At 64.8% G+C, this 49,883-nt stretch carries 56 protein-coding genes and 3 riboswitches (1 of these 59 running past the window's edge); of the genes, 47 read left to right on the top strand and 9 right to left on the bottom strand.

Going from position 1 to position 49,883, the window contains the following annotated elements; genetic code table 11:
• The 30 genes from ACFW0H_RS16295 to ACFW0H_RS16150 form a co-directional block, all read left to right on the top strand.
• The coding region (locus ACFW0H_RS16295; protein WP_422914907.1) for an EF-Tu C-terminal domain-related protein at nucleotides 1-452 on the top strand (452 nt) is incomplete at its 5' end.
• A 157-nt stretch (nucleotides 453-609) separates the two neighbouring features.
• Nucleotides 610-921, top strand: coding sequence for a 30S ribosomal protein S10 (rpsJ, locus tag ACFW0H_RS16290; protein WP_003243886.1), 312 nt, complete (start codon nucleotides 610-612; stop codon nucleotides 919-921).
• A gap of 84 nt (nucleotides 922-1,005) precedes the next feature.
• Complete coding sequence (rplC, locus tag ACFW0H_RS16285) at nucleotides 1,006-1,641, top strand: 50S ribosomal protein L3 (protein WP_069081971.1); 636 nt, start codon at nucleotides 1,006-1,008, stop codon at nucleotides 1,639-1,641.
• A gap of 14 nt (nucleotides 1,642-1,655) precedes the next feature.
• Nucleotides 1,656-2,258: a 50S ribosomal protein L4 gene (rplD, locus tag ACFW0H_RS16280; protein WP_280287725.1), complete on the top strand. Its 603-nt coding sequence runs from the start codon at nucleotides 1,656-1,658 to the stop codon at nucleotides 2,256-2,258.
• Nucleotides 2,255-2,554 carry a 50S ribosomal protein L23 gene (rplW, locus tag ACFW0H_RS16275; protein ID WP_028629287.1) on the top strand — a complete coding sequence of 100 codons (300 nt, stop codon included), beginning with the start codon at nucleotides 2,255-2,257 and terminating at the stop codon, nucleotides 2,552-2,554. The genes rplD and rplW overlap by 4 nt, the downstream gene beginning before the upstream one ends.
• An 11-nt stretch (nucleotides 2,555-2,565) precedes the next feature.
• Complete coding sequence (gene rplB, locus ACFW0H_RS16270) at nucleotides 2,566-3,387, top strand: 50S ribosomal protein L2 (RefSeq protein ID WP_422914906.1); 822 nt, start codon at nucleotides 2,566-2,568, stop codon at nucleotides 3,385-3,387.
• Nucleotides 3,388-3,401: 14 nt separating this feature from the next.
• Nucleotides 3,402-3,677 carry a 30S ribosomal protein S19 gene (gene rpsS, locus ACFW0H_RS16265; RefSeq protein ID WP_027590504.1) on the top strand — a complete coding sequence of 92 codons (276 nt, stop codon included), beginning with the start codon at nucleotides 3,402-3,404 and terminating at the stop codon, nucleotides 3,675-3,677.
• A 13-nt stretch (nucleotides 3,678-3,690) separates the two neighbouring features.
• A complete protein-coding gene (gene rplV, locus ACFW0H_RS16260) occupies nucleotides 3,691-4,023 on the top strand; it encodes a 50S ribosomal protein L22 (RefSeq protein WP_007161246.1) in 333 nt (110 codons plus the stop codon).
• Nucleotides 4,024-4,036: 13 nt separating this feature from the next.
• A complete protein-coding gene (gene rpsC, locus ACFW0H_RS16255) occupies nucleotides 4,037-4,723 on the top strand; it encodes a 30S ribosomal protein S3 (RefSeq protein WP_028629286.1) in 687 nt (228 codons plus the stop codon).
• Nucleotides 4,724-4,735: 12 nt separating this feature from the next.
• Nucleotides 4,736-5,149 carry a 50S ribosomal protein L16 gene (gene rplP, locus ACFW0H_RS16250; protein ID WP_016490537.1) on the top strand — a complete coding sequence of 138 codons (414 nt, stop codon included), beginning with the start codon at nucleotides 4,736-4,738 and terminating at the stop codon, nucleotides 5,147-5,149.
• The gene (gene rpmC, locus ACFW0H_RS16245) at nucleotides 5,149-5,340 is read left to right on the top strand and encodes a 50S ribosomal protein L29 (protein ID WP_016490538.1); all 192 of its coding nucleotides are present in this window, start codon (nucleotides 5,149-5,151) and stop codon (nucleotides 5,338-5,340) included. The genes rplP and rpmC overlap by 1 nt, the downstream gene beginning before the upstream one ends.
• Before the next feature lie 2 nt (nucleotides 5,341-5,342).
• Entirely contained in the window at nucleotides 5,343-5,609 is a 267-nt protein-coding gene (gene rpsQ / locus ACFW0H_RS16240; protein WP_021219597.1) for a 30S ribosomal protein S17, read from the top strand.
• 22 nt (nucleotides 5,610-5,631) lie between these two features.
• Nucleotides 5,632-6,000 carry a 50S ribosomal protein L14 gene (gene rplN, locus ACFW0H_RS16235; RefSeq protein WP_003448734.1) on the top strand — a complete coding sequence of 123 codons (369 nt, stop codon included), beginning with the start codon at nucleotides 5,632-5,634 and terminating at the stop codon, nucleotides 5,998-6,000.
• A gap of 12 nt (nucleotides 6,001-6,012) precedes the next feature.
• Nucleotides 6,013-6,327 (top strand): 50S ribosomal protein L24, encoded by a 315-nt coding sequence (gene rplX, locus ACFW0H_RS16230; RefSeq protein ID WP_271410431.1) that lies wholly within the window; start codon nucleotides 6,013-6,015, stop codon nucleotides 6,325-6,327.
• A gap of 20 nt (nucleotides 6,328-6,347) precedes the next feature.
• Entirely contained in the window at nucleotides 6,348-6,887 is a 540-nt protein-coding gene (gene rplE / locus ACFW0H_RS16225; RefSeq protein WP_422914905.1) for a 50S ribosomal protein L5, read from the top strand.
• A 13-nt stretch (nucleotides 6,888-6,900) separates the two neighbouring features.
• The gene (gene rpsN, locus ACFW0H_RS16220) at nucleotides 6,901-7,206 is read left to right on the top strand and encodes a 30S ribosomal protein S14 (RefSeq protein ID WP_422914904.1); all 306 of its coding nucleotides are present in this window, start codon (nucleotides 6,901-6,903) and stop codon (nucleotides 7,204-7,206) included.
• A 191-nt stretch (nucleotides 7,207-7,397) separates the two neighbouring features.
• Nucleotides 7,398-7,790 (top strand): 30S ribosomal protein S8, encoded by a 393-nt coding sequence (rpsH, locus tag ACFW0H_RS16215; protein WP_377694838.1) that lies wholly within the window; start codon nucleotides 7,398-7,400, stop codon nucleotides 7,788-7,790.
• 14 nt (nucleotides 7,791-7,804) lie between these two features.
• A complete protein-coding gene (gene rplF / locus ACFW0H_RS16210; RefSeq protein ID WP_422914903.1) occupies nucleotides 7,805-8,338 on the top strand; it encodes a 50S ribosomal protein L6 in 534 nt (177 codons plus the stop codon).
• A 10-nt stretch (nucleotides 8,339-8,348) separates the two neighbouring features.
• Nucleotides 8,349-8,699: a 50S ribosomal protein L18 gene (gene rplR, locus ACFW0H_RS16205; RefSeq protein ID WP_003448744.1), complete on the top strand. Its 351-nt coding sequence runs from the start codon at nucleotides 8,349-8,351 to the stop codon at nucleotides 8,697-8,699.
• 3 nt (nucleotides 8,700-8,702) lie between these two features.
• Nucleotides 8,703-9,203, top strand: coding sequence for a 30S ribosomal protein S5 (rpsE, locus tag ACFW0H_RS16200; RefSeq protein WP_003448746.1), 501 nt, complete (start codon nucleotides 8,703-8,705; stop codon nucleotides 9,201-9,203).
• Nucleotides 9,204-9,205: 2 nt separating this feature from the next.
• Entirely contained in the window at nucleotides 9,206-9,382 is a 177-nt protein-coding gene (gene rpmD / locus ACFW0H_RS16195) for a 50S ribosomal protein L30 (protein WP_016490545.1), read from the top strand.
• 3 nt (nucleotides 9,383-9,385) lie between these two features.
• Nucleotides 9,386-9,820 (top strand): 50S ribosomal protein L15, encoded by a 435-nt coding sequence (gene rplO / locus ACFW0H_RS16190; protein WP_016490546.1) that lies wholly within the window; start codon nucleotides 9,386-9,388, stop codon nucleotides 9,818-9,820.
• Nucleotides 9,821-11,149 carry a preprotein translocase subunit SecY gene (gene secY, locus ACFW0H_RS16185; protein ID WP_069081979.1) on the top strand — a complete coding sequence of 443 codons (1,329 nt, stop codon included), beginning with the start codon at nucleotides 9,821-9,823 and terminating at the stop codon, nucleotides 11,147-11,149.
• Nucleotides 11,150-11,179: 30 nt separating this feature from the next.
• Entirely contained in the window at nucleotides 11,180-11,296 is a 117-nt protein-coding gene (gene rpmJ, locus ACFW0H_RS16180) for a 50S ribosomal protein L36 (protein WP_003093693.1), read from the top strand.
• A 132-nt stretch (nucleotides 11,297-11,428) separates the two neighbouring features.
• The gene (gene rpsM, locus ACFW0H_RS16175; RefSeq protein WP_003448758.1) at nucleotides 11,429-11,785 is read left to right on the top strand and encodes a 30S ribosomal protein S13; all 357 of its coding nucleotides are present in this window, start codon (nucleotides 11,429-11,431) and stop codon (nucleotides 11,783-11,785) included.
• 30 nt (nucleotides 11,786-11,815) lie between these two features.
• Entirely contained in the window at nucleotides 11,816-12,205 is a 390-nt protein-coding gene (gene rpsK, locus ACFW0H_RS16170; RefSeq protein WP_003093689.1) for a 30S ribosomal protein S11, read from the top strand.
• Between the two features lie 16 nt (nucleotides 12,206-12,221).
• Nucleotides 12,222-12,842 (top strand): 30S ribosomal protein S4, encoded by a 621-nt coding sequence (rpsD, locus tag ACFW0H_RS16165; RefSeq protein ID WP_377694842.1) that lies wholly within the window; start codon nucleotides 12,222-12,224, stop codon nucleotides 12,840-12,842.
• 22 nt (nucleotides 12,843-12,864) lie between these two features.
• Complete coding sequence (locus ACFW0H_RS16160; protein WP_069081981.1) at nucleotides 12,865-13,866, top strand: DNA-directed RNA polymerase subunit alpha; 1,002 nt, start codon at nucleotides 12,865-12,867, stop codon at nucleotides 13,864-13,866.
• 44 nt (nucleotides 13,867-13,910) lie between these two features.
• The gene (gene rplQ, locus ACFW0H_RS16155) at nucleotides 13,911-14,300 is read left to right on the top strand and encodes a 50S ribosomal protein L17 (RefSeq protein ID WP_004419938.1); all 390 of its coding nucleotides are present in this window, start codon (nucleotides 13,911-13,913) and stop codon (nucleotides 14,298-14,300) included.
• A gap of 172 nt (nucleotides 14,301-14,472) precedes the next feature.
• Nucleotides 14,473-15,918 (top strand): catalase, encoded by a 1,446-nt coding sequence (locus ACFW0H_RS16150; RefSeq protein WP_422914902.1) that lies wholly within the window; start codon nucleotides 14,473-14,475, stop codon nucleotides 15,916-15,918.
• A 70-nt stretch (nucleotides 15,919-15,988) separates the two neighbouring features.
• On the opposite strand, the gene uvrA is transcribed toward ACFW0H_RS16150, so the two are convergent.
• Nucleotides 15,989-18,823: an excinuclease ABC subunit UvrA gene (uvrA, locus tag ACFW0H_RS16145; RefSeq protein ID WP_422914901.1), complete on the bottom strand. Its 2,835-nt coding sequence runs from the start codon at nucleotides 18,821-18,823 to the stop codon at nucleotides 15,989-15,991.
• Nucleotides 18,824-19,031: 208 nt separating this feature from the next.
• Here uvrA and ACFW0H_RS16140 point away from each other — a divergent pair, with 208 nt between their 5' ends.
• The 10 genes from ACFW0H_RS16140 (at nucleotide 19,032) to ACFW0H_RS16095 (ending at nucleotide 31,571) form a co-directional block, all read left to right on the top strand.
• Nucleotides 19,032-20,426, top strand: coding sequence for an MFS transporter (locus ACFW0H_RS16140; RefSeq protein ID WP_422914900.1), 1,395 nt, complete (start codon nucleotides 19,032-19,034; stop codon nucleotides 20,424-20,426).
• A gap of 9 nt (nucleotides 20,427-20,435) precedes the next feature.
• Entirely contained in the window at nucleotides 20,436-20,921 is a 486-nt protein-coding gene (locus ACFW0H_RS16135; protein ID WP_422914899.1) for a single-stranded DNA-binding protein, read from the top strand.
• Nucleotides 20,922-21,070: 149 nt separating this feature from the next.
• Nucleotides 21,071-21,820 carry a FadR/GntR family transcriptional regulator gene (locus tag ACFW0H_RS16130; protein ID WP_422914898.1) on the top strand — a complete coding sequence of 250 codons (750 nt, stop codon included), beginning with the start codon at nucleotides 21,071-21,073 and terminating at the stop codon, nucleotides 21,818-21,820.
• Nucleotides 21,821-22,284: 464 nt separating this feature from the next.
• Nucleotides 22,285-23,196: a 5-dehydro-4-deoxyglucarate dehydratase gene (gene kdgD, locus ACFW0H_RS16125; RefSeq protein ID WP_422914897.1), complete on the top strand. Its 912-nt coding sequence runs from the start codon at nucleotides 22,285-22,287 to the stop codon at nucleotides 23,194-23,196.
• Nucleotides 23,197-23,217: 21 nt separating this feature from the next.
• Nucleotides 23,218-24,660 carry an aldehyde dehydrogenase family protein gene (locus ACFW0H_RS16120; protein ID WP_422914896.1) on the top strand — a complete coding sequence of 481 codons (1,443 nt, stop codon included), beginning with the start codon at nucleotides 23,218-23,220 and terminating at the stop codon, nucleotides 24,658-24,660.
• Between the two features lie 78 nt (nucleotides 24,661-24,738).
• Nucleotides 24,739-26,010, top strand: a complete 1,272-nt coding sequence (locus ACFW0H_RS16115; protein WP_422914895.1) for a glucarate dehydratase family protein — start codon at nucleotides 24,739-24,741, stop codon at nucleotides 26,008-26,010.
• An 89-nt stretch (nucleotides 26,011-26,099) separates the two neighbouring features.
• A complete protein-coding gene (locus ACFW0H_RS16110) occupies nucleotides 26,100-27,476 on the top strand; it encodes an MFS transporter (protein WP_422914894.1) in 1,377 nt (458 codons plus the stop codon).
• Nucleotides 27,477-27,494: 18 nt separating this feature from the next.
• Nucleotides 27,495-28,841, top strand: a complete 1,347-nt coding sequence (gene gudD / locus ACFW0H_RS16105; protein ID WP_422914893.1) for a glucarate dehydratase — start codon at nucleotides 27,495-27,497, stop codon at nucleotides 28,839-28,841.
• Nucleotides 28,842-29,048: 207 nt separating this feature from the next.
• A complete protein-coding gene (gene garD / locus ACFW0H_RS16100; RefSeq protein ID WP_422914892.1) occupies nucleotides 29,049-30,605 on the top strand; it encodes a galactarate dehydratase in 1,557 nt (518 codons plus the stop codon).
• A gap of 27 nt (nucleotides 30,606-30,632) precedes the next feature.
• On the top strand, nucleotides 30,633-31,571 hold the full coding sequence (locus ACFW0H_RS16095) for a 2-hydroxyacid dehydrogenase (protein ID WP_422914891.1): 939 nt from the start codon (nucleotides 30,633-30,635) through the stop codon (nucleotides 31,569-31,571).
• 250 nt (nucleotides 31,572-31,821) lie between these two features.
• Here the strand turns inward: ACFW0H_RS16095 and cobJ are convergent, their stop codons facing one another.
• The 4 genes from cobJ to cobG all read right to left on the bottom strand — a co-directional run bounded on the left by cobJ (nucleotide 31,822) and on the right by cobG (nucleotide 36,247).
• A complete protein-coding gene (cobJ, locus tag ACFW0H_RS16090; RefSeq protein WP_422914890.1) occupies nucleotides 31,822-33,471 on the bottom strand; it encodes a precorrin-3B C(17)-methyltransferase in 1,650 nt (549 codons plus the stop codon).
• Nucleotides 33,472-33,561: 90 nt separating this feature from the next.
• Entirely contained in the window at nucleotides 33,562-34,311 is a 750-nt protein-coding gene (locus ACFW0H_RS16085) for a precorrin-2 C(20)-methyltransferase (protein ID WP_422914889.1), read from the bottom strand.
• Entirely contained in the window at nucleotides 34,308-34,934 is a 627-nt protein-coding gene (locus tag ACFW0H_RS16080; RefSeq protein ID WP_422914888.1) for a precorrin-8X methylmutase, read from the bottom strand. Before ACFW0H_RS16080 ends, ACFW0H_RS16085 begins: the two co-directional genes overlap by 4 nt.
• Nucleotides 34,931-36,247 carry a precorrin-3B synthase gene (cobG, locus tag ACFW0H_RS16075; RefSeq protein WP_422914887.1) on the bottom strand — a complete coding sequence of 439 codons (1,317 nt, stop codon included), beginning with the start codon at nucleotides 36,245-36,247 and terminating at the stop codon, nucleotides 34,931-34,933. The genes ACFW0H_RS16080 and cobG overlap by 4 nt, the downstream gene beginning before the upstream one ends.
• Before the next feature lie 87 nt (nucleotides 36,248-36,334).
• A riboswitch (cobalamin riboswitch) is annotated at nucleotides 36,335-36,525 on the bottom strand.
• 80 nt (nucleotides 36,526-36,605) lie between these two features.
• On the opposite strand from cobG, the gene cbiE reads away from it, so the two are divergent.
• The 4 genes from cbiE (at nucleotide 36,606) to ACFW0H_RS16055 (ending at nucleotide 40,404) form a co-directional block, all read left to right on the top strand.
• The gene (gene cbiE / locus ACFW0H_RS16070; RefSeq protein ID WP_422914886.1) at nucleotides 36,606-37,808 is read left to right on the top strand and encodes a precorrin-6y C5,15-methyltransferase (decarboxylating) subunit CbiE; all 1,203 of its coding nucleotides are present in this window, start codon (nucleotides 36,606-36,608) and stop codon (nucleotides 37,806-37,808) included.
• A 66-nt stretch (nucleotides 37,809-37,874) separates the two neighbouring features.
• A complete protein-coding gene (locus ACFW0H_RS16065) occupies nucleotides 37,875-38,972 on the top strand; it encodes a cobalt-precorrin-5B (C(1))-methyltransferase (RefSeq protein ID WP_422914885.1) in 1,098 nt (365 codons plus the stop codon).
• Entirely contained in the window at nucleotides 38,969-39,700 is a 732-nt protein-coding gene (locus tag ACFW0H_RS16060) for a cobalt-precorrin-6A reductase (protein WP_422914884.1), read from the top strand. The genes ACFW0H_RS16065 and ACFW0H_RS16060 overlap by 4 nt, the downstream gene beginning before the upstream one ends.
• A complete protein-coding gene (locus tag ACFW0H_RS16055) occupies nucleotides 39,697-40,404 on the top strand; it encodes a (2Fe-2S) ferredoxin domain-containing protein (RefSeq protein WP_422914883.1) in 708 nt (235 codons plus the stop codon). The genes ACFW0H_RS16060 and ACFW0H_RS16055 overlap by 4 nt, the downstream gene beginning before the upstream one ends.
• Before the next feature lie 105 nt (nucleotides 40,405-40,509).
• On the opposite strand, the gene ACFW0H_RS16050 is transcribed toward ACFW0H_RS16055, so the two are convergent.
• Complete coding sequence (locus tag ACFW0H_RS16050; RefSeq protein ID WP_422914911.1) at nucleotides 40,510-41,184, bottom strand: vWA domain-containing protein; 675 nt, start codon at nucleotides 41,182-41,184, stop codon at nucleotides 40,510-40,512.
• Entirely contained in the window at nucleotides 41,166-42,167 is a 1,002-nt protein-coding gene (locus ACFW0H_RS16045) for an ATP-binding protein (protein WP_422914882.1), read from the bottom strand. The genes ACFW0H_RS16050 and ACFW0H_RS16045 overlap by 19 nt, the downstream gene beginning before the upstream one ends.
• 517 nt (nucleotides 42,168-42,684) lie before the next feature.
• Here ACFW0H_RS16045 and ACFW0H_RS16040 point away from each other — a divergent pair.
• The gene (locus ACFW0H_RS16040; protein ID WP_422914881.1) at nucleotides 42,685-43,776 is read left to right on the top strand and encodes a 3-deoxy-7-phosphoheptulonate synthase; all 1,092 of its coding nucleotides are present in this window, start codon (nucleotides 42,685-42,687) and stop codon (nucleotides 43,774-43,776) included.
• Nucleotides 43,777-43,970: 194 nt separating this feature from the next.
• Here the strand turns inward: ACFW0H_RS16040 and cobN are convergent, their stop codons facing one another.
• Nucleotides 43,971-47,705 carry a cobaltochelatase subunit CobN gene (gene cobN, locus ACFW0H_RS16035; protein ID WP_422914880.1) on the bottom strand — a complete coding sequence of 1,245 codons (3,735 nt, stop codon included), beginning with the start codon at nucleotides 47,703-47,705 and terminating at the stop codon, nucleotides 43,971-43,973.
• Between the two features lie 107 nt (nucleotides 47,706-47,812).
• On the bottom strand, nucleotides 47,813-48,865 hold the full coding sequence (gene cobW, locus ACFW0H_RS16030) for a cobalamin biosynthesis protein CobW (protein ID WP_422914879.1): 1,053 nt from the start codon (nucleotides 48,863-48,865) through the stop codon (nucleotides 47,813-47,815).
• A 95-nt stretch (nucleotides 48,866-48,960) separates the two neighbouring features.
• Nucleotides 48,961-49,153, bottom strand: a riboswitch (cobalamin riboswitch).
• Nucleotides 49,154-49,212: 59 nt separating this feature from the next.
• A riboswitch (cobalamin riboswitch) is annotated at nucleotides 49,213-49,429 on the top strand.
• A gap of 99 nt (nucleotides 49,430-49,528) precedes the next feature.
• Here cobW and ACFW0H_RS16025 point away from each other — a divergent pair.
• Nucleotides 49,529-49,720 (top strand): CbtB domain-containing protein, encoded by a 192-nt coding sequence (locus ACFW0H_RS16025; RefSeq protein WP_422914910.1) that lies wholly within the window; start codon nucleotides 49,529-49,531, stop codon nucleotides 49,718-49,720.
• 11 nt (nucleotides 49,721-49,731) lie between these two features.
• Nucleotides 49,732-49,883, top strand: the beginning of a protein-coding gene (locus ACFW0H_RS16020; RefSeq protein WP_422914878.1) for a CbtA family protein. It continues 565 nt past the right edge of the window; the window shows 152 of its 717 coding nt (coding positions 1-152); the start codon lies at nucleotides 49,732-49,734; its stop codon lies off the right edge, out of view.

The following is a 49,883-nucleotide window of genomic DNA, read 5'->3' as shown; positions in this document are numbered from 1 at the left end:
TCGTCGGCATCCGTCCGACCACCAAGACCACCTGCACCGGCGTGGAAATGTTCCGCAAGCTGCTCGACGAAGGTCGTGCTGGTGAGAACATCGGCGCCCTGCTGCGCGGCACCAAGCGTGACGACGTAGAGCGTGGCCAGGTTCTGGCCAAGCCGGGCACCATCAAGCCGCACACCAAGTTCGAGTGCGAAGTGTACGTGCTGTCCAAGGAAGAAGGTGGTCGTCACACCCCGTTCTTCAAGGGCTACCGTCCGCAGTTCTACTTCCGTACCACCGACGTGACCGGTAACTGCGAACTGCCGGAAGGCGTAGAGATGGTAATGCCGGGCGACAACATCAAGATGGTTGTCACCCTGATCGCCCCGATCGCCATGGAAGACGGCCTGCGCTTCGCGATCCGCGAAGGCGGCCGTACCGTTGGTGCCGGCGTGGTTGCCAAGATCATCGAGTAATCGACGATCCCGCTACAAAAGAGAGGGCCCTTCGGGGCCCTTTTCTTTTGGTTGATCAAAAGTTGACACCCTTCTGAGGCATCCGTACAATCACGCCTCCTTTTAACGGGCGTAGTCCGTCCGTTGGGGGCAAGCAGAGATAGAGTCTGAGGTCAAAATGCAAAACCAACAAATCCGTATTCGGTTGAAGGCTTTTGACCATCGCCTGATCGATCAATCCACCCAGGAAATCGTGGAAACCGCGAAACGTACTGGTGCTCAGGTGCGTGGTCCTATTCCTCTGCCTACTCGCAAAGAGCGGTACACCGTTCTGATCTCCCCGCACGTCAACAAAGACGCGCGTGATCAGTACGAAATTCGTACCCACAAGCGTGTTCTGGACATCGTCCAGCCGACGGATAAAACCGTCGATGCGCTGATGAAGCTCGACCTTGCGGCAGGCGTGGAAGTGCAGATCAGCCTCGGCTAAAAACCTTCGGTTTTTAGTCGTGTAACGCTCTGAAATGGGCGGCCATAGCGGGTGAAAGCCCCGTACACTCATGAGGTTTACAACATGACTATTGGTGTAGTCGGTCGTAAATGCGGCATGACCCGCATTTTCACCGAAGAAGGTGTCTCCATTCCGGTTACGGTCATTGAGATCGAGCCGAATCGTGTGACCCAGTTCAAAAACGAAGAAAGCGATGGCTATCGCGCCGTACAGGTAACTGTCGGTGAGCGTCGTGCCTCTCGCGTGACCAAGGCGCAAGCCGGTCACTTCGCCAAGGCAAGCGTGGCTGCTGGTCGCGGTGTCTGGGAATTCCGTCTTGAAGAAGGCGAGTACCAGGCCGGTGATCAGATCACTGCCGAGCTGTTCCAGGCTGGTCAACTGGTAGACGTTACCGGTCAGTCCAAGGGTAAAGGCTACGCCGGTACCATCAAGCGCTGGAACTTCCGCGGTCAGGACAACACACACGGTAACTCCGTTTCCCATCGCGCCCCGGGTTCTATTGGCCAGTGCCAGACTCCTGGTCGTGTCTTCAAGGGCAAGAAAATGTCCGGTCACCTCGGTGCCGAGCGTGTGACTGTTCAGTCCTTGGAAGTTGTGCGTGTCGATGCAGAACGCAATCTGCTGCTGGTGAAAGGTGCCGTTCCCGGCGCTACCGGTGGTGATGTGGTTGTGCGTCCGGCAGCCAAGGCTCGCGGTTAAGAGGGGAAGCTGAGATGCAATTGAATGTAAATGGCGCTCAGGCTATCGAAGTCTCCGAGCGTACCTTTGGCGGTGAGTTCAACGAGACCCTGGTTCACCAGGCTGTCGTCGCCTACATGGCCGGTGGCCGTCAGGGCACTCGCGCGCAGAAGACCCGTTCCGAAGTTTCCGGTGGTGGCAAGAAGCCGTGGCGTCAGAAGGGCACTGGTCGTGCTCGTGCTGGCACCATCCGCAGCCCCATCTGGCGCTCCGGTGGTACCACCTTCGCTGCCAAGCCTCAGGATCACTCCCAGAAGCTCAACAAGAAGATGTACCGCGCTGCCATGCGCTCCATCCTCTCCGAGCTCGTGCGTCAAGAGCGCCTGGTTGTGGTTGAAGACTTCGCAGTCGATGCACCCAAAACCAAGACTCTGCTGGGCAAGCTGAACGGCCTGGGGCTGACCGACGTGCTGATCGTTTCCGATGCAGTCGACCAGAACCTGTACCTTGCTGCTCGCAACCTGCCGCACGTCGATGTTCGTGATGTGCAGGGTTCCGACCCGGTCAGCCTGATCGCCTACGACAAGGTGTTGATCACCGTGTCCGCCGTGAAGAAATTCGAGGAGCTGCTGGCATGAACCAGGAACGCGTATTCAAGGTGCTGGTTGGTCCGCACGTCTCCGAGAAGGCCACCATGCTGGCAGACAGCAAGGGCCAGTTCGTTTTCAAGGTTGCCACCGATGCAACCAAGCTGGAAATCAAGAAGGCCGTAGAAAGCCTGTTCAGCGTGAAAGTCGCTCGCGTCACCACCCTCAATGTGAAGGGCAAGACCAAGCGTACCGTTCGCGGTCTGGGCAAGCGTAACGACTGGAAAAAAGCGTACATCGCTCTCCAGCCGGGCCAAGATCTCGATTTCGCCAGCAGCGCTGAGTAAAGGGGTGCATCATGGCAATCGTTAAATGCAAACCGACCTCCGCTGGCCGCCGTTTCGTGGTCAAGGTGGTCAACCAGGAGCTGCACAAAGGCGCTCCTTACGCCCCGCTGGTCGAGAAGAAATCGAAGAGCGGTGGTCGTAACAACAACGGCCGCATCACCACTCGCCACATCGGCGGTGGTCACAAGCAGCACTATCGTCTGGTCGACTTCCGTCGCAACAAGGATGGCATTCCTGCCACCGTTGAGCGCATCGAATACGATCCGAACCGTACTGCTCACATCGCTCTGCTGAAGTACGCCGATGGCGAGCGTCGCTACATCATCGCGCCGAAAGGCGTGAGCGCTGGCGACCAGCTGATCTCGGGCGTCAACGCACCGATCAAGCCCGGTAACACCCTGCCGCTGCGCAACATCCCGGTTGGTAGCACCGTTCACGGCATCGAACTCAAGCCCGGTAAAGGCGCGCAAATCGCCCGCTCCGCTGGTGCTTCCGTTCAGCTGGTCGCTCGTGAAGGTGCCTACGTGACCCTGCGTCTGCGCTCTGGCGAAATGCGTAAAGTCCTGGCTGAGTGCCGTGCGACCCTGGGCGAAGTCTCGAACTCCGAGCACAGCCTGCGTTCGCTGGGTAAAGCTGGTGCCAAGCGTTGGCGTGGTGTTCGCCCGACCGTTCGCGGCGTGGCGATGAACCCGGTAGACCACCCGCATGGTGGTGGTGAAGGTCGTACCTCTGGTGGCCGTCATCCGGTGTCTCCGTGGGGCTTCCCGACCAAGGGTGCGAAGACCCGCGCGAACAAGCGCACCGACAACATGATCGTCCGTCGCCGTAAATAACTGAGGATACGACAGTGCCGCGTTCTCTGAAAAAAGGTCCTTTTATCGATCTTCACCTACTGAAGAAGGTCGAAGTGGCGGTGGAAAAGAACGATCGCAAGCCGGTGAAAACCTGGTCGCGTCGCTCCATCGTGCTGCCGCAGATGGTTGGTCTGACCATCGCTGTTCATAACGGTCGTCAACACGTCCCGGTCCTCGTGAACGAAGACATGGTCGGCCACAAACTCGGCGAGTTCGCTGCTACCCGCACCTATCGCGGTCATGCTGCGGACAAGAAAGCCAAGCGTTAAGGGGTAAGGAACGATGGAAGTAGCCGCTAAGCTGTCGGGCGCTCGAATCTCCGCCCAGAAAGCCCGCTTGGTCGCCGACCAGATCCGCGGGAAGAAGGTGGGCGAAGCGCTCAACCTCCTGACCTTCAGCAGCAAGAAAGCTGCCGAGATCATGAAGAAAGTGCTGGAGTCGGCCGTGGCCAACGCCGAGCACAACGAAGGCGCCGATGTGGATGACCTGAAAGTGTCCACCGTCTTCGTCAACGAAGGGCGTTCGCTGAAGCGCATCATGCCGCGTGCCAAGGGCCGTGCTGATCGCATCGTCAAGCGGTCTTGCCATATCACTGTCAAGGTTGCGGACAAGTAACGGAGTCGATCAGATGGGTCAGAAAGTACATCCCACTGGCATTCGCCTGGGTATCGTCAAGGAGCACACCTCCGTTTGGTACGCAGATAAGCGCACTTATGCCGATTATCTGTTTGCCGACCTGAAGGTGCGTGAGTACCTCCAAGACAAACTAAAAAGCGCGTCCGTAAGCCGTATCGATATTCATCGTCCGGCTCAAACCGCACGCATCACCATCCACACCGCTCGTCCCGGCATCGTGATCGGCAAGAAAGGTGAAGATGTTGAGAAGCTGCGTCAGGACCTGACCAAGCAAATGGGTGTGCCGGTGCACATCAACATCGAAGAGATCCGCAAGCCGGAGCTCGACGGTATGCTGGTTGCGCAGAGCGTAGCTCAGCAGCTGGAGCGTCGCGTGATGTTCCGTCGCGCCATGAAGCGCGCTGTACAGAACGCCATGCGCATTGGTGCCAAGGGCATCAAGATTCAGGTGAGTGGTCGTCTCGGTGGTGCTGAAATCGCCCGTACCGAGTGGTACCGCGAAGGTCGTGTGCCCCTGCACACCCTGCGTGCCGACATCGACTACGCAACCTATGAAGCGCACACCACCTACGGTGTGATCGGTGTGAAGGTTTGGATCTTCAAGGGTGAGGTCATTGGTGGCCGCCAGGAAGAGCTGAAGCCGGTAGCGCCCGCTCCTCGTAAAAAAGCTGCTAAGTAAGGGGTACGCCAAATGCTGCAACCAAAGCGTACGAAGTTCCGCAAGCAGATGACCGGCCACAACCGTGGTCTGGCTCAGCGCGGTAGCAAGGTCAGCTTCGGCGAGTTCGCGCTGAAGGCTACTGGCCGTGGTCGTCTCACTGCCCGCCAGATCGAGGCTGCACGTCGTGCCCTCACCCGTCACGTGAAGCGTGGCGGCAAGATCTGGATCCGTGTGTTCCCGGACAAGCCCGTTACCAAGAAGCCCCTCGAAGTTCGTATGGGTAAAGGTAAGGGTGGCGTCGAGTACTGGGTAGCCCAGATTCAACCGGGCAAGGTCCTGTACGAGATCGAGGGTGTTTCCGAAGAGCTGGCGCGTGAGGCATTCGCCCTGGCTGCTGCAAAGCTGCCGCTCGCCACCTCCTTTGTTAAGCGGACGGTGATGTGATGAAAGCGAATGAACTTCGTGAAAAATCCGTACAGCAGCTGAACGAGCAACTGCTCGGCCTGCTGCGCGACCAGTTCAATCTGCGCATGCAGAAAGCAACTGGCCAGTTGGGGCAGTCTCACCTGCTCTCGCAAGTGAAGCGCGACATCGCTCGCGTGAAAACTGTGCTCAACCAGCAAGCAGGTAAGTAATCATGGCTGAAGCTCAGAAAACCGTCCGCACGCTGACCGGTCGTGTCGTCAGCGACAAGATGGACAAGACCATCACCGTCCTGATCGAGCGTCGCGTAAAGCACCCGATCTACGGTAAATACGTGAAGCGTTCGACCAAGCTGCACGCCCACGACGAAACCAACCAGTGCCGCATCGGCGACAAGGTCACCATTCGTGAGACCCGTCCGCTGGCCAAGACCAAGTCCTGGGCCCTGGTGGAAGTCGTCGAACGTGCCGTGGAAGTCTAAGGACTAAGGGTCGGAGAAAGATATGATTCAGACTCAATCCATGCTCGACGTCGCTGACAACAGCGGTGCTCGTCGCGTTATGTGCATCAAGGTCCTTGGTGGTTCGCACCGCCGCTACGCCGGCATCGGCGACATCATCAAAGTGACTGTGAAAGAAGCGATTCCGCGTGGCAAGGTGAAGAAAGGCCAGGTAATGACCGCTGTCGTGGTCCGTACCAAGCACGGCGTTCGTCGCCCTGACGGCTCGATCATCCGCTTCGACGGCAACGCCGCCGTCCTGCTGAACAACAAGCAGGAGCCGATCGGCACCCGTATCTTCGGGCCCGTGACCCGTGAACTGCGTTCCGAGAAGTTCATGAAGATCGTCTCGCTCGCCCCCGAAGTGCTGTAAGGAGAAGCCGTCATGCAAAAGATTCGTCGTGACGACGAGATCATCGTCATCGCCGGCAAGGACAAGGGCAAGCGTGGCAAGGTGCTGAAGGTTCTCGCCGACAGCCGTGTGCTGGTCAGCGGTGTCAACCTGATCAAGCGCCACACCAAGCCGAACCCGATGGCCGGTGTCCAGGGCGGTATCGTCGAGCGGGAGGCGCCCCTGCACCTCTCCAACGTGGCCATCTTCAATGCCGAAACCAACAAGGCTGATCGCGTTGGTTTCAAGGTTGAAGAAGGTAAGAAAATTCGTGTCTTCAAGTCGACCCAGAAACCGGTTGATGCTTGAGAACTGCTAGGTAGATAACCATGGCACGACTGAAAGAGATTTACCGGAAAGAAATCGCGCCGAAGCTGAAGGAAGAACTTCAGCTGGCGAACGTGATGGAAATTCCGCGCATCACCAAGATCACCCTCAACATGGGTCTGGGCGAAGCTATCGGTGACAAGAAAGTCATCGAGAGCGCCGTTGCCGACCTGGAGAAGATCACCGGCCAGAAAGCCGTCGTGACCTACGCCCGCAAGTCCATTGCAGGCTTCAAGGTTCGCGAAGGTTGGCCGATCGGCGTCAAGGTCACCCTGCGCCGTGATCGCATGTACGAGTTCCTGGATCGTCTGCTGTCCATCTCCCTGCCGCGCGTGCGTGACTTCCGCGGCCTGAATGCCAAGTCCTTCGACGGTCGTGGCAACTACAGCATGGGCGTGAAAGAGCAGATCATCTTCCCGGAAATCGATTACGACAAAATCGATGCGCTGCGCGGTCTGGATATCACCCTGACCACCACCGCCCGTACGGATGAAGAAGGTCGCGCCCTGCTGCGCGCCTTCAACTTCCCGTTCCGCAACTGATTGGAGTAGGAACATGGCCAAACAGAGCATGAAAAACCGCGAGCTGAAGCGTCAGCAGACGGTTGCTAAGTACGCCAAGAAGCGTGCTGAGCTGAAAGCTATCATTGCCAACCCGAACTCCACTGCGGAAGCTCGTTGGGAAGCTCAGGTAGCCCTGCAGAAGCAGCCCCGTGACGCCAGCGCCTCGCGCCTGCGTAACCGCTGCCGCATCACCGGTCGTCCGCACGGCGTTTACCGCAAGTTCGGCCTCGGCCGTAACAAGCTGCGTGAAGCTGCCATGCGCGGTGATGTACCCGGCCTGGTGAAAGCCAGCTGGTAATGATCGTCGGTTAGGCCGGCTCTGGTCGGCCAAGCCCAGGTCATCTGAATCAAGCCCCTTTTGGGGCTTGATTCGTTTCTGGAGTATCTCTAGAATGTCCGGCTCGCCCGGGCCTGGCATCAGTCCGTCCAGTGCTCGCGTGTGACTCTAGCCGCAAGGCTATTTCTTTTTGTATCAGGAGCATCTAGCCCATGAGTATGCAGGACCCGTTAGCGGACATGCTAACTCGTATCCGTAATGCCCAGATGGCTGAAAAGTCTGTCGTAAGCATGCCGTCCTCCAAGCTGAAGGTGGCAGTGGCCAACGTTCTGAAGAGCGAAGGTTACATCACGGGATACCAAGTCAGCAGCGATACCAAGCCGCTGCTGTCCATCGAGCTGAAGTACTTCGAAGGCCGTCCGGTCATCGAGGAGCTGAAGCGCGTAAGTCGTCCTGGCCTGCGCCAGTACAAGTCCGTCGATCAGCTGCCGAAAGTACGTGGCGGCCTGGGCGTATCGATCGTTTCCACCAACAAGGGTGTGATGACTGATCGTGCTGCTCGCGCTGCTGGTGTTGGCGGCGAAGTGCTTTGCACTGTGTTCTAAGGGGGGTTGAAAGCATGTCTCGCGTTGCTAAGAACCCCGTCAAGCTGCCCGCTGGCGTCGAAGTCAAGATCGCCGGTCAGCAGCTTTCGGTGAAGGGTGCCAAGGGCGCTCTCGAACTGAAAGTGCATCCGTCCGTGGAAGTTCTCGAGGGATCCGGTGAGCTGCGTTTCGCTGCTCGCAACGGCGACCAGCAGAACCGCGCCATGGCCGGTACCACCCGTGCGTTGGTCAACAACATGGTAATCGGCGTCAGCCAGGGCTTCGAGCGCAAGCTCCAGCTGGTCGGCGTTGGTTACAAAGCTCAAGCCAAAGGTCAAACGCTGTCCCTGGCTCTCGGCTTCTCGCATCCGGTGGATTACGAACTGCCGCAAGGCATCACCGCTGAAACCCCCAGCCAGACCGATATCCTGATCAAGGGCATCGACAAGCAGCTGGTTGGTCAAGTGGCCGCTGAGATCCGCGACTTCCGTCCGCCGGAGCCTTACAAAGGCAAGGGTGTACGTTACGCCGACGAAGTCGTCCGTCGTAAAGAAGCTAAGAAGAAGTAGGGCATAGCAAATGAGCGTAAAGAAAGAAACTCGTCTGCGTCGCGCTCGCAAGGCACGCCTGAAAATGCGCGAGCTGGAAGCCGTACGCCTCTGCGTGTACCGCTCTTCCCAGCACATCTACGCCCAGGTCATTTCGGCCGACGGCGCCAAGGTCCTGGCCAGCGCCTCGACCCTGGACAAAGAACTGCGTGACAGTGCCACCGGCAACGTCGACGCGGCCAAGAAGGTTGGTCAGCTGGTTGCCGAGCGCGCGAAAGCCGCTGGCGTCACTCAGGTGGCATTCGATCGTTCTGGCTTCAAGTACCACGGCCGCGTCAAGGCGCTGGCTGATGCTGCTCGTGAAGGCGGGCTGGAGTTCTAAGTTATGGCAAATAACGAGCAAAAGCGCGACGAAGGCTACATCGAGAAGCTGGTCCAGGTTAACCGCGTTGCCAAGACCGTAAAAGGCGGTCGTATCTTCACCTTCACCGCGCTGACCGTGGTAGGTGATGGCAAAGGCCGTGTTGGCTTCGGTCGCGGCAAGTCCCGCGAAGTACCTGCCGCCATCCAGAAAGCGATGGAAGCTGCCCGCCGCAACATGATCCAGGTTGATCTGGACGGTACCACCCTGCAGTACCCGATCAAGTCCGCCCATGGCGCCTCCAAGGTGTTCATGCAGCCGGCTTCCGAAGGTACCGGTATCATCGCCGGCGGCGCCATGCGTGCCGTTCTGGAAGTGGCCGGTGTGCAGAACGTTCTGGCCAAGTGCTACGGCTCCACCAATCCGGTGAACGTGGTTTACGCCACCTTCAAGGGTCTGAAGAACATGCAGTCCCCTGAGTCCGTTGCGGCCAAGCGTGGTAAGAGCGTCGAGGAGATTCTCTAATCATGGCAACTGTCAAAGTAACGCTGATCAAGAGCGTTAACGGCCGTCTGGCTAACCACAAGGCTTGCGTCAAGGGTCTCGGCCTGCGTCGCATTGGTCACACCGTAGAAGTTCAGGACACTCCTGAGAACCGCGGCATGATCAACAAGGCTTACTACCTTCTGCGTGTCGAGGGTTAATCCATGAAACTGAACGATCTGCGTTCCGCGCCGGGTGCCCGTCGCGAAAAGCACCGTCCGGGCCGTGGCATCGGTAGCGGTTTGGGTAAGACTGGTGGCCGTGGTCACAAAGGTCAGACCTCCCGCTCCGGTGGCACCATTGCTCCGGGCTTCGAAGGCGGCCAGCAGCCGCTGCACCGTCGTCTGCCGAAGTTCGGCTTCGTTTCCCTGAAAGCCATGGATCGCGCTGAAGTGCGCACTTCCGAGCTGGCCAAGGTGGAAGGCGATGTCGTCACTCTGCAGGCGCTGAAGGATGCCAACGTGATTAACCAGAACGTGCAGCGTGTGAAAATCATGCTGTCCGGCGACGTTACTCGCGCGGTCACCCTGAAAGGTATCGCCGCCACCAAGGGTGCGCGTGCGGCCATCGAAGCAGCTGGCGGCAAGTTCGAGGACTAAATGGCTAAGCAAGGTGCTCTCTCCGCGCTCAGCAATGGCGGGTTGTCCGAGCTCTGGGCTCGACTGCGTTTCCTGTTCCTGGCGATCATCGTCTACCGGATCGGCGCGCACATTCCAGTGCCCGGCATCAACCCTGACCGGCTGGCCGAGCTGTTCCGGCAGAACGAGGGGACCATTCTTAGCCTGTTCAACATGTTCTCCGGCGGCGCGCTGGAGCGGATGAGCATCTTTGCACTGGGGATCATGCCGTACATCTCGGCGTCGATCATCATGCAGCTCATGACCGCCATCAGTCCGCAGCTGGAACAGTTGAAGAAGGAAGGTGAAGCTGGCCGTCGCAAGATCAGCCAGTACACCCGCTACGGCACTGTAGCCCTGGCACTGGTCCAGGCCATCGGCATGTCCGTTGGCCTGGCCAGTCAGGGCGTCGCTTTCTCGACTGATTTCGGCTTCTACTTCGTGGCCGTCACCACCTTCGTGGCTGGTGCGATGTTCATGATGTGGTTGGGCGAGCAGATCACTGAGCGCGGTGTCGGCAACGGTATCTCGATGCTGATTTTTGCTGGCATCGTGGCCGGTCTGCCGAGGGCGATCGGGCAGTCCTTCGAGTCTGCACGTCAGGGCGATATCAACATCTTCGCTCTGGTCGCCATCGGTCTGCTGGCAGTAGCGATCATCGGTTTCGTGGTGTTCATCGAGCGTGGTCAGCGTCGCATTGCGGTGCACTACGCCAAGCGTCAGCAGGGCCGCAAGGTCTTCGCTGCGCAGACGAGCCACCTGCCGTTGAAGGTGAATATGGCTGGCGTTATCCCGGCTATCTTCGCCAGCAGCATTCTGCTGTTCCCGGCCTCTCTGGGCGCCTGGTTCGGTCAGTCCGAAAGCATGGGCTGGCTGCAGGACGTCGCACAGGCTATCGCTCCTGGTCAGCCGTTGAACATTCTGCTGTTTAGTGCAGGGATCGTTTTCTTCTGCTTCTTCTACACAGCACTGATGTTCAACCCGAAAGACGTGGCGGAGAACCTGAAGAAGTCCGGTGCCTTTATTCCGGGTATCCGTCCTGGTGAGCAGTCGGCGCGCTATATCGATGGCGTACTGACCCGCTTGACCATGTTCGGTGCTCTGTACATGACGGCCGTTTGCCTGCTTCCCCAGTTCCTGGTGGTTGCAGCGAACGTACCGTTCTACCTTGGCGGGACCTCGTTGCTGATCGTGGTCGTGGTTGTGATGGACTTTATGGCCCAAGTACAATCGCACCTCGTTTCGCACCAGTACGAATCCCTGATGAAGAAAGCCAACCTGAAGGGCTACGGCAGCGGCATGCTCCGCTGACCCGGTTCCGTAAGGTTCTAGGAGTTACTGATGAAAGTTCGTGCATCGGTGAAGAAGCTGTGCCGCAACTGCAAGATCATCCGTCGCGACGGTATCGTTCGCGTGATCTGCAGCGCGGAACCGCGTCACAAGCAGCGCCAAGGCTGAGTGTGATTCACGCGTTATGAGCCCGGCAGCTAGTGCGCTGCCGGGTTGATTATTCGTTTTTACAGCGCTAATATCTCGCGCCCTTTTCTTGGCTTCCGGGGCGTAGGTAGCTGTCAACTGGAGTTTCACTGAATGGCCCGTATTGCAGGCGTCAACATTCCAGATAACAAGCACACTGTTATCTCGCTGACCTACATCTACGGTGTTGGTCGCACCACTGCGCAGAAAATCTGCGCTGTCACCGGCGTAAACCCGGCGGCAAAGATCAAGGATCTCTCTGACGAGCAGATCGAACAGCTGCGTGGCGAAGTCGCGAAGCTCACCACCGAAGGTGATCTGCGTCGCGAAATCAACATGAACATCAAGCGTCTGATGGACCTGGGCTGCTACCGCGGTCTGCGTCACCGTCGCGGCCTGCCTGTTCATGGCCAGCGTACCAAGACCAACGCGCGTACCCGCAAGGGCCCGCGTAAGCCGATCCGCAAGTAATTGCGCCCGCGAATCGACAGGAATTAAGTCATGGCTAAGCCTGCTGCTCGTCCTCGTAAGAAAGTCAAAAAGACAGTGGTGGATGGGATCGCCCATATCCACGCTTCTTTCAACAACACCATCGTCACCATCACTGATCGTCAGGGCAATGCACTGTCCTGGGCGACCTCCGGTGGTTCCGGTTTCCGCGGCTCCCGTAAGAGCACTCCGTTCGCTGCCCAGGTTGCAGCCGAGCGTGCCGGTCAGGCAGCTCTGGAGTACGGCCTGAAGAACCTCGACGTGAACGTCAAGGGCCCGGGTCCGGGTCGCGAATCCGCTGTGCGTGCACTGAACGCCTGCGGCTACAAGATCGCCAGCATCACCGACGTGACGCCCATCCCGCATAACGGATGCCGTCCGCCGAAGAAGCGTCGCGTGTAAAAGGAGACAGTGAGAAATGGCTCGTTACATTGGTCCCAAGTGCAAACTGTCCCGTCGTGAAGGTACCGACCTCTTCCTGAAGAGTGGTGCTCGCGCGCTCGAATCCAAGTGCAACATCGAATCCGCTCCTGGTCAGCATGGTGCCCGTCGTGGCCGCCTGTCCGACTACGGCACCCAGCTGCGTGAAAAGCAGAAAGTGCGCCGCATCTACGGTGTTCTGGAGCGTCAGTTCGGCAACTACTACAAAGAAGCTGCTGCCCGTAAAGGCGCTACCGGCGAAAACCTGCTGCAACTCCTCGAGTGCCGCCTGGACAACGTCGTGTACCGCATGGGCTTCGGCGCTACCCGTTCCGAGTCCCGTCAGCTGGTTTCCCACAAGGCCATCAGCGTGAACGGCCAGACCGTGAACGTTCCGTCCTACCAGGTTAAAGCTGGTGACGTCGTTGCCGTTCGCGAGAAGTCGAAGAACCAACTGCGTATCGCCCAAGCCCTCGAACTGTGCGGCCAGCGCGGCCGTGTGGAGTGGGTTGAAGTGGACGCAGAGAAGAAGTCCGGCGTGTTCAAGAGCGTGCCGGCTCGCAGCGACCTGTCCGCCGACATCAACGAAAACCTGATTGTCGAGCTCTACTCCAAGTAAGGGCTAGAAAATAGGTGCATCCATGCAGAGTTCGGTAAATGAGTTCCTGACCCCCCGCCACATCGATGTGCAGGTGGTCAGTCCGACCCGCGCCAAGATCACGCTCGAGCCTCTCGAGCGTGGTTTCGGCCATACCCTGGGCAACGCGCTGCGTCGCATCCTGTTGTCCTCCATGCCTGGCTGTGCAGTAGTCGAGGCCGAAATCGACGGCGTACTCCACGAGTACAGCGCCATCGAAGGTGTCCAGGAAGACGTCATCGAAATCCTGCTCAACCTGAAAGGCCTGGCCATCAAGCTGCACGGCCGTGACGAAGTAACGCTGAGCCTCTCCAAGAAGGGTTCGGGCGTGGTCACTGCTGCCGATATTCAGCTGGATCATGATGTCGAAATCGTCAACGGCGACCACGTGATCGCCAACCTGGCGGATAACGGCGTCCTGAACATGAAGCTCAAGGTGTCCCGCGGTCGTGGCTATGAGCCCGCCGATGCGCGCCAGAGCGACGAAGACGAGAGCCGCAGCATTGGTCGTCTGCAGCTCGACGCCTCGTTCAGCCCCGTCCGTCGTGTTGCCTACGTGGTTGAAAACGCCCGTGTGGAGCAGCGCACCAACCTGGACAAGCTGGTCATCGATCTGGAAACCAACGGCACCCTGGACCCTGAAGAGGCCATCCGTCGTGCCGCTACCATCCTGCAACACCAGCTGGCTGCGTTCGTCGACCTGAAAGGCGACAGCGAGCCGGTAGTGGTCGAGCAGGAAGACGAGATCGATCCGATCCTCCTTCGTCCGGTTGATGACCTCGAGCTGACCGTACGTTCGGCCAACTGCCTGAAGGCGGAGAACATCTACTACATCGGCGACCTGATTCAGCGTACCGAAGTAGAGCTGTTGAAGACTCCGAACCTGGGCAAGAAGTCCCTGACCGAGATCAAGGACGTCCTGGCCTCCCGTGGTCTGTCCCTCGGTATGCGCCTCGACAACTGGCCGCCGGCAAGTCTCAAGAAGGACGACAAGGCGACTGCCTGATCGTCGTAATCACCGAACGTACAAGTTTGGTAAGGAATTGAACCATGCGTCATCGTAAAAGTGGCCGTCACCTGAGCCGCACCAGCGCACACCGCAAGGCCATGTTCCAAAACATGGCGGTGTCGCTGTTCGAGCACGAACTGATCAAAACCACCCTGCCCAAGGCCAAGGAACTGCGTCGCGTTGCCGAGCCGCTGATCACCCTGGCCAAGGAAGACAGCGTCGCCAACCGTCGTCTGGCTTTCGACCGCACCCGTTCGAAAGCTGCCGTAGGCAAGCTGTTCAACGACCTGGGCAAGCGCTACGCCAACCGTCAGGGCGGCTACCTGCGCATCCTGAAGTGCGGTTTCCGCGCTGGCGACAACGCTCCCATGGCTTACGTCGAGCTGGTTGACCGTCCGGTCGCTGGTGAAGTCGAAGCTGCTGCCGAGTAAGTCGGTCGTTGCTGAAGAACCGGGCCTTGTGCCCGGTTTTTTTATGTCAGCATTTTAGGAAAGTTCTATTGGTGTATTGCGGCTAATAAATTGGATCTTTCATCCTGCTGAATCGATACTCCTCCTGTCCGGACATCCCGGAGTCATTAAGGCCAAAGATAGGAGATCGAGCATGAGCCAGAAGCCCACCCTTACCACCACTGGCGGCAACCCGGTTGCTGACAACCAGAACTCCCTCAGCGCCGGCTCGCGCGGTCCGCTGTTGCTGCAGGACTATCACCTGATCGAGAAATTGGCGCACCAGAACCGTGAGCGGATTCCGGAGCGCGTCGTGCATGCCAAAGGTTGGGGCGCGTACGGCACACTGACCGTTACCAATGACATCAGCCAGTACAGCAAGGCCGCCATCTTTTCCGAGATCGGCAAGAAGACCGAGGTTCTGGCACGCTTCTCCACGGTAGCCGGTGAACTGGGTGCTGCCGACGCCGAGCGTGACGTCCGTGGTTTCGCGTTGAAGTTCTACACCGAACAAGGCAACTGGGACATGGTGGGCAACAACACCCCCGTGTTCTTCGTCCGCGACCCGCTGAAGTTCCCCGACTTCATCCATACCCAGAAGCGCCATCCGAAGACCAACCTGCGCTCAGCCACCGCCGCCTGGGACTTCTGGTCGATGTCGCCGGAAAGCCTGCACCAGGTCACCATACTGATGTCCGACCGAGGTCTGCCCACCGATGTGCGCCACATCAACGGTTACGGCTCGCACACCTACAGCTTCATCAATGCGGCTAACCAGCGCTTCTGGGTCAAGTTCCATTTCAAGACGTTGCAGGGGCACAAGCACTGGAGCAACGACGAAGCCTCCAAGGTGGTCGGTCGCAGCCGCGAATCTACCCAGGAAGACCTGTTCTACAGCATCGATCGGGGTGAGGTTCCGAAGTGGCGGTTCTGCGTGCAGGTAATGACGGAGGAGCAGGCGCTCAAGACCCGCTACAACCCGTTCGATCTGACCAAGGTCTGGCCCCATGGCGAGTTCCCGCTGATCGAGGTGGGTATCCTGGAGCTGAATCGCAACCCGGAGAATTATTTCGCTGAAATCGAGCAGGCCGCCTTCTCGCCATCCAATGTCGTACCCGGCATCGGCCACTCGCCGGACAAGATGCTGCAGGCCCGCATATTCAGCTACGCCGACGCCCATCGCTACCGCCTGGGTACGCACTACGAGGCGTTGCCGGTGAACGCACCGAAAAGTCCGGTACATCACTACCACAAGGATGGCGCGATGCGTTTCTTCGCCAACAACCCGAATCCGGACGCCTACTACGAGCCGAACTCCTTCAGTGGACCGGCCCAGTCGGCGGAGTACGCGGAGCCGCCGCTGGCTATCGACGGGGCTGCCGATCGCTACGACCATCGCGACGGTAACGACGACTACAGCCAGCCGCGCTCCCTGTTCCAGCTGTTCGATGAGGGCCAGAAGCAGCGCCTTTTCGGCAACATCGCCGCGTCCATGGCGGGGGTGCCGCAATTCATCATCGACCGGCAGCTGGCGCACTTCGACAAGGTGCACCCCGACTACGGCAATGGCGTCCGTGCTGCGCTGAAGGCCGCCAGGTAAGAGTCGTTCCCGCGAAAGCGAAAAGACCGGGCAGTGATGCCCGGCCTTTTTCTTTGCTGCGCCGTCAGGATCAGGCCCGATCGCGCTCCAGCAGAGGTTTGAGGAAGCGCCCTGTGTGGGACTGCGGCATCTCCGCCACATCCTCAGGGGTACCGGTAGCGATGATCTGGCCTCCCTTGGAGCCGCCTTCCGGCCCCAGGTCCACCAGCCAGTCGGCGGTCTTGATCACATCCAGGTTGTGCTCGATCACCACGACCGTGTTGCCGTGGTCGCGCAAGCGGTGCAGCACGTCCAGCAGTTGCTGGATATCCGCGAAATGCAGGCCGGTGGTGGGCTCGTCGAGGATGTACAGGGTCTTGCCGGTATCGCGCTTGGACAGCTCGCGGGACAGCTTCACCCGCTGCGCCTCGCCACCCGAGAGGGTGGTGGCCGACTGGCCCAGGCGGATATAGGAGAGGCCGACGTCGATCAGGGTCTGCAGCTTGCGGGCGATGGCTGGCACTGCGTCGAAGAATTCGCGGGCTTCTTCGATGGTCATCTCCAGCACTTCGTGGATGCTCTTGCCCTTGTAGCGGATCTCCAGGGTCTCGCGGTTGTAGCGTTTGCCCTTGCAGACGTCGCAGGGGACGTAGATGTCCGGCAGGAAGTGCATTTCTACCTTGATCACGCCATCGCCCTGGCAGGCCTCGCAGCGACCGCCCTTGACGTTGAAGGAGAAGCGCCCCGGACCATAGCCGCGGGAGCGGGATTCCGGCACGCCCGAGAACAGCTCGCGGATCGGCGTGAACAGGCCGGTGTAGGTCGCCGGGTTGGAGCGAGGGGTGCGGCCGATCGGGCTCTGGTCGATGTCCACCACCTTGTCCAGGTGCTGCAGGCCGTCGAAGCTGTCGTGGGCCGCGGCCTCCAGCGAGGTGGCACCATTGAGCGCAGTGGCGGTGATGGGGAACAGGGTGTTGTTGATCAGGGTGGACTTTCCTGAACCGGAAACGCCGGTGACGCAAGTCAGCAGGCCCACCGGAATTTCGAGGTTCACCTGCTGCAGGTTGTTGCCGCTGGCGCCCTTGAGTTTCAGTGATTTCTTCTTGTCCCTTGGGGTGCGCTGAGCCGGCACTTCGATCTTCACGCGGCCGGAGAGGTACTTGCCGGTGAGCGAGTGGGGGTGCGCCATGACCTCACCCGGGGTGCCCTCGGCGACGATCTGACCGCCGTGCACGCCGGCGCCGGGGCCGATGTCCACCACATAGTCGGCGAGGCGGATGGCGTCCTCGTCGTGCTCGACCACGATCACCGTGTTGCCCAGGTTGCGCAGGTGGGTAAGGGTAGCCAGGAGGCGCTCGTTGTCCCGCTGATGCAGGCCGATGGAGGGCTCGTCAAGGATGTACATCACGCCCACCAGGCCGGCGCCGATCTGGCTCGCCAGGCGGATGCGCTGGGCCTCGCCGCCGGAGAGGGTGTCGGCGCTGCGGTCCAGGGTCAGGTAGTCGAGGCCGACGTTGACCAGGAATTGCAGGCGCTCGCGAATTTCCTTGAGGATCTTCTCGGCGATCTCGCCGCGCCGGCCGGTCAGGCTCAGGCTGCCGAAATACTCGGCGGCATCACCCACCGGCAGGCCGGTGACCGCCGGCAGCGTCTTGTTGCCCACCCAGACGTGACGCGCCTCGCGGCGCAAGCGGGTGCCGCGGCAGTCGGGGCAGGGCTGGGTGCTGAGGAACTTGGCCAGCTCCTCGCGCACCGTAGCCGATTCGGTTTCCCGGTAGCGCCGCTCCAGGTTGGGGATGATCCCCTCGAAGGGGTGGGAGCGCTTGACGATGTCGCCACGGTCGTTGAGGTAGCGGAAGTCGACGTTTTCGCGGCCGCTACCGAAGAGAATCACCTTCTGGTCCTCGGCGGATAGCTCGTCGAACGGCCTCTCCAGGTCGAAGCCGTAGTGTGCCGCCAGGGAGCCGAGCATCTGGAAGTAGTAGACGTTGCGTCGATCCCAGCCACGGATGGCGCCCTCGGCCAGAGTCAGCTCGCCGTTGACCAGACGCCTGGCGTCGAAGAACTGCTTCACCCCCAGGCCGTCGCAGGTGGGGCAGGCGCCGGCGGGGTTGTTGAAGGAGAACAGCTTGGGTTCCAGCTCGCTGATGGAGTGGCCGCAATGGGGGCAGGCGAAGCGCGCGGAGAAGATGATCTCCTCGCCTTCCTCGTCATCCATGGGGGCCACCAGGGCGATGCCGTCGGCCAGGTTGATGGCCGTCTCGAAGGATTCCGCCAGGCGTTGCTGCAGGTCGCCGCGGACCTTGAAGCGGTCCACCACCACGTCGATGCTGTGCTTCTTCTGCTTGTCCAGCTTGGGCAGTTCGTCCAGCTCGTAGAGCTTGCCGTCCACCCGTGCACGGACGAAGCCCTGGGCGCGCAGCTCCTCGAACACGGCCAGGTGCTCACCCTTGCGCTCGCGCACCACCGGGGCCAGCAGCATCAGCTTGCGGCCCTCGGGCAGCGCCAGGACCTGGTCAACCATCTGGCTGACGGTCTGGGCCTCCAGCGGCACGTCGTGGTCCGGGCAGCGCGGCGTACCGACGCGGGCATAGAGCAGGCGCAGGTAGTCGTAGATCTCGGTGATGGTGCCGACGGTGGAGCGCGGGTTGTGGGAGGTGGACTTCTGTTCGATGGAAATCGCGGGGGACAGACCCTCGATGGTATCCACGTCGGGTTTTTCCATCATCGACAGGAATTGCCGGGCGTAGGCCGACAGCGACTCCACGTAGCGACGCTGACCCTCGGCGTAGAGGGTGTCGAAGGCCAGCGACGACTTGCCTGAACCGGACAGCCCGGTGATCACGATCAGCTTGTCGCGGGGCAGGGTGAGGTCGACGTTCTTCAGGTTGTGGGTGCGTGCCCCACGGATCAGGATCTTGTCCACAACGGCCTCACTTGGCGGGCGGAAACCCGCGATTATACGGTCCGCCCGGCGCACGCGGCAAAGCGTCACGGCTGTGCCGCACAGGGTCGGGACTGCTAGAATGCGCGGCATTTTTCGGGCTCCGGCAGCAGCCGGGCACCCAGGAGCGGGTGGCCAGCCAGACAGGGGCGCATGACGCAGGCCCCGATCGATTCCCCTTGAGGCACCTATGCACGATTCCCACGCTGAACGCATGAGCGGTAGCGAAACGCGAGCTGCCAGCGGCCTGGCCCTGGTGTTCGCTTTCCGCATGCTCGGCATGTTCATGGTATTGCCGGTGCTGGCCACCTACGGTCAGGACCTTTCCGGCGCCACCCCGGCCTTGATCGGGCTGGCCATTGGCGCCTACGGCCTGACCCAGGCGGTGTTGCAGATTCCCTTCGGCATCATTTCCGACCGTATCGGCCGCTTGCCGGTGATTTACATCGGCCTGCTGATCTTCGCCGCTGGCGCCGCCCTGGCGGCCAATGCCGATTCCATCTGGGGCGTGATCGCCGGGCGGGTGCTGCAGGGCGCCGGGGCTATCTCCGCAGCCGTGATGGCGCTGCTTTCCGACCTGACCCGTGAGCAGCACCGCACCAAGGCCATGGCCATGATCGGCATGAGCATCGGCGTGTCCTTCGCCGTGGCCATGGTGGTCGGCCCGCTGCTGACCCGCGCCTTCGGCCTGTCCGGTCTGTTCTGGGCCACCGCCGGCATGGCCCTGGTGGGCATGCTGATCATCGCCACCATGGTCCCGCGCGCGGCACATCCGCTTCATCATCGCGAATCCGAGGTGGCGCGCCAGGCGCTGCTGCCGACCCTGAAGCACCCTGACTTGCTGCGCCTGGATTTCGGCATCCTTGCCCTGCACGCCATCCTCATGGCCAGCTTCGTCGCCCTGCCGCTGGCGCTGGTGGAAAAGGCCGGTCTGCCCAAGGAGGAGCACTGGTGGGTGTACCTCACCGCGCTGCTGGTGGGCTTCTTCGGCATGGTTCCCTTCATCATTTATGGCGAGAAGAAGCGCCAGATGAAGCGTGTGCTGGTTGGCGCCGTTGCCTTGCTCTGTGCTTGCGAACTGTTCTTCTGGCAGTTCGGCAACAGCCTGCGGGCACTGGTATTCGGCACCATCGTTTACTTCACCGCCTTCAACCTGCTGGAGGCCTCGCTGCCGTCGCTGATCAGCAAGGTGGCCCCGGCCGGCGGCAAGGGCACGGCCATGGGCGTCTATTCAACCAGCCAGTTCCTCGGTGCGGCGCTCGGTGGCATCCTCGGCGGCTGGTTGTTCCAGCACGGTGGCCTGTCGACGGTGTTCGTCGGTTGTGCGGCGCTCTGTGCGATTTGGTTGGTCATTGCTGTTACTATGCGTGAACCTCCGTACGTAACCAGCCTGCGCCTTCCGCTCAGCGCAGCGGCTGTGGCCGATACCGGGCTGGTTGCGCGTTTGCTGGCAGTGCCCGGAGTGGCAGATGCCGTCGTGGTGGCCGAAGAGGCGGCCATCTACATCAAAGTGGATTCTGAAAAACTGGACCGCACGTCCCTGGAGCGCCTGATCGAATCGGCCCCGGAACGTGCTGAAGCCTAGGAGAACGTCATGGCCCGTGGGGTTAACAAAGTCATTCTGGTTGGTAACGTCGGTGGTGATCCGGAAACCCGCTATCTGCCCAACGGCAACGCGGTGACCAACATCACCCTGGCCACCAGCGAGTCCTGGAAGGACAAGCAGACCGGCCAGCAGCAGGAGCGTACCGAATGGCACCGCGTGGTGTTCTTCGGCCGCCTCGCCGAAATCGCCGGTGAATACCTGCGCAAGGGCTCGCAAGTCTACGTCGAAGGTTCCCTGCGCACCCGCGAATGGGAAAAGGACGGCGTGAAGCGCTACACCACCGAGATCGTGGTCGACATCAACGGCAACATGCAGCTGCTCGGCGGCCGTCCCGGCAGCGAAGGCGACGCCCCGCGTGCTCCGCGTCCGCAGCGCGAGCCGCAGCAGTCCGCTCCGCAGCAGCGTCCGGCTCCGCAGCCCGCTGCCCAGCCGGCTCCGGACTACGACAGCTTCGACGACGACATTCCGTTCTAGGAGTCGAATCGCCCAGGCGTGAAGACAAAGGCGCAGCCCCCGGGCTGCGCCTTTTTTTCTGCCACCGACCAGGGAAAGGGGATGAGTGTCATCGTACAACTTGCTGGGCTATGATGAGCCCTCAGTTTCCATCGGGACCGACCTTCGCAATGGACAACCCAAGCACCCAGCCGCGCCCGCGCCGCAAGCATCGCAGCCTGGCGCAGGAACTGGTGACCGAGCTTTCCCAGCAGATCCAGAGTGGTGTGATCAAGCGCGGCGAGAAGCTGCCTACCGAATCCGCCATCATGGAAGCGCAGGGCGTGAGCCGCACCGTGGTGCGTGAGGCGATCTCGCGGCTGCAGGCGGCGGGCCTGGTGGAGACCCGCCACGGCATCGGCACCTTCGTGCTGGATACGCCGAGCCCCAGCGGCTTTCGCATCGACCCGGCGACCATCGTCACCTTGCGTGACGTGATGGCTATCCTCGAATTGCGCATCAGCCTCGAAGTGGAGTCCGCTGGCCTGGCCGCCCAGCGCCGTACGCCGGAGCAGCTGGCCGCCATGCGCGAGGCGCTGGACACTTTCCTCAGCGCCGCCCACGGCACCGACGCGGTGGCCTCGGACTTCCAGTTTCACCTGCAGATCGCCCTGGCCACCGGCAACCGCTACTTCGTCGACATCATGACCCACCTGGGCACCAGCATCATTCCGCGCACCCGGCTCAATTCGGCACGCATCGCCCACGACGATCGGGAGCATTACCTCGCGCGCCTGAGCCGTGAGCACGAGGATATCTATGAGGCCATCGCCCGCCAGGACAGCGACGCGGCCCGGGCGGCCATGCGCCTGCACCTGACCAACAGCCGCGAGCGCCTGCGCCAGGCTCATGAAGAGGCCGAGAAGGCCCGGCAGGGCTGAGGTCGATCAGCGCAGGACAAGGGCCGCATCCAGCGGCCCTTTTCGTTTCCCGGCAGAACACAACGCATACGCCTCCTACGGTCCACGTTCCAGCTAGCGGGGTGGGAATTCTTTTTCCGTTGGGGGAGTTGTCCTACAACACCTCATGTTATATGTTGTCGTACAACTGATTTGGATTGTCGCGTGGGCGGCTTCCATGCCGGCCGGTTGCAAGACCACGGCCCGCATGAAGGTCAACGCGTAGTCGTCGATTCATCCAAAGCCCCCTGTACAAGGGCGTTAGACCCAGGTGTGGAGCGTTTCCGGCGCATGGGGGCGGGTAGGGCGCAGCATGCTCCGATAGCGGGCGATGAGCGCACAAGAGGATGAACGGTGGTTGGCAGTCTTTTTAGTTGTACGATAACGTATCTCTCAAGCCGATTAACGCCGGCTCAATTCAAACCGCTTCGCAGGGTGCTCGAATAATGAATCCACAAGAACTCAAGTCCATCCTCTCCTCCGGGCTGCTGTCCTTCCCCGTCACCGACTTCGACGCCGCCGGCAACTTCAATGCCGCGAGCTACGCCCGTCGCCTGGAATGGCTGGCTCCCTACGGTGCCTCGGCGCTTTTCGCCGCGGGCGGTACCGGTGAATTCTTCTCCCTGGCGCCGGACGAGTACTCCTCCATCATCAAGACCGCCGTCGACACCTGCGCCGGCAGCGTACCGATCCTCGCCGGTGTCGGTGGCCCGACCCGCCAGGCCATCCAGTACGCCCAGCAGGCGGAGCGCCTTGGCGCCAAAGGCCTGCTGCTGCTGCCGCACTACCTCACCGAAGCCAGCCAGGAAGGCGTGGCCGCCCACGTGGAGCAGGTGTGCAAGTCGGTGAACATCGGCGTGGTGGTCTACAACCGCAACGTCTGCCGCCTGACCCCGGCGCTGCTGGAGCAACTGGCCGAGCGCTGCCCGAACCTGATCGGCTACAAGGACGGCCTGGGTGACATCGAGCTGATGGTGTCCATCCGCCGCCGCCTCGGCGAGCGCTTCAGCTACCTGGGCGGCCTGCCCACCGCCGAGGTCTATGCCGCGGCCTACAAGGCCCTGGGCGTGCCGGTCTATTCCTCCGCGGTGTTCAACTTCATCCCGAAGACCGCCATGGACTTCTACAAGGCCGTCGCCGCCGACGACCACGCCACCGTCGGCAAGCTGATCGACGACTTCTTCCTGCCCTACCTGGACATCCGCAATCGCCGCGCCGGCTACGCCGTCAGCATCGTGAAAGCCGGTGCCCGTATCGTCGGCCATGACGCCGGCCCGGTCCGCGCACCGTTGACCGACCTGCTGCCGGACGAGTACGAGCGTCTCGCCGCGCTGATCGACGCCCAGGGCGCGCAGTGATCCGCAACCAGGAGATGGCTCGTGACTGACAAGCGCTACGACAACTACATCGGCGGGGAATGGGTGGCCGGCAACGGCTGGTCGCGCAATATCAACCCCTCCGACCTCACCGATTGCCTGGGCGAGTACGCCCAGGCCGACGCCGCCCAGGTGGCCCAGGCCATAGAGGCCGCACGCGCGGCCTTCCCGGCCTGGTCGGTTTCCGGCATCCAGGCCCGCGCCGACGCCCTGGACAAGGTGGGCAGCGAGATCCTCGCCCGCCGCGAGGAACTGGGCACCCTGCTGGCGCGGGAAGAGGGCAAGACCCTGCCCGAGGCCATTGGCGAGGTGAGCCGCGCCGGCAATATCTTCAAGTTCTTCGCCGGCGAGTGCCTGCGCCTGGCCGGCGAGGTGCTGCCCTCGGTACGCCCCGGCGTGTCGGTGGAGGTCACCCGCGAACCCCTGGGCGTGATCGGCCTGATCACCCCGTGGAACTTCCCCATCGCCATCCCGGCCTGGAAGATCGCCCCGGCGCTCGCCTACGGGAACTGCGTGGTGTTCAAGCCCGCCGACCTGGTGCCGGGCAGTGCCTGGGCCCTGGCCGAGATCATTTCCCGCGCCGGCTTCCCGGCCGGGGTGTTCAACCTGGTGATGGGCAGTGGCCGCGTCGTTGGCGAGGCCATGGTCAATGACGCCCGAGTCGACGGCATCAGCTTCACCGGTTCGGTGGGCGTCGGCCGCAGCATCGCCGCCGCCTGCGTCGCCCGTGGCGCCAAGGTGCAACTGGAGATGGGCGGCAAGAACCCGCAGGTGATCCTGGATGACGCCGACCTCAAGGTCGCGGTCGAGCTCGCCGTGCAGAGCGCCTTCTATTCCACCGGCCAGCGCTGCACCGCCAGCAGCCGCCTGATCGTCACCGCCGGCATCCACGACCGCTTCGTCGAGGCCATGGCTGAACGCATGCGTGGCATCCGCGTCGGCCATGCCCTGGGCAACGGTATCGACATCGGTCCGGTGGTGTCCCAGGCGCAACTGGAGCAGGACCTGCGCTACATCGACATCGGCCGCGACGAAGGCGCGCGCCTGGTGGCCGGTGGCGAGCGGGTGCGCTGTGACACCGACGGCTACTTCCTCGCCCCGGCGTTGTTCGCCGACAGCCACGAAGGGATGCGCATCAGCCGCGAGGAGATCTTCGGCCCGGTGGCCAACGTCATTCGCGTCGCCGGCTACGACGAGGCGCTGGCGCTGGCCAACGACACCGAGTTCGGCCTGTCCGCCGGTATCGCCACCACTTCGCTCAAGTACGCCAACCACTTCAAGCGTCACGCCCAGGCCGGGATGGTCATGGTCAACCTGCCCACTGCCGGGGTGGATTACCACGTGCCGTTCGGCGGTCGCAAAGGCTCGTCCTACGGGCCTCGCGAGCAGGGCCGCTACGCCCAGGAGTTCTACACCACGGTGAAAACCACCTACATCGCGGGCTGATCCAGGCGGGGGCAGGGCACGCCCCCGTACTCCATCAGGGACTACCGGTACAACAACAAGCACAGGTAGGAATTGGTCGTGAAGATCAAACGAGTCAGAGTCACCCCCATCGCCTTTCGCGATGCGCCGCTGCTCAATGCCAGCGGTATCCACGAGCCCTTCGCGCTGCGCTCGATCATCGAAGTGGAGAGCGACAACGGTTACATTGGCCTCGGCGAGAGCTATGGCGATGCCCCGGTCCTGGCAGTGCTGCAGGCCATGCAGGACAGCCTGGTCGGCCTGGACGCCTTCGACCTCAACGGCCTGCGCGCCCGCGTCAAGCAGACCGTGGCCCGCCTCGGACCGGCCAAGGCGGGCGCCGAGCTGGCCCCCGGCTCCCACCCCAGCAAGCAGGTGGCCAACGCCTATTCCGCCTTCGAAGTGGCCTTCCTCGACCTGCAGGCGCGTTCGCTGAACATGCCGCTGGTGGATCTGCTGGGCGGTGCCGTGCGCACCGAGGTGCCCTTCAGCGCCTACCTCTTCTTCAAGTACGCCAAACACATCGACGCACCTTACGCGCCGGACTCCTGGGGCGAGGCCCTTTCCGAGGAGCAGATCGTCGCCCAGGCCGCGCGGATGATCGAGGCCCACGGTTTCCAGAGCATCAAACTGAAGGCCGGCGCGCTGGCGCCGGAACATGAAGTGGCCTGCATCAAGGCGCTGAAGAAGGCTTTCCCGAACCACCCGCTGCGCATTGACCCCAATGGCAACTGGTCGCTGGAAACCGCCCTGCGCATGGCCGAGCTGCTCGGCGATGACCTGCAGTACTACGAAGACCCCACCCCGGGCCTGGAAGGCATGGCCGAGCTGCACGAGCGTACCGGCCTGTCCCTGGCCACCAACATGGTGGTCACCGACTTCGACGAATTCCGCCGCAGCGTGGCCCTGAACAGCGTGCAGATCGTCCTCGCCGACCACCACTACTGGGGCGGCCTGCGCGACACCCAGGTACTGGCGCGGATGTGCGACACCTTCGGCCTCGGCCTGTCGATGCACTCCAACTCACACCTGGGCATCAGCCTGATGGCCATGGCCCACGTGGCCGCCTCCGTGCCCAACCTCACCTACGCCTGCGACACCCACTATCCCTGGCAGGAAGAGGACGAGGAAGTCATCAAGGGCGGCAAGCTGCCGATCCAGGGCGGCTGCGTCAGCATCACCCGTGCGCCGGGCCTGGGCGTGGAACTGGACCAGGACCAACTGGCCAAACTTCATGAGCAGTTCCTGTCCATCGAAATCCGCAGTCGCGACGACGCCCGGCAGATGCGCAAGTACGACCCGGACTGGAAAATCACCAAGCCGAGGTTCTGAAACCCGTCCGCTGCCTGCGGAATGCACCACGACACTCGCGCGGTCACCCGCGCGGGCTCTTCGACAAGAACAATTCAGAGAGAAGAACCATGGGCGAAGTACTGAAGCAAACCCGTGTGCGTTACCTGATCCTGCTCATGCTGTTCCTGGTGACCACGATCAACTACGCCGATCGCGCCACCATTTCCATCGCCGGCTCCGCCATCCAGAAGGAGCTCGGCATCGACGCCGTCATGCTCGGCTACATCTTCTCCGCCTTCGGCTGGGCCTACGTGCTCGGCCAGATTCCGGGCGGCTGGCTGCTGGACCGCTTCGGCTCCAAGCGGGTCTACGCCTTCAGCATCTTCACCTGGTCGGTGTTCACCCTCCTTCAGGGCTTCGTCGATATGGTGCCGATCGCCTGGTCGGTGGCGACCCTGTTCCTGCTGCGTTTCCTGGTGGGCTTCGCCGAGGCGCCGTCCTTCCCCGGCAACGCGCGCGTAGTCGCCGCCTGGTTCCCCACCGCCGAGCGTGGCACGGCTTCCGCCATCTTCAACTCCGCGCAGTATTTCGCCACGGTGATCTTCGCGCCACTGATGGGCTGGATCGTCCACAGCCTGGGCTGGGAGCACGTGTTCATCGTCATGGGCACCATCGGCATCCTGTTCTCCGGGGTCTGGCTGAAGTTCATCTACAACCCCAAGGAACACCCGCTGATCAACCAGGCCGAGCTCGACCATCTGGCCAGCAACGGCGCCCTGGTGGACATGGACCAGAACCGTCGTCTGCCGGGCAACGGGCCGAAGTGGGAGCACATCAGACAACTGGTGAGCAATCGCATGATGGCCGGCATCTACCTGGGCCAGTTCTGCATCAATGCGCTCACCTACTTCTTCCTCACCTGGTTCCCGGTGTACCTGGTGCAGGAGCGCGGCATGACCATCCTCAAGGCCGGCATCATCGCCTCCCTGCCAGCCATTTGCGGCTTCGTCGGCGGCGTGCTCGGCGGTGTGCTCTCCGACTGGCTGCTGCGTCGCGGCCATTCCCTCAGCGTGGCGCGCAAGACCCCGATCGTCAGCGGCATGCTGCTGTCCATGACCATGATCCTGTGCAACTACGTGGATGCCGACTGGATGGTGGTGGGCTTCATGGCCCTGGCCTTCTTCGGCAAGGGCATCGGTGCCCTCGGCTGGGCGGTGATGTCGGATACCGCGCCCAAGCAGATCGCGGGTCTCGCCGGTGGCATCTTCAACACCTGCGGCAACCTGTCGTCCATCACCACCCCGATCGTCATTGGCTACATCATCGCCGCCACCGGCTCCTTCAAGTGGGCCCTGGTGTTCGTCGGCATCAATGCCTTCCTCGCCGCCTTCAGCTACCTGTTCATCGTCGGCGAGATCAAGCGCGTGGAACTCAAGGGCGTAAAGCCTGAAACCGGCGCCGCGGCGGCCACTTCCGAAGCACCCGCCGCCAGCCCGGTCCGTTAACCCGAGAAGGACAGCAAGATGACCCAGCACCCACTGCCCAGCAGCACTCCGCGCCTCACCGAGCTCACCGTCGTGCCGGTGGCCGGCCAGGACAGCATGCTGCTCAACTTGAGCGGCGCCCACGGCCCGTACTTCACCCGCAACGTGGTGATCCTGAAGGACAACGCCGGCCACGTCGGCGTCGGCGAAGTGCCCGGTGGCGAAGCCATTCGCCAGACCCTGGAAGACGCCCGCAGCCTGCTGGTGGGCCAGTCCATCGGCAACTACCAGCGCCTGCTCAACCAGGTGCGCCAGGCCTTCGCCGACCGCGACGCCGGTGGCCGCGGCCTGCAGACCTTCGACCTGCGCATCGCCATCCACGCCGTCACCGCCCTGGAGGCGGCCCTGCTCGACCTGCTCGGCCAGCACCTGGAAGTGCCGGTGGCGGCCCTGCTGGGCGAAGGCCAGCAGCGCGACGAGGTGGAGATGCTCGGCTACCTGTTCTACGTCGGTGACCGCAACAGGACCGATCTCGGCTACCGCAGCGAGGCCGGGGCCGACGATGCCTGGTTCCGCCTGCGCAATGAAGAGGCGCTGACCCCCGAGGCAGTGGTGCGCCTGGCCGAGGCCGCCCATGCCCGCTACGGATTCAACGACTTCAAGCTCAAGGGCGGCGTGCTGCAGGGCGAAGCGGAAATCGAGGCGGTGACTGCCCTGGCCGAACGCTTCCCCGAGGCGCGCATCACCCTCGACCCCAACGGCGCCTGGTCCCTGAAAGAGGCCATCGCCCTGTGCCGCGACCAGCACCAGGTGCTGGCCTACGCCGAGGACCCTTGCGGCGCCGAGAACGGCTATTCCGGCCGCGAGGTGATGGCCGAGTTCCGCCGCGCCACCGGCCTGCCCACTGCCACCAACATGATCGCCACCGACTGGCGGCAGATGGGCCACGCCATCTCCCTGCAGTCGGTGGACATTCCCCTGGCCGACCCGCACTTCTGGACCATGCAGGGCTCGGTGCGGGTGGCGCAGATGTGCAACGACTGGGGTCTGACCTGGGGCTCGCACTCCAACAACCACTTCGACATCTCCCTGGCGATGTTCACCCATGTGGCCGCGGCAGCGCCGGGCAAGATCACCGCCATCGACACCCACTGGATCTGGCAGGACGGCCAGCGCCTGACCAAGGAGCCGCTGCGCATCGTCGGTGGCAAGGTCGCGGTGCCACAAAAGCCGGGCCTCGGTGTCGAACTGGACATGGACGAACTGGCCCGCGCCCACGCGCTGTACAAGGCCAAGGGCCTGGGCGCCCGCGACGATGCGGTGGCCATGCAGTACCTGGTGCCGAACTGGACCTTCAACAACAAGCGGCCGTGCCTGGTGCGCTAAAGCAAGGAGCCAGTGTCCCTGTAGGGTGGACATCGCTCTTCATGTCCGCCATCGGAGCCGATCCCGCCCCCGATGGTGGATCGGTGAAGCGTGATCCACCCTACGGACGTCCACGGCCAAACCCCGAAAACAAAATGAAGTCAGTGCCGTAGGGTGGGCTTCAGCCCACCGCCGATGCCACAACCCAGAACAACAACGGAGTCAGCCATGCAGTTGATCCAACACCAGGACTCCCCGCGCCATGTACGGCTGCATCCCGACGACAACGTCGCCATCGTCGTCAACGAGCAGGGCGTGGCCGAAGGCGGCCGATTCCCCGATGGACTGGTCACCCGTGAAGCCATTCCCCAGAGCCACAAGGTCACCCTCGTCGACATCCCCGCTGGCGGCGCCGTGCTGCGCTATGGCACCGTCATCGGCCATGCCTTGCGGGACATTCCCCGTGGCAGCTGGGTGCGCGAGGAGCTGCTGAGCATCCCCGAGGCGCCAGGGCTGGACCACCTGCCCATGGCCACCGCCGTGCCGCCGCCGATGGCGGAGCTTCCGGGTTACACCTTCCAGGGATTCCGCAACCCGGACGGCAGCGTCGGCACCCGCAACATCCTCGGCGTCACCACCACCGTGCAGTGCGTCACCGGTGTGCTGGACCATTGCGTCGAGCGGGTGCGCAAGGAGATCCTGCCGAAGTACCCGAACGTCGATGACGTGATCGCCCTGACCCACAGCTACGGCTGCGGCGTGGCCATCAACGCGCCGGACGCGGTGATCCCCATCCGCACCCTGCACAACATCGCGCGCAACCCCAACCTGGGCGGTCAGGCGCTGGTGATCGGCCTCGGCTGCGAGAAGTTGCAGGCCGAGCAACTGATGCCCGGCGACGAACTCACCGCCGGCCAGAACGAGGAAGCCTGGCTGTTCCGCCTGCAGGATTCAGCCAATGGTTTCGCCGGCATGGTGGAGCGGATCATGGGCATGATCGAAGACCGCCTGAAGGTGCTGGATGCGCGCCGCCGGGAAACCTGCCCGGCCTCGGAGCTGGTGCTGGGCATGCAGTGCGGCGGCAGCGATGCCTTCTCCGGCGTCACCGCCAACCCGGCTCTGGGCGTGGCGGCCGACCTGCTGGTACGCGCCGGCGCTACCGTGATGTTCTCGGAGAACACCGAAGTGCGTGACGGTATCCACCTGCTCACCCCGCGCGCGGCGACGCCCGAAGTGGCCCAGGCGCTGGTGCGGGAAATGGACTGGTACGACCGCTACCTCGCCCGGGGCATGGCCGATCGCAGCGCCAACACCACCCCCGGCAACAAGAAGGGCGGGCTGAACAACATCGTCGAGAAGGCCATGGGCTCCATCGCCAAGTCCGGGAACAGCGCCATCGCCGGCGTGGTCGCTCCCGGCGAGCGCGTGCGTGGCAAGGGCCTGCAGTACTGCGCCACCCCGGCCAGCGACTTCATCTGCGGCACCCTGCAACTGGCGGCGGGGATGAACCTGCACGTCTTCACCACCGGTCGCGGCACGCCCTACGGCCTGGCCATGGTGCCGGTGATCAAGGTCTCCACCCGCACCCAGCTCGCCGAGCGCTGGCCCGACCTGATCGACGTCGACGCCGGGCGCATAACCTCCGGGCGCATCACCCTGGAGGAAATGGGCTGGGAGCTGTTCCGCTACTACCTCGACGTGGCCAGCGGGTGCGAGCGCACCTGGGCCGAGAAGCACCGGCTGCATAACGACCTGACCCTGTTCAACCCGGCTCCGGTAACCTGAGGCATCGACAACGAAGGGAGACATCGGATGCAACCCAGGACACTCCAGATCGGCCCGCTGACGTCGCGCTTCAACCAGCGCATGGCCGGCGAGCACGGCGCTGTCGCCCTCTGGCAGCAGGACGATGCCGTACGCTTCCTTGAAGCGCACGGCGCTGACTTCGACATCCTGGTCACTTCGGCGCGCTTCGGTTGCACCCGGGCGCAGCTCGATTTGCTGCCCAACCTGCGGGCCATCTGCAGCTTCGGCGTCGGCTACGACGCCATCGCGGTGGATGAGGCGCGCCGGCGCGGCATCCAGGTCAGCTACACCCCCGACGTGCTCAACGACTGTGTCGCCGACCTGGCCATGGGCCTGGTGATCGATTGCGCACGGCGTATCAGCGCGGCGGACCGCTTCGTCCGCGCAGGGCTCTGGCCGGCTGGCAACTATCCGCTGGCGCGCAAGGTCAGCGGCAAGCGTCTGGGGATTGTCGGCCTCGGCCGCATCGGCAAGGACGTGGCGCGCCGCGCCGGCGGCTTCGACATGCAGGTGCGCTACCACAACCGCCGTCCGGATGCCGCCATCCCCGACGGCTTCGAGCCGGACCTGCTGGCGCTGGCACGCTGGGCCGACTTCCTGGTGCTCTCCTGCCCCGGTGGCGCGGCCACCCATCACCTGATCTCGGCGCCGGTGCTCGACGCCCTGGGGCCGGAGGGCATCCTGATCAACGTCGCCCGTGGCTCGGTGGTGGATGAAGAGGCGCTGGTGGCGGCGTTGCTGGAGGGCCGCCTGGGCGGTGCCGGTCTCGACGTGTTCGAGGCCGAGCCGCGCGTGCCGGAGGCGCTGTTCGCGCTGGACAACGTGGTGCTGGCGCCGCATATCGGCAGTGGCACCGAGGAAACCCGCCTGCAGATGGAGGAACTGGTGTTCGCCAACCTGCGGGCCTTCCTCGACAAGGGCGAGGTGCTGACCCCGGTGGTCTGACCCGCCCCTTCGATAGCGGTGGCCGCCTCGCGCGGTCCCCTATGCGGAGCCTCGCCACAAGCGGGGTGCCGCTTCCCCCCACGAAATTGCATTGCAGTCTCGCAGTGACGGCGTACCACGAGTGCGCAGGATTTTTTATGAGGGCCCGTAGGTTGGGCTGAAGAATGAAGCCCAACGTCACGGTGTCCCGAGAGACCCGGATCGTTGGGCTTCGCTGCGCTCAGCGCCAACCTACGGTAGAGCCAGAGCGCTAGCGATACCAGCGCGGTGTGTAGACCCAATCCTCGCCGTTCCCCTTGGGCACCCGGCGGGTCAGCGACGAGCCGATGATCACCAGGGTGCGCATATCCACTTGCTCCGGGGTCAGCTCGCCCAGGGTGGTGAGGGTCAGCTTTTCCGCCGGGCGGCCGATGTCGCGGCCCAGCACCACCACGGTTTCCGGCTTGCGATGGCGGGCGACTATCTCCAGGGCGCGGCCCAGTTGCCAGGGGCGAGCCCTGGAAATGGGGTTGTAGAAGGCCATGGCCAGGTCGGCGGCAGCGGCGTGGTCGAGGCGGTTCTCGATCACCTCCCAGGGCTTGAGGTTGTCCGACAGCGACAGCAGGCAGAAGTCATGGCCCAGCGGTGCGCCGGCCTTGGCTGCGGTGGCCAGGGCGGCGGAGACACCGGGGAATACCTGCAACTCCACCTGCAGCCAGTGCGGATCGCGGGATTCGTCCAATGCTTCGAGCACGGCGGCGGCCATGGCGAACACCCCCGGGTCGCCGGAGGACACCACCACCACGCGGCGGCCGCTGGCCGCCAGTTCGAAGGCGTGGCGGGCCCGTTGCAGTTCCTCGCGGTTGTCGGTGCAGTGCGCCACCTGGTCGGGGCGCAGCGGGCCGGCCATGCGGATGTAGGTCTCATAGCCCAGCAGATCCTCGGCCTCGTCCAGTGCCTGGCGGCCGGCCGGCACCATGAACTCGGCGGCACCGGGGCCGAGGCCGACCACGGTGAGGCGCCCGCGCGGCTGGCCGACCCGGGCCGGGTCCAAGGGGGCATCAGCCCGATAGAGGCGGATGCCTTCCGCCTGCTGGTGCAGGGGGGGCAGGGCGCCTTCATCGGTGACGAAACGCAGTGGCACAGCGAGTTCGGCGGCGATGGCAGCCAGCTCGACATCAACCATGCGCTCGCGATCGGCCAGCAGGCAGGCCAGGGAAAGGGGCGCCAGGCCTGCGGCGGAGAGTGCCCGGCGTACCGCCTCGGCGTCGGCCTCGCCGTCGATTCGCGCCACCGCCACGCGCGGGTGGATCAGCAGCTCATGGCGCTCGGCCGGACGCGCCTCGGCGGTGATGTGGATTACCCGCTGTGCCTCATCCGCCAACGGCAGGCGGGCGTCATCCAGCCAGGGCGCGGCGCCCTCGACACGCACGGCCTCGCCCCCCAGCAGATCGGAAACAAAGCGTTTGCCCTGCTCGATATCGGCCAGGGCATAGCCCGCCGGCGGGTCCAGCAGGCAGGTGCCGAAGCGCAGTTCGCCGCTGGTGGTGATGGCTGGCGTCACCGCAAGCAGGGCGGCGATCTCCCGCGCCATGCGGTTCACACCTCCCAGGCCGCCGAGCAGCGGCACCACGGCGCTGCCGTCCTCGGCTAGGGCCAGCACCGGCGGCTCGGCGCCCTTGCTCGCCAGCACCGGCGCCAGGGTGCGGAAAACGATGCCAGCGGCGCACAGGGCGATGATCGGAGTGTCGCTGCGGTACAGCTCGCGCAGGGTTTCGCCGAACTCGGCGTAGCTCTGGTCGGCGCCATCCACCCGATGTTCCAGGCCGAGGATGCGTGCCTGTGGATAAAGCCCCTGGAGGCGTCTGGCGACCGGCAGGCCGGTATTGCCGAGCAGGACGATGGCCGGGGCGTTATGCATGGTCGGATTCCCCAAGTAGGGTGCGCGGTGCGCACCGGGAGTCATTGGTGCGCACGGCGCACCCTACAGGTGGAAGCTCATCGAGGAACATCAGCCTCTCCACTTCTGGCCGGGGACGACGATCATCGAGAAATAGGGCGAGGCCATCGGGTCCACTTCGTCCAGCGGCACGATGCGCTGGTTGGCCATGGTGGCGCGCTCCACGTAATGGGCGCGGCCGGCGATGCCGAGGTCCTGGAGCACCCGGCGCACCTTGTCGAAGTTGCGCCCGAGCTTCATCACCACCGCAGCCTCGGCGTCTGCCAGGCGGGCCTTCAGCTCGTCCTCCGGCAGCACGCCGGAAAGCACCGACAGGCTCTGGTTGCGGTACACCAGCGGCACGCCGAGCACCGCCGCGCTGCCCAGCATGGAGCAGACGCCGGGCACCACCTCTACCTCGTAGCGGCCGGCCAGGCGGTCGTGCAGGTACATGTAGGAGCCGTAGAAGAAGGGGTCGCCCTCACAGATCACCGCCACGTCGCGGCCGGCGTCCAGGTGCCGGGCGACCTGCTCGGCGGCAGTGTCGTAGAAGTCGCTGATGACAGTCTCGTAGGACAGCGGCGGCTCCAGTTTCTCGGTGGTCACCGGATAGACCAGCGGCATGCGCTGCTGGGTTTCGCTGAGGTGCTGCTCGATGATGCCGAAGGCATTGCCGCCCTGGCCCTGGTTGGCCTTTGCCTTGGCCACGAAGTAGCCCACCACCGGTGCCGATTGCAGCAGGCGCAGGGCTTTCACCGTGATCAGTTCGGGGTCGCCGGGGCCTACGCCCAGGCCGATCAGCCGTCCTTTGCGCTCCATCATTCCACCTCCGTGGCCAGGGCGTTGACCGCCGCCGCCGCCATGGCGCTGCCGCCGCGACGGCCGCGCACGATTACATAGGGCACGCCACGGCTATCGGCGGCGAGCATGTCCTTGGATTCCGCCGCACCGACGAAACCCACCGGGAAACCGAGGATAAGCGCCGGTTTCGGGGCGCCGGCATCGAGCATTTCCAGCAGGTAGAAGAGCGCCGTGGGCGCATTGCCGATCACCACCACGCTGCCTTCCAGGTGCTCGCGCCAGTGCTCCAGGGCCACCGCCGAGCGGGTGTTGCCCAGTTCGCGGGCCAGTTCCGGCACGCCCGGATCATTGAGGGTGCAGACGACCTTGTTGTCCGCCGGCAGGCGCGCGCGGGTGATGCCCTCGGCCACCATCCGCGCATCGCAGAGGATCGGCGCGCCATTGGCGATGGCGGCGCGGCCGGCGGCACCGGCGCCGGGGGAGAAGCGCAGGTCCTCCACCACGTCGACCATGCCGCAGGCGTGGATCACCCGCACAGCGAGCTTTTCCAGGTCGGCGGGAATGCCGGCGAGATTCGCTTCGGCGCGGATGATGGAAAAGGAGTTGCGATAGATCTCCTGACCATCGCGGATGTACTCGATCATGGGGTGTAACTCCAGGTGTCAGGAGAGGCGGCCAGGCGTCCGCCGGCCTCTTGGATGCTGAGGTCACGCGCCAGCAAACGGCCGAAGCCGGTGCCGCCGCGCTGGTAAAGGTCGTAGCGGCCGGGGCCGGTGGCGAGCAGGGTGAAGGGCAGCGCATGGGCGGCGGCGCAGGACCGCGGACAGCCGCTGAGGTGGACCACGGCGTCCGCCGGCAGCCGCGGGGCCAGGGCCAGTGCGTCGGCCTTGGTGTCGGCCAGGCCCTTGGCGCAGCCCGTGGAGCCGGTGCAGGCGATCAGCCGGGCCAGGGGCTCGCGGGGGTGAGTAACCAGGCCCAGGGCCTGCAGGGCGTGCAGCACCGCTTCGCCGTCGCGGACGTTGGGCAGCAGCACCGATTGCCAGGGCGTCAGGCGCAGGCTGCCATCGCCCAGGCTATCGGCAAGGTCGGCAAGGTCGGCAAGCAGCGTGGCATCCAGCCGGCCCAGGGCGGGCGCGCCACCTGCATGGCGGCCATCGCGAATGCCCAGGTGGGCGAAGGGCTGCGGGGCTGGGCGGCGCCAGTCGCCGGCGGGCAGCAGCGGCACCTCCAGTCGTTGCTGCAGGCGCAGCAGCAGGTCGCCTACCGGGTGATCGGCGAGCAGGTGGCGCATGCGTGTCTGCTCGGGTGTCGCCAGTTCGAGGAAGAGCTCCAGCAGGGTCTCCACCAGCGCTGGCACCTGGCTGCGGGGGACTGCGGCCAGGGCGGGCGCGTCGTCAGGCGATTGCGGCGGGCAGCCGGCCAGGCCGAAGGCGAACAGCGCGTCCTCGCCACGGGACATGGCGGCCAGCCAGATATCGTGGGGATGCTCCAGCATCGCCAAGGCCTCGCCGCCGTCCAGCAGCAGAGCGAACTTGGGCGACAGGGCGTGGAACTGCGGCGTGTCCTGCAGCAGGGCGAGCAGTTGGTCGGCCAGGGGCGAGATATCCACAAGGGCGCGGGTGTCGAGGCCGGCGAGCGGGCTGACCATCAGGTTGCGCACATCGTCGGCACCGGGGGAGCTGGCGCCCAGCCCGGCGGCCAGCAGCGCGTCGGTCAATGCCCGTTCGGCGCCGGCCTTCACGCCGCGTACCTGCAGGTTGGCGCGGTTGGTGGCCTCGACCACGCCGCCGGCGAATTCGCGGGCGGCCCGCGCCACGGCGCGGGCCTGTGCCGAGCTCAGGCGGCCGCAGGGCAGCTTGATCCGGCAGATGCCACCGTCCTTCGCCTGGACGATGCGCAACAGGCCAGGGCAGGCCGAGGGGCGGACGGATAGCGATGTGGGCTGGGCGTGCTTCACTCAGGTCACCATGGTTGGCGTCGCGGCGACCCGGTTCCCTAAGCTAGGGACAACGTTGCACCGATACACCCCGCTCGATGCGTACACACGCGACTGGTCCCATCGGCAGGTCTCCTGGCTGGCAGGTCATCATCCATTGCGGCCTTCCCGAAACTCAGTGGCCTGGAATGCATGGACTCGCTGCTTACAGTTGCGGGGGCAGCCACGGCTCGACCGTGTTCCCTCTTAGGCTGGGGCTCGTCAGGTGAGCGCCAGCGACCGATGAAGGGCGCTATTATGCCCGCTTTGCCCGGACCGATGAAAAGGCTGCCTGTCGGGAGCCGAATGGCCCTGGCGTTTTCAGAATTGAGGACGGCAAATGCAGCCCTGGCTGACAGTGGTGGGAATAGGCGAAGACGGCTATGCGGGCCTGGGTAAGGCCGCGCGCCATGCCCTGCTGGGCGCCGCCGAAGTGGTGGGCGGGCCGCGCCAGCTCGACCTGCTGCCCCGCTGCATCCGCGCCCGCCGCACACCATGGCCGAGCCCGTTCTCGCTGGTGCCGGTGCTGGAAAAGCGCGGCACGCCCATCTGCGTACTGGCCAGCGGCGACCCCATGCTGTTCGGCGTCGGTGCCAGCCTGGCCCGGCAGGTCACGGTGGACGAAATGCGCGTGATCCCCGCGCCGTCTTCCTATTCGCTGGCCGCGGCTCGTCTGGGCTGGGCGCTGCAGGAGGTCACCCTGCTTTCGGTGGTGGCCCGGCCCCTGGCCGCCCTCAATGCCCATCTTCACGATGGCGCCCGCCTATTGGTACTGAGCAACGACGGTTCCAGCCCCGCTGCCATCGCCGCGCTGCTGGCCGAACGCGGCTTCGGCCCCAGCCGTCTCACCGTGCTGGAACACCTGGGCGGTGAGCGCGAACGGCGCATCGACGGCAGCGCCGGTGCCTGGTCCCTGGTCGATGCCGCCGCCCTCAATCTGGTGGCCATCGAGTGCCGCGCCGGCGAAGGCGCCCGGCCATTGCCGCTGACCACCGGCCTGCCCGACGACGCCTACCGCCATGACGGCCAACTGACCAAGCGCGACGTCCGCGCCATCACCCTGGCGCGGTTGGCGCCGCGTCCCGGCGAACTGCTCTGGGATGTGGGCGCCGGCTGCGGCTCCATCGGCATCGAATGGATGCGCGCACACCCGAACTGCCGCGCCATCGCTATCGAAGCCAACGAAGGCCGCCAGGCGCACATCCGCCATAACCGCGATGCCCTCGGCGTGCCCGGCCTGCAACTGGTGGCCGGCCAGGCCCCGGCGGCGCTGGAGGGGCTGCCCGCCCCGGATGCCATCTTCATCGGCGGCGGCGTCACCGAGCCTGGCGTGCTGGAAACCTGCTGGCGCCAGCTCAAGCCCGGCGGCCGCCTGATCGCCAACGCCGTGACCCTGCAGAGCGAAGCCACCCTGGTGGCCTTCCGCGAACGCCAGGGCGGCGAACTCACCCGCATCGCCATCGCCCAGGCCCAGCCGCTGGGCGGCTTCGATACCTGGCGCTCGGCATTGCCGATTACCCTGCTGGAAGTGGTGAAGCCATGACTTCGACGCTGCTTTTCCTCCCTATCCCCCAAGGGGGAGAGGGGACTGAACCGAGCGCGCCTGAACATGCGTGACGAAACCCCCGAACAGCCCGCGCCATTGCGCAGCGGCTACACCACCGGTAGCTGCGCCACCGCCACCAGCCTGGCGGCGGCGCGCCTGCTGCTGGGTGGGCCAGAGCTGGATGCGGTGGAGATCATCCTGCCCAAGGGGCGGGAGGTGCTGATGCGCCTGGAGTTCTGCCGGTTGATCGAGGGCGGCGCCGAAGCCGGCACCTTGAAAGATGCCGGCGACGACCCGGACGTGACCCACGGAGCCTTGATCTATGCCCAGGTACGTCTCGCTGCTGAGCCCGGTGTGCGCTTCCGCGCCGGCCCCGGCGTCGGCACTGTCACCAAACCAGGCCTGACCCTGGCGGTCGGTGAGCCCGCCATCAACCCGGTGCCGCGGCAGATGATGACGGGGCACCTGACCCAGCTCGCGGCAGAGCAGGGCTATACCGGCGGCTTCGAGGTGACCATTTGCGTGCAGGGCGGCGAGGAGCTGGCGCTGAAGACCATGAATCCGCGCCTGGGCATTCTCGGCGGGCTGTCCATCCTCGGCACCACCGGCATCGTCCGACCCTTCTCCTGCTCGGCCTACATCGCCTCCATCCAGCAAGGCATAGACGTGGCCCGCGCCAATGGCTTCACCCACCTGGCCGCCTGCACCGGCAATGCCAGCGAGGACGCCATGCGCCGCCGCTACCACCTGGATGACACCGCCCTGATCGAGATGGGCGATTTCGTCGGTGCTGCGCTCAAGCATCTGCGCAAGGCCCCGGTGGAAAAGTTCAGCCTGTGCGGCGGCTTCGGCAAGATCAGCAAGCTCGCCGCCGGTCATCTGGACCTGCACAGCCGCAGCTCCAGCATCGACCTGCCGCTGCTGGCGCAATGGGCCGCCGACCTGGGCGCCAGTACCGAGCTGCAGGACGCCATGCGCGGCGCCAATACCAGCCAGCTGGCGCTGGTCATGGCCCATGACGCCGGCATTCCCCTGGGCAACGCGGTCTGTGCCCACGCGCTGGCCTTCGCCCGCAAGACGGTGCCGTCCAGCGTGTCGCTGGAGGTCTTCGCCATCGACCGCCAGGGCAACATCGTCGGCGAGGCCGTGGAACAACGATGAGACGCATCCTCCTGCTGGGCGGCGTCAGCGAGGCCCTGGCCATCGCCCGTCGTTTGGGTGCCGAGCACATCTACAGCCTCGCCGGCCTCGGCAAGGTGCCCGATGACCTGGCCTGCCAGGTGCGTGTCGGTGGCTACGGCGGTGCCGAGGGGCTGGCCCGCTTCATCGCCGAAGAAGCCATCGGCCTGCTGCTGGACGCCACCCATCCCTATGCCGCGCAGATCAGCCGCAATGCCGCGACCGCCGCCGAGCTGGCCGGCATTCCCTGCTGGGCGCTGCGCCGTCCCGGCTGGCAGGCCGGCCCCGGGGATGACTGGCGCGAGGTGGCTGATTGGGCCGAGCTGATCGAGGCGCTGACGGGCTTCCGCCGACCCTTCTTCACGCTGGGGCGTGAGCCCCTGGATCACCTCCACGAAATCCCTTCGCAGCAGCACTGGACGGTGCGCTGCCTGCAATCTCAACCCGCAGGCCAGGCTTACGAAGTCATCGGCGCTCGCGGTCCCTTCAACCTTGACGACGAGCGCGAGCTGTTCTCCCGATTGCAGAGCGATGTGCTGATCAGCAAGAACAGCGGCAGCCAGTCCACCGAGCCCAAGCTGCAGGTGGCCCGCGAATTGGGGTTGCCGGTATTGATCCTCAAGCGTCCGGACTTGCCCGCCGTGGCCCGCGAATTCGATTCAGTCGAAGGCCTCTGGCAGGCCCTCACGACCTACCTGGAAACCCCATGACTGCAACCCCCTACGCTCGCGTGCTGTTCGCCGGGCCAGACCTTGGCGAAGGCTCCTTTGCCGAACTCTTCCGCCGCCAACTCACGGCCCTGCTCGGCGAGGCGGCCCTGGCCGATATCGTCGATACGTCCTCCGACCACGACGCCCTCTGGGCCGTTGTGCAGTCCAGCCCGCGCCCGTTGCTGGTGATCGACCTCGATCCGCAATCCTCCCCCCAGCACCTGGACTGGTTGCGCAGCGAACTGGGCAGGCTGGACACCCCCGACCAGCTCTTCGCCGCCAGCCTGCTGGGCCAGTACGACGCCGACCCGGCAGGCGCCGCTTGTGCCCTGGCCGACCGCCGCGAACTGCACCTTCCCTGCGTGGATGTGCCGGCCTTGCCTGAGCGCCATTCCTGGTCCTGCATCCCGCCCCACGCCCGCCGATTGCTGCTGTGCAACGGCCCGCGCTGCACCCGCCGCGGTGCCCTGCCGTTGTGGAAGAAAATGCGGGAAACCCTGAAGGCCGCCGGCAAGCTGGAGTGCGCAGGCGGCGTGCACATCACCCGCAGCCAATGCCAGTTCCCCTGCGACGAAGGCCCCACCGCGAGCCTCTATCCGGAAGGGGAGTGGTACCGCATTCGTGACGAGGAAGAGGTGCTGCGCTGGGTGCAGGAGCGGATCGTGGAAGACCGGCCGGTGCCGGAGATGTTGATGAAGACGTGACCGGGGCGGCGTCATTGATGGGTTTCGCGGAACGCCGCCCGACCCATCCTGCGTGGTGACTCCGTAGCTTCGTAGGATGGGTGGAGTGCAACGATACCCATCGATTCACAGCTCCGAGATGACCCGGTATTCCGCCTCCAACTCCTCCGCCAGCTTCTTCGCACGCCCCAGGCGAATCGGCCCGCCCTCGATATCCACCAGCAGCGTCGGGCAACCCAGCGGGTCCAGCGCCGGCCATTCCTTCAAACGCCCATCGGTGAGGATCAGCATCCGCTGCTCCTCGGCCGGTTTCTGCCGTTGCCGACGTGCCAGCCAGTGGGCTGATTGCTGCAGCGCATCGATCAATGGAGTGCCGCCGCCAGCGCCAAGTTCGGCGAGCCAGTGGTGCAGGGCTGGGGAGGCTTTCTGGCCTTGCCAGAGCCACTGCGGCTGGCGCCCTGTGGCGTGGAGCACGGCGAGGCGGGCGCGCTGGCGATAGGCGGCGTCGAACAGGCCGGCCAGCAGCCCCTTGGCCTGGGCCAGAGCGCCATGGCGGCGGGTGGAGGCGGAGGCATCGACGACCACCAGCCAGAGCTGGTCAGGGCGCTGGCTGCGCGGCGCACGCACCAGATCAGCGGCCTTGCGCGGGCGGCCGCGCAACAGGGTGGGCAGCCACTGAATGGCGCCAGCGGTCCCCGCGCGGCGAGCGCCGCTGCGGCCGTGGCCGAGCTGGCCGGGTCTGGGCCGGGCATCCGCGCCTTTGACCGTGCGCGGGCGGATGCTCAGGGCTTTTTTGGCCAGCGCGGCAGGTCGCGCCGTTCACCCATGGGCACGGCCTGTGCTGGCAATTCGCCCCATTGGCCTTCGCCACCGGATGCCTGCGATTGCGAGCCGGCGGGTGGGAACTGCGGCGGCTGGGAGGCGGGCGGCGGCGTGTGGGTACGGCGGTGGGCCAGGGCGAAGTGTTCGACAGCGTCGATATCCTCCGCCTCGATCCGCTCGGCTCCTCGCCAGGCGGCATGGGCGCGGGCGGCACGCAGCCAGACCAGATCGGCGCGCAGGCCGTCTACTCCGGCGGCGAAGCAGCGCCGGGCGATGTCATCCAGTGCGGCATCGTCCAGCGGAATGTTCGCAAGACGTGCGCGGGCATCCTGGCAACGGCGGGCGAGGGCCTGTTGCTCGTCGCTCCAGCGGGCGATGAAACCCTGCGGGTCGGCGTCGAACGCCAGGCGACGGCGGACGATCTCGGCGCGCTCGGTCGGTTGTGGCTGGCCGCCCTGCAGTACCTTGAGACCGAAGCGGTCCAGCAGCTGCGGGCGCAGTTCGCCTTCCTCGGGGTTCATCGTGCCGATCAGCACGAAGCGCGCCGGGTGGCGGTGGGAGATGCCGTCGCGCTCCACCTGGTTCATGCCACTGGCAGCCACGTCCAGCAGCAGGTCCACCAGGTGGTCGGGCAGCAGGTTCACTTCGTCCACATAGAGCACGCCGCCATGGGACTTGGCCAGCACGCCGGGGGAGAAGCGCGCGCGGCCTTCGCCCAGCGCCGCGTCCAGGTCCAGGGTGCCGACGATGCGTTCCTCGCTGGCACCGAGCGGCAGGGTGACGAAGATGCCGTCCGGCAGCAGGTCGGCGATGCCACGGGCCAGGGTGGACTTGGCCATGCCGCGCGGACCCTCGATCAGCACACCACCAATGCCCGGGTCGATGGCGGCGAGGTAGAGCGCCAGCTTCAGCTCGTCTGCGCCGACGACGGCGCTCAGGGGGAAGTGGGGGAGGTCGGACATGACGGGTTCCTGGGAGGGCATGCCGCGCATGGTAGCTAAAGGCGGAGGTAGCCGATAGAAATCAGTGATTGAACGGCGCGCGGCGATGCAGTAGGTTAGCCAGCATTCGCTTTGGAGATTGTCATGCCGCACCTCGCTTCCACGTCGCTCATCGCTCGCCCGGCCAAGGCCCCGGCGCGCGTGCGCGTGGCCGCTGCGGCCAGCTATTTCTATGGGTATTGGTTTAGCCACGGGCTGGCCTGATACCCAATCAGGCGGCCCACTCCAGCAGGGTCGCCGCCAAAGCTCCACGAAACCCCCGGTCGGCAACCCGACCGGGGGTTTTTGTTTTCCGGCCCACAAGGCCAAACGCACGACATTCGAGGATCGCACCATGATCAGCTATCGCACCTACCAGACCTATTACCGCAACTCCGACTGGCGATTTAGCCGCTCCAGCACCGCTCAGACACCATTGAATCGAACACCCAGATAGCGCCGCGCGCGGATCGAGCCGCGCCGGCTGAGGATGCCAGTCATGAACTCTTCCGTTTCCGTTCTGCCCACCGCTGTACAGCCGCTCCACGCCATGGCGCTGGAGGCTGCCCTTCCCCCATCGCGCAGCACCCAACCGCTGCCCACCCCCGCCGAACTGCGCCAGCGCCTGCCGCTGTCCCATGAGCTAGCCCACCAGATCCGCGCCCAGCGCGAGGCCGTGCGTGCCGTGCTGGATGGCGAGGATTCGCGCCTGCTGGTGGTGGTCGGCCCCTGTTCGATCCACGATGCGGAATCCGCCCTCGACTACGCCCGCCGCCTCGCCGCGCTGGCGCCGCAGGTCAGCGACCAGCTGCTGCTGGTGATGCGCGCCTACGTCGAAAAGCCGCGCACCACCGTGGGTTGGAAGGGCCTGGTCTACGACCCGCACCTGGATGGCAGTGGCGACATGGCCGAGGGCCTGGCCCTGAGCCGCCGGCTGATGCTGGAAATGGCCGAGTTGGGCCTGCCGATCGCCACCGAGCTGCTGCAGCCACTGGTGGCCGGCTACCTGGATGACCTGCTGAGCTGGGCCGCCATCGGCGCGCGCACCAGCGAGTCGCAGATCCATCGGGAAATGGTCAGCGGCCTGGACCTGCCGGTGGGCTTCAAGAACGGAACCGATGGCAGCCTCGGCATCGCCACCGACGCCATGCGCTCGGCGGCCCATGCACACCAGCACTTCGGCATCGATGCGCTGGGTCGTCCGGCTCTGGTGCTGACTGCCGGCAACGCCGATACCCACCTGGTACTGCGCGGTGGCCACAAGGGCCCGAACCATGACGCGGCGAGTGTGCAGGCGGCCCGTGCAGGGTTGGAGAAGCTGGGCATCGCACCGCGCATCCTGGTCGATTGCAGCCATGCTAACAGCGGCAAGGACCCGCTGCGTCAGCCGGCGGTGCTGGAAGACGTGGTCAATCAGCGCCTGGCCGGCCAGGACGCGCTGCGCGGGGTGATGATCGAGAGCCATCTGTTCGATGGTGCGCAGGCGCTGTCCTGCGACCTGCGCTACGGAGTGTCCGTCACCGATGGTTGCCTGGGCTGGGAAGGCACCGAGCGCATCCTGCGGGAGGCGGCAAAGCGGTTGCGTGGGTGAGTTGCCGAGTTCCGAGCGGTGCCGGGCTTCCCTCTCCCCCGGCGCCTCTCCCTGAAGAGGAGAGGGGTGACTCACGAGCTTGGCTCCGCGCGGACTGCCCCCTCTCCCTCTGGGAGAGGGCTGGGGTGAGGGCACTACCAGGCCACTCGGTGCTGTAGGGACAACTTCGTTGCCCTTGGCGAATGAATTCGCCCCTACAGCTCCTCACTATCCATCAACAGATTCTCGATCGCCTCGCGGTACTCGCCGGGGTTCTCCCAGAGCCCACGTTGCTGCGCTTCCACCAGCCGCTCGGCGATGTCGCGCAGGGCTTCAGGGTTGTGCTGGCGAATGAACTCGCGGGTGTCCTCGTCCAGCAGGTAGGCGTCGGCCAGCAGTTGGTACTGGTGGTCGTCCACCAGTTCGCTGGTGGCGTCGAAGGCGAAGAGGTAGTCCACCGTCGCCGCCAGCTCGAAGGCGCCCTTGTAGCCGTGGCGCTTCATGCCGGCGATCCACTTGGGATTGGCGGCACGGGCGCGGACCACGCGGGCCAGTTCTTCCTTGAGGCTGCGGATGCGCGGCAGGTCCGGCTGGCTGTGATCGCCGTGGTAGCTGGCGACCTTCTCACCGCGCAGGGTTTCGGCAGCGGCGAGCATGCCGCCCTGGAACTGGTAGTAGTCGTTGGAATCGAGGATGTCGTGCTCGCGGTTGTCCTGGTTCTGCAGCACGGCCTGCAGGCGCTGCAAGCGCTGGGCGAAGCGCTCCCGCGCCGGGGTGCCAGCGTCCTGGGCGCCGTAGGCGTAGCCGCCCCAGTTGAGGTAGACCTCGGCCAGTTCGGCGCGGTTCTGCCACTGACGCTCCTCGATCGCCCCCTGCACGCCGGCGCCATAAGCGCCGGGCTGGGCACCGAATACGCGCCAGCCGGCCTGCAGGCGGGCGTCTTCGGCGCCCAGGCCGTCGGCGGCGAGGCGCGCGCTTTCCTGTTTCACCCGTGCGGCCAGCGGGTTCATGTCTTCCGGCTCGTCCAGCTCGGCCACGGCCTGCACGGCGGCATCGAACAGGCGGATAAGGTTGGCGAAGGCATCGCGGAAGAAGCCCGACACCCGCAGGGTGACGTCCACTCGTGGGCGATCCAGCAGGGACAGCGGCAGGATCTCGAAGTCCTCCACCCGCTGGCTGCCGGCCTGCCATACCGGGCGCACGCCCATCAGCGCCAGGGCCTGGGCAATGTCGTCACCGCCGGTGCGCATGGTGGCGGTGCCCCAGACGGAGATACCGAGCTGGCGCAGGTGGTCGCCGTGGTCCTGCAGGTGGCGCTCCAGCAGCAGGCTGGCGGACTGGAAGCCGAGGCGCCAGGCCGTGGGGGTGGGCAGATTGCGCACATCCACGGTGAAGAAGTTGCGTCCGGTGGGCAGCACGTCGAGGCGCCCACGGCTGGGGGCGCCGCTGGGGCCGGGCGGGACGAAGCGGCCATCGAGCGCCGCAAGCACGCCGCCGATTTCGGCGCTGCCGCAGGCGTCCAGGGTGGGGGCGATCACCGTGCGGAGCTTGTGGATAACCCCAGCGCTGGCCGCTCCGACGGATTCGCAATCCGCTGATTCAATCATCCGCAGCGCCAGCAGTTCCAGGCGTTCGCGGGTATCGCCATTGCTGCGCCAGGGATCGCAGCTGACTGCTTGCAGTACCGGAGGGCGCGGTCCTTGCCAGTCCTCGGCCCAGTTGCAATCGAGCGGATCACGGCCCAGTTCCAGGTCAGATGCGAGGGCGCGCAGCAAACTGGCATTGGCACCCTTGCCGTCGCCGCGCGGGATGCGCACCAGGGACAGCAGGGTGTCATCGCGCAGGCGCCCGGCGGGGGACTCGCCGAATACATGGAGACCGTCGCGGATCTGCGATTCCTTGAGGTCGCAGAGGTAGGCGTCCAGTTGCGGCAGCCAGCTTTCCGGGTCGTCGTTGATGACGAGATTCAGCTCGCGGTCGAGAGCGGTGGCTTTCACCAGTTCGAGGATTTCCCCGCGCAGCTGCACGGCGCGGCGCGGGTCCAGCAGGGAGGCGTCGTAGTACTCGTCGGCCAGGCGTTCCAGGTCGCGCAGCGGGCCGTAGTTCTCGGCGCGGGTCAAGGGCGGCATCAGGTGGTCGATGATCACCGCCTGGGCGCGGCGCTTGGCTTGGGCGCCTTCGCCGGGGTCGTTGACGATGAAGGGGTAGATATTCGGCAGCGGGCCCATCACCGTGTCCGGCCAGCACTCGGCGGAGAGGCCGACGCCCTTGCCCGGCAGCCATTCGAGGTTGCCGTGCTTGCCGACATGGATCAGTGCGTCGGCGGCGAAGACTTCCCGCAGCCAGAAGTAGAAGGCGAGGTAGCCGTGGGGCGGCACCAGGTCGGCGTCGTGGTAGATGGCCGCCGGGTCCAGTTGGTAGCCACGAGCCGGCTGGATACCGACGAAGGCGAGACCCAAGCGCAGGCCGGCCACCATCATGCGGCCCGAGCGGAACATCGGGTCCTGTTGCGGCTCGCCCCAGCGTTCGCGCACCGCGCGTTGGTTGGCCTCGGGCAGGCGGGCGAAGCAGGCGAGGTAATCATCGAGCGCCAGGCTCTGGGCGCAGGGGCGCAGGTCGAGGCTGTCCAGGTCGTTGCTGACGCCGCCCAGCAGGTTGTGGATAAGCGCCGTGCCGCTGTCAGGCAGGCCGGCGAGCGGATAGCCCCCGGCCTCCAGCGCGCGGAGGATGTTCAGCGCGGCGGCCGGGGTGTCCAGGCCTACGCCATTGCCGATGCGGCCGTCGCGGGTGGGATAGTTGGCGAGGATCAGGGCGACGCGCTTGTCGGCATTACGCTTGTTCGCCAAGTCGCACCAGCGCCGCCCCAGTTCGGCGACGAAGTCCATGCGCTCCAGCTGCGGCAGGTAGCAGACGACGTCACTCTGGCTGCGTTCGCTGCGCCAGGCCAGGCCCTTGAAGCTGACGGGGCGGGTGATGATGCGGCCGTCCAGTTCCGGCAGGGCGATGTGCATGGCCAGGTCGCGCGGGCCCAGGCCTTGGGGGTTGTCGCGCCAGAGCGGTTCGTTGTCCAGGGAGCAGATGGCCTGCAGCACCGGGATGTCGCGGCGGAAGGGCCGCAGGCTGGGGGCGTCCGGGTTGGACTGGGCGAAGCCCGTGGTGTTGATGATCAGCCCGGCGTCGGCTTCGTCCAGCCAGTTTTCCACTGCCGCCAGGCACTCGGCTTCCTTGAGGCTGGCCACGGCGATGGGCAGGGGATTCAGGCCCTGGGCGGCCAGGCGTTTGCAGAAAGCGTCGATGAAGGCGGTGTTCGCTGCCTGCAGGTGGGTGCGGTAGAAGAGCAGGGCGGCCACCGGCTGGCCGGGGCACCAGTCGGCTTGCCAGTCTTCCAGGCGAGCTGGGTGAAGGCGCGGGTGATAGAGCGCGACGCGGGGCAGGGCCTGGGGCTCGCGCCAGGGGTAGTCGCGCCCCAGCCACTGGTTGGCGATGCAGGCGAGGAACTGGCGGGCATTGTCCAGGCCGCCCTGGCGCAGGTACTGCCAGAGGCGTTCGGCGTCTTCGGCCGGCACGTTGCAGAGGCTTGCCAGCTCGGGGTCGGGACGGTCGTCGCCGGGCACCAGGATCAGCTTCACGCCGCGTTCGGCCAGGGCCGCCAGCTGTTCGATGCCATAGCGCCAGTAGCCCACGCCGCCATGCACGGAAATGAGGATGACCCTGGCGTGTTGCAGGACCTCGTCGACGTAGAGGTCCACCGAGGCATGGTTCTGCAGCTGCATGGGGTTGGCCAGGCGCAGGCTCGGGTAGTCCTCCGGCAGCTCGCGGGCGGCCTCGGCCAGCAGTGCAAGGTGCGAATCGCCGCTGCAGAGGATCACCAGTTCGGCGGGCGTCTGGGCCAGGTGGGCGATGCCGTCGTCGGGGACGAAGCCACCGGGTTGGGTGCGCAGGAGGTGCATGGCGTGCCTTTACGTCCTCGGAGTGAGGGTGGGGGAGAGTCCCAGTGGGCGGAGGCTTCCCTCACCCCCGGCCCCTCTCCCGGGGGGAGAGGGGAGAAGAGCGGAACTCACGCCAGCGCCGTACGCAGCTCGTTGGCGATGGCCACCTGGTCCAGTTCCTGGCCGATGACCACCAGGCGGGTACCACGGGCCTCGTCTGCAAGCCACTTGCGGTCGAAGTGCTTGTCGAAGCGCTTGCCGACGCCCTGGATCAACAGGCGCATGGGTTTGCCGGGGATGGCGGCGAAGCCCTTGATGCGCAGGATGTCGTGGCGCTCCACCAGTTGCGCCAGAGCTGCCAGCAGGGGCGCTTCCTCCACTTCCGGCAGGTCGACGTGGAAGGAGTCGAACTCGTCGTGGTCGTGGTCCTCATGGCCTTCGTGGTCATGGTGGGTGGGGCGACTGTCGATGTGCAGCTCGGCCTCGGCGTTCAGGCCCAGCAGTACGGAGAGCGGCAGCTTGCCGGCACTGGCCTCGACTATCTTCACCGCCGGCGGCAGTTCTTCGGCCACTTCCGCGCGCACGGCGGCCAGGGCTTCGGCGTCGAGCAGGTCGGCCTTGTTGAGGATCACCAGGTCGGCACTGGCGAGCTGGTCTTCGAACAGCTCGTGCAGGGGCGATTCGTGGTCCAGGTTCGGGTCCTGGCGGCGCTGTTCGTCCACCTGCTCGGGGTGGGCGGCGAAGGTGCCGGCGGCCACGGCCGGGCTGTCGACCACGGTGATCACCGCATCCACGGTGCAGGCATTGCGGATTTCCGGCCACTGGAAGGCCTGCACCAGCGGCTTGGGCAGGGCCAGGCCGGAGGTTTCGATAAGGATCTGGTCGAGGTCGCCACGACGCGCCACCAGCTCGCGCATCACCGGGAAGAACTCTTCCTGCACTGTGCAGCAGAGGCAGCCGTTGGCCAGTTCGAAGACGCGGCCCACGGCTTCTTCCTCGGTGCAGCCGATGGAGCATTGCTTGAGGATTTCGCCGTCGATACCCAGTTCGCCGAACTCGTTGACGATCACCGCGATGCGGCGGCCTTCGGAGTTGTCCAGCATGTGGCGGAGCAGGGTGGTTTTACCGGCGCCGAGGAAACCGGTGACGATGGTGACGGGGAGTTTTGCCAGGTTCTTCATGGGCTGCCCTTTTTCGGTTCGGTGATTGGGCAGGCATGACGAGCGCAGCGGGCCGGGCCCGCGCAACGGATTCGCCACCGGAACACCCCGCCCGGGTCGTAAAGCATTGCGAGGCAGGTCTCCTGGCTTACGTCCCCGCCTTGGCGCGGCACCTTCGCCTTCCCGCTGTCGCAGTGGCATACCGAAGGGCCTTGGGGGCGTTCACAGTTGCGGGGGCAGCCGTGGCCTCGACCACGTTCCCTCTTAGCTCCGGCACGGGGCCGGAGAACCTCGAAAGGGCGAAGGCTACGCAGCGTCCGAGCGACGGTCAATCGCGCCAGTTGACGCTTTGTCGGACTCGTGATGTCCTAGCACGGTTTTTTTCAGGTGCCCTGCGTCGTCGTGCGTGGGGTGAAACGGGAAGTCGGTGCGTCCATTCTCGGACTAGTCCGACGCTGCCCCCGCAACGGTAAGCGACCGTAGGGTTAAGTACGCCACTGTGCCGACACGGCATGGGAAGGCATGCCCATCCTGCCCCTGGCAGGCGTCGCAAGCCCGGAGACCGGCCTGAATCAGCTTTTTGGCAACCCGCGGTGGGCGGGCGCAAGCCGGAAATCGGGGTGCATCCGTGCCCGCTTCCCTCGCGCGCGTTCCTCTGCCGGTATCACTCGCAACGCAGAGGGAATTTCCATGACCAGCCGCACCCTGTCCCATTCCGCCGCCTCTTCCTCGACCCTGGCCCAGCGCCTGGTACTGGCCATCGGCGCCGGCCTGATCGGCCTGTCCCTGGTGTATTTCGCCGGTTTCTCCCATATCGAAGCCGTGCACAACGCCGCCCACGATACCCGCCACAGCGCCGCGTTCCCCTGCCACTGAGTGATGCCCCGATGATCAAGCGTATCGTCCAGACTGCGGGTTTCGCGGGTCTGATCGCCGCCCTGGTGCTGACCTTGCTGCAGAGCCTGTGGGTCACCCCGCTGATTCTCCAGGCGGAAACCTATGAGAACGCCGAGCCGGCTGTGTCGGTGGCGCACGAAGA

The sequence above is a fragment of the Metapseudomonas cellulosilytica genome (genome assembly GCF_049334135.1).
Lineage (GTDB): Bacteria > Pseudomonadota > Gammaproteobacteria > Pseudomonadales > Pseudomonadaceae > Metapseudomonas.
The sequence above is the reverse complement of the archived record's forward strand: the minus strand, read 5'-3'. Positions and strand labels throughout refer to the sequence as shown.

Bases quoted from the DNA above. Each gene is read 5' to 3' on its own strand.
- cobW (WP_422914879.1), bottom strand. From the start codon at position 48,865: ATGAAGAACCTGGCAAAACTCCCCGTCACCATCGTCACCGGTTTCCTC.
- rplC (WP_069081971.1), top strand. From the start codon at position 1,006: ATGACTATTGGTGTAGTCGGTCGTAAATGCGGCATGACCCGCATTTTC.
- rpsK (WP_003093689.1), top strand. From the start codon at position 11,816: ATGGCTAAGCCTGCTGCTCGTCCTCGTAAGAAAGTCAAAAAGACAGTG.
- rpsH (WP_377694838.1), top strand. From the start codon at position 7,398: ATGAGTATGCAGGACCCGTTAGCGGACATGCTAACTCGTATCCGTAAT.
- ACFW0H_RS16065 (WP_422914885.1), top strand. From the start codon at position 37,875: ATGCGTGACGAAACCCCCGAACAGCCCGCGCCATTGCGCAGCGGCTAC.
- rplQ (WP_004419938.1), top strand. From the start codon at position 13,911: ATGCGTCATCGTAAAAGTGGCCGTCACCTGAGCCGCACCAGCGCACAC.
- ACFW0H_RS16045 (WP_422914882.1), bottom strand. From the start codon at position 42,167: ATGTCCGACCTCCCCCACTTCCCCCTGAGCGCCGTCGTCGGCGCAGAC.
- ACFW0H_RS16160 (WP_069081981.1), top strand. From the start codon at position 12,865: ATGCAGAGTTCGGTAAATGAGTTCCTGACCCCCCGCCACATCGATGTG.
- rplE (WP_422914905.1), top strand. From the start codon at position 6,348: ATGGCACGACTGAAAGAGATTTACCGGAAAGAAATCGCGCCGAAGCTG.
- rplF (WP_422914903.1), top strand. From the start codon at position 7,805: ATGTCTCGCGTTGCTAAGAACCCCGTCAAGCTGCCCGCTGGCGTCGAA.
- rplX (WP_271410431.1), top strand. From the start codon at position 6,013: ATGCAAAAGATTCGTCGTGACGACGAGATCATCGTCATCGCCGGCAAG.
- rplN (WP_003448734.1), top strand. From the start codon at position 5,632: ATGATTCAGACTCAATCCATGCTCGACGTCGCTGACAACAGCGGTGCT.
- ACFW0H_RS16150 (WP_422914902.1), top strand. From the start codon at position 14,473: ATGAGCCAGAAGCCCACCCTTACCACCACTGGCGGCAACCCGGTTGCT.
- rplV (WP_007161246.1), top strand. From the start codon at position 3,691: ATGGAAGTAGCCGCTAAGCTGTCGGGCGCTCGAATCTCCGCCCAGAAA.
- rpsC (WP_028629286.1), top strand. From the start codon at position 4,037: ATGGGTCAGAAAGTACATCCCACTGGCATTCGCCTGGGTATCGTCAAG.
- ACFW0H_RS16140 (WP_422914900.1), top strand. From the start codon at position 19,032: ATGCACGATTCCCACGCTGAACGCATGAGCGGTAGCGAAACGCGAGCT.
- ACFW0H_RS16040 (WP_422914881.1), top strand. From the start codon at position 42,685: ATGAACTCTTCCGTTTCCGTTCTGCCCACCGCTGTACAGCCGCTCCAC.
- ACFW0H_RS16060 (WP_422914884.1), top strand. From the start codon at position 38,969: ATGAGACGCATCCTCCTGCTGGGCGGCGTCAGCGAGGCCCTGGCCATC.
- ACFW0H_RS16135 (WP_422914899.1), top strand. From the start codon at position 20,436: ATGGCCCGTGGGGTTAACAAAGTCATTCTGGTTGGTAACGTCGGTGGT.
- rpsJ (WP_003243886.1), top strand. From the start codon at position 610: ATGCAAAACCAACAAATCCGTATTCGGTTGAAGGCTTTTGACCATCGC.
- cbiE (WP_422914886.1), top strand. From the start codon at position 36,606: ATGCAGCCCTGGCTGACAGTGGTGGGAATAGGCGAAGACGGCTATGCG.
- rplP (WP_016490537.1), top strand. From the start codon at position 4,736: ATGCTGCAACCAAAGCGTACGAAGTTCCGCAAGCAGATGACCGGCCAC.
- rplW (WP_028629287.1), top strand. From the start codon at position 2,255: ATGAACCAGGAACGCGTATTCAAGGTGCTGGTTGGTCCGCACGTCTCC.
- kdgD (WP_422914897.1), top strand. From the start codon at position 22,285: ATGAATCCACAAGAACTCAAGTCCATCCTCTCCTCCGGGCTGCTGTCC.
- rpsD (WP_377694842.1), top strand. From the start codon at position 12,222: ATGGCTCGTTACATTGGTCCCAAGTGCAAACTGTCCCGTCGTGAAGGT.
- rpsN (WP_422914904.1), top strand. From the start codon at position 6,901: ATGGCCAAACAGAGCATGAAAAACCGCGAGCTGAAGCGTCAGCAGACG.
- rpmC (WP_016490538.1), top strand. From the start codon at position 5,149: ATGAAAGCGAATGAACTTCGTGAAAAATCCGTACAGCAGCTGAACGAG.
- ACFW0H_RS16055 (WP_422914883.1), top strand. From the start codon at position 39,697: ATGACTGCAACCCCCTACGCTCGCGTGCTGTTCGCCGGGCCAGACCTT.
- cobJ (WP_422914890.1), bottom strand. From the start codon at position 33,471: ATGCATAACGCCCCGGCCATCGTCCTGCTCGGCAATACCGGCCTGCCG.
- ACFW0H_RS16095 (WP_422914891.1), top strand. From the start codon at position 30,633: ATGCAACCCAGGACACTCCAGATCGGCCCGCTGACGTCGCGCTTCAAC.
- rplD (WP_280287725.1), top strand. From the start codon at position 1,656: ATGCAATTGAATGTAAATGGCGCTCAGGCTATCGAAGTCTCCGAGCGT.
- garD (WP_422914892.1), top strand. From the start codon at position 29,049: ATGCAGTTGATCCAACACCAGGACTCCCCGCGCCATGTACGGCTGCAT.
- rpmD (WP_016490545.1), top strand. From the start codon at position 9,206: ATGGCAACTGTCAAAGTAACGCTGATCAAGAGCGTTAACGGCCGTCTG.
- ACFW0H_RS16130 (WP_422914898.1), top strand. From the start codon at position 21,071: ATGGACAACCCAAGCACCCAGCCGCGCCCGCGCCGCAAGCATCGCAGC.
- rpsE (WP_003448746.1), top strand. From the start codon at position 8,703: ATGGCAAATAACGAGCAAAAGCGCGACGAAGGCTACATCGAGAAGCTG.
- secY (WP_069081979.1), top strand. From the start codon at position 9,821: ATGGCTAAGCAAGGTGCTCTCTCCGCGCTCAGCAATGGCGGGTTGTCC.
- rplO (WP_016490546.1), top strand. From the start codon at position 9,386: ATGAAACTGAACGATCTGCGTTCCGCGCCGGGTGCCCGTCGCGAAAAG.
- rplR (WP_003448744.1), top strand. From the start codon at position 8,349: ATGAGCGTAAAGAAAGAAACTCGTCTGCGTCGCGCTCGCAAGGCACGC.
- rpsM (WP_003448758.1), top strand. From the start codon at position 11,429: ATGGCCCGTATTGCAGGCGTCAACATTCCAGATAACAAGCACACTGTT.
- rpsQ (WP_021219597.1), top strand. From the start codon at position 5,343: ATGGCTGAAGCTCAGAAAACCGTCCGCACGCTGACCGGTCGTGTCGTC.
- cobN (WP_422914880.1), bottom strand. From the start codon at position 47,705: ATGCACCTCCTGCGCACCCAACCCGGTGGCTTCGTCCCCGACGACGGC.
- ACFW0H_RS16080 (WP_422914888.1), bottom strand. From the start codon at position 34,934: ATGATCGAGTACATCCGCGATGGTCAGGAGATCTATCGCAACTCCTTT.
- ACFW0H_RS16085 (WP_422914889.1), bottom strand. From the start codon at position 34,311: ATGATGGAGCGCAAAGGACGGCTGATCGGCCTGGGCGTAGGCCCCGGC.
- ACFW0H_RS16110 (WP_422914894.1), top strand. From the start codon at position 26,100: ATGGGCGAAGTACTGAAGCAAACCCGTGTGCGTTACCTGATCCTGCTC.
- rplB (WP_422914906.1), top strand. From the start codon at position 2,566: ATGGCAATCGTTAAATGCAAACCGACCTCCGCTGGCCGCCGTTTCGTG.
- rpmJ (WP_003093693.1), top strand. From the start codon at position 11,180: ATGAAAGTTCGTGCATCGGTGAAGAAGCTGTGCCGCAACTGCAAGATC.
- gudD (WP_422914893.1), top strand. From the start codon at position 27,495: ATGACCCAGCACCCACTGCCCAGCAGCACTCCGCGCCTCACCGAGCTC.